Annotated in this window: 50 protein-coding genes; 15 read left to right on the top strand and 35 right to left on the bottom strand. The window is 37.0% G+C overall.

The annotated features are described in order from the left end of the window. Positions 1 to 159: 159 nt before the first annotated feature. From rlmF to N0B16_RS02640, 3 genes are read right to left on the bottom strand one after another with little or no spacing between them, the layout of a single operon-like run. Positions 160 to 1083, bottom strand: coding sequence for a 23S rRNA (adenine(1618)-N(6))-methyltransferase RlmF (gene rlmF, locus N0B16_RS02650; RefSeq protein WP_262989171.1), 924 nt, complete (start codon positions 1081 to 1083; stop codon positions 160 to 162). A 2-nt stretch (positions 1084 to 1085) separates the two neighbouring features. Beyond that, positions 1086 to 1454, bottom strand: a complete 369-nt coding sequence (locus tag N0B16_RS02645; protein ID WP_262989170.1) for a c-type cytochrome — start codon at positions 1452 to 1454, stop codon at positions 1086 to 1088. Then, entirely contained in the window at positions 1454 to 1669 is a 216-nt protein-coding gene (locus N0B16_RS02640; RefSeq protein WP_262989169.1) for a hypothetical protein, read from the bottom strand. The genes N0B16_RS02645 and N0B16_RS02640 overlap by 1 nt, the downstream gene beginning before the upstream one ends. 385 nt (positions 1670 to 2054) lie before the next feature. Between N0B16_RS02640 and N0B16_RS02635 the strand changes: the two genes are divergently transcribed. From N0B16_RS02635 to lipB, 8 genes are all read left to right on the top strand, one after another. Next, on the top strand, positions 2055 to 3476 hold the full coding sequence (locus tag N0B16_RS02635) for an anthranilate synthase component I family protein (RefSeq protein ID WP_262989168.1): 1422 nt from the start codon (positions 2055 to 2057) through the stop codon (positions 3474 to 3476). Between the two features lie 81 nt (positions 3477 to 3557). Continuing rightward, on the top strand, positions 3558 to 4172 hold the full coding sequence (locus N0B16_RS02630; protein WP_262989167.1) for an anthranilate synthase component II: 615 nt from the start codon (positions 3558 to 3560) through the stop codon (positions 4170 to 4172). Between the two features lie 14 nt (positions 4173 to 4186). After that, a complete protein-coding gene (trpD, locus tag N0B16_RS02625; RefSeq protein ID WP_262989166.1) occupies positions 4187 to 5173 on the top strand; it encodes an anthranilate phosphoribosyltransferase in 987 nt (328 codons plus the stop codon). A 21-nt stretch (positions 5174 to 5194) separates the two neighbouring features. Further along, positions 5195 to 5971, top strand: coding sequence for an indole-3-glycerol phosphate synthase TrpC (trpC, locus tag N0B16_RS02620; RefSeq protein ID WP_262989165.1), 777 nt, complete (start codon positions 5195 to 5197; stop codon positions 5969 to 5971). Further along, the gene (locus N0B16_RS02615) at positions 5968 to 6594 is read left to right on the top strand and encodes a phosphoribosylanthranilate isomerase (protein WP_262989164.1); all 627 of its coding nucleotides are present in this window, start codon (positions 5968 to 5970) and stop codon (positions 6592 to 6594) included. Before trpC ends, N0B16_RS02615 begins: the two co-directional genes overlap by 4 nt. Continuing rightward, complete coding sequence (gene trpB / locus N0B16_RS02610) at positions 6581 to 7768, top strand: tryptophan synthase subunit beta (RefSeq protein WP_262989163.1); 1188 nt, start codon at positions 6581 to 6583, stop codon at positions 7766 to 7768. Before N0B16_RS02615 ends, trpB begins: the two co-directional genes overlap by 14 nt. A gap of 63 nt (positions 7769 to 7831) precedes the next feature. Beyond that, complete coding sequence (gene trpA, locus N0B16_RS02605) at positions 7832 to 8566, top strand: tryptophan synthase subunit alpha (protein ID WP_262989162.1); 735 nt, start codon at positions 7832 to 7834, stop codon at positions 8564 to 8566. 31 nt (positions 8567 to 8597) lie between these two features. Continuing rightward, positions 8598 to 9326 (top strand): lipoyl(octanoyl) transferase LipB, encoded by a 729-nt coding sequence (gene lipB / locus N0B16_RS02600; protein WP_262989161.1) that lies wholly within the window; start codon positions 8598 to 8600, stop codon positions 9324 to 9326. Between the two features lie 13 nt (positions 9327 to 9339). Here the strand turns inward: lipB and N0B16_RS02595 are convergent, their stop codons facing one another. The 5 genes from N0B16_RS02595 to N0B16_RS02575 all read right to left on the bottom strand — a co-directional run bounded on the left by N0B16_RS02595 (position 9340) and on the right by N0B16_RS02575 (position 15731). After that, positions 9340 to 9969, bottom strand: coding sequence for a peptide deformylase (locus N0B16_RS02595; RefSeq protein WP_262989160.1), 630 nt, complete (start codon positions 9967 to 9969; stop codon positions 9340 to 9342). 137 nt (positions 9970 to 10106) lie between these two features. Beyond that, the gene (locus N0B16_RS02590) at positions 10107 to 10979 is read right to left on the bottom strand and encodes a ChaN family lipoprotein (protein WP_262989159.1); all 873 of its coding nucleotides are present in this window, start codon (positions 10977 to 10979) and stop codon (positions 10107 to 10109) included. A 402-nt stretch (positions 10980 to 11381) separates the two neighbouring features. Further along, positions 11382 to 12410 (bottom strand): hemin-degrading factor, encoded by a 1029-nt coding sequence (locus tag N0B16_RS02585; RefSeq protein WP_262989158.1) that lies wholly within the window; start codon positions 12408 to 12410, stop codon positions 11382 to 11384. A gap of 68 nt (positions 12411 to 12478) precedes the next feature. Beyond that, entirely contained in the window at positions 12479 to 13585 is a 1107-nt protein-coding gene (locus N0B16_RS02580; RefSeq protein WP_262989157.1) for an HmuY family protein, read from the bottom strand. Positions 13586 to 13595: 10 nt separating this feature from the next. Further along, positions 13596 to 15731 (bottom strand): TonB-dependent receptor plug domain-containing protein, encoded by a 2136-nt coding sequence (locus N0B16_RS02575; protein ID WP_262989156.1) that lies wholly within the window; start codon positions 15729 to 15731, stop codon positions 13596 to 13598. 95 nt (positions 15732 to 15826) lie between these two features. Here N0B16_RS02575 and N0B16_RS02570 point away from each other — a divergent pair, with 95 nt between their 5' ends. Then, complete coding sequence (locus tag N0B16_RS02570; RefSeq protein ID WP_262989155.1) at positions 15827 to 16636, top strand: T9SS type A sorting domain-containing protein; 810 nt, start codon at positions 15827 to 15829, stop codon at positions 16634 to 16636. 106 nt (positions 16637 to 16742) lie between these two features. On the opposite strand, the gene N0B16_RS02565 is transcribed toward N0B16_RS02570, so the two are convergent. Together N0B16_RS02565 and N0B16_RS02560 are read right to left on the bottom strand one after the other, a co-directional pair. Beyond that, a complete protein-coding gene (locus N0B16_RS02565; protein ID WP_262989154.1) occupies positions 16743 to 17033 on the bottom strand; it encodes a putative quinol monooxygenase in 291 nt (96 codons plus the stop codon). A gap of 98 nt (positions 17034 to 17131) precedes the next feature. Further along, entirely contained in the window at positions 17132 to 17539 is a 408-nt protein-coding gene (locus N0B16_RS02560; RefSeq protein ID WP_262989153.1) for an RrF2 family transcriptional regulator, read from the bottom strand. A 101-nt stretch (positions 17540 to 17640) separates the two neighbouring features. On the opposite strand from N0B16_RS02560, the gene N0B16_RS02555 reads away from it, so the two are divergent. The 3 genes from N0B16_RS02555 to N0B16_RS02545 all read left to right on the top strand — a co-directional run bounded on the left by N0B16_RS02555 (position 17641) and on the right by N0B16_RS02545 (position 19559). Next, a complete protein-coding gene (locus N0B16_RS02555; protein ID WP_262989152.1) occupies positions 17641 to 18069 on the top strand; it encodes a DUF4268 domain-containing protein in 429 nt (142 codons plus the stop codon). Between the two features lie 107 nt (positions 18070 to 18176). Beyond that, positions 18177 to 18746, top strand: coding sequence for a Crp/Fnr family transcriptional regulator (locus N0B16_RS02550; RefSeq protein WP_262989151.1), 570 nt, complete (start codon positions 18177 to 18179; stop codon positions 18744 to 18746). Between the two features lie 75 nt (positions 18747 to 18821). Continuing rightward, on the top strand, positions 18822 to 19559 hold the full coding sequence (locus N0B16_RS02545) for an SDR family oxidoreductase (RefSeq protein ID WP_262989150.1): 738 nt from the start codon (positions 18822 to 18824) through the stop codon (positions 19557 to 19559). Positions 19560 to 19612: 53 nt separating this feature from the next. Here the strand turns inward: N0B16_RS02545 and gldG are convergent, their stop codons facing one another. The 13 genes from gldG to N0B16_RS02480 all read right to left on the bottom strand — a co-directional run bounded on the left by gldG (position 19613) and on the right by N0B16_RS02480 (position 37509). Continuing rightward, positions 19613 to 21280, bottom strand: a complete 1668-nt coding sequence (gene gldG / locus N0B16_RS02540; RefSeq protein ID WP_262989149.1) for a gliding motility-associated ABC transporter substrate-binding protein GldG — start codon at positions 21278 to 21280, stop codon at positions 19613 to 19615. A gap of 4 nt (positions 21281 to 21284) precedes the next feature. After that, positions 21285 to 22013, bottom strand: a complete 729-nt coding sequence (locus N0B16_RS02535; protein ID WP_262989148.1) for an ABC transporter permease — start codon at positions 22011 to 22013, stop codon at positions 21285 to 21287. A 45-nt stretch (positions 22014 to 22058) separates the two neighbouring features. Further along, positions 22059 to 22607 (bottom strand): CopD family protein, encoded by a 549-nt coding sequence (locus N0B16_RS02530; protein WP_262989147.1) that lies wholly within the window; start codon positions 22605 to 22607, stop codon positions 22059 to 22061. 3 nt (positions 22608 to 22610) lie between these two features. After that, positions 22611 to 23060, bottom strand: coding sequence for a hypothetical protein (locus N0B16_RS02525; RefSeq protein ID WP_262989145.1), 450 nt, complete (start codon positions 23058 to 23060; stop codon positions 22611 to 22613). A 5-nt stretch (positions 23061 to 23065) separates the two neighbouring features. Beyond that, on the bottom strand, positions 23066 to 23596 hold the full coding sequence (locus N0B16_RS02520) for a hypothetical protein (protein WP_262989144.1): 531 nt from the start codon (positions 23594 to 23596) through the stop codon (positions 23066 to 23068). A 21-nt stretch (positions 23597 to 23617) separates the two neighbouring features. Then, on the bottom strand, positions 23618 to 24814 hold the full coding sequence (gene kbl, locus N0B16_RS02515; RefSeq protein ID WP_262989143.1) for a glycine C-acetyltransferase: 1197 nt from the start codon (positions 24812 to 24814) through the stop codon (positions 23618 to 23620). A 93-nt stretch (positions 24815 to 24907) separates the two neighbouring features. Next, positions 24908 to 26827 carry a M1 family metallopeptidase gene (locus N0B16_RS02510; RefSeq protein WP_262989142.1) on the bottom strand — a complete coding sequence of 640 codons (1920 nt, stop codon included), beginning with the start codon at positions 26825 to 26827 and terminating at the stop codon, positions 24908 to 24910. Between the two features lie 78 nt (positions 26828 to 26905). Next, positions 26906 to 28375 (bottom strand): D-alanyl-D-alanine carboxypeptidase/D-alanyl-D-alanine endopeptidase, encoded by a 1470-nt coding sequence (dacB, locus tag N0B16_RS02505; RefSeq protein WP_262989141.1) that lies wholly within the window; start codon positions 28373 to 28375, stop codon positions 26906 to 26908. Between the two features lie 158 nt (positions 28376 to 28533). Continuing rightward, positions 28534 to 30981 carry a replication restart helicase PriA gene (priA, locus tag N0B16_RS02500; RefSeq protein ID WP_262989140.1) on the bottom strand — a complete coding sequence of 816 codons (2448 nt, stop codon included), beginning with the start codon at positions 30979 to 30981 and terminating at the stop codon, positions 28534 to 28536. A gap of 56 nt (positions 30982 to 31037) precedes the next feature. Beyond that, entirely contained in the window at positions 31038 to 33524 is a 2487-nt protein-coding gene (locus N0B16_RS02495) for a beta-mannosidase (protein ID WP_438265264.1), read from the bottom strand. Positions 33525 to 33530: 6 nt separating this feature from the next. Further along, positions 33531 to 34193 carry a copper homeostasis protein CutC gene (locus N0B16_RS02490; protein WP_262989139.1) on the bottom strand — a complete coding sequence of 221 codons (663 nt, stop codon included), beginning with the start codon at positions 34191 to 34193 and terminating at the stop codon, positions 33531 to 33533. A 28-nt stretch (positions 34194 to 34221) separates the two neighbouring features. After that, the gene (locus tag N0B16_RS02485; protein WP_262989138.1) at positions 34222 to 35214 is read right to left on the bottom strand and encodes an isoaspartyl peptidase/L-asparaginase family protein; all 993 of its coding nucleotides are present in this window, start codon (positions 35212 to 35214) and stop codon (positions 34222 to 34224) included. A 42-nt stretch (positions 35215 to 35256) separates the two neighbouring features. Then, a complete protein-coding gene (locus N0B16_RS02480; RefSeq protein ID WP_262989137.1) occupies positions 35257 to 37509 on the bottom strand; it encodes a beta-N-acetylhexosaminidase in 2253 nt (750 codons plus the stop codon). A gap of 99 nt (positions 37510 to 37608) precedes the next feature. On the opposite strand from N0B16_RS02480, the gene N0B16_RS02475 reads away from it, so the two are divergent. Continuing rightward, the gene (locus N0B16_RS02475) at positions 37609 to 38412 is read left to right on the top strand and encodes a DUF4197 domain-containing protein (RefSeq protein WP_262989136.1); all 804 of its coding nucleotides are present in this window, start codon (positions 37609 to 37611) and stop codon (positions 38410 to 38412) included. A gap of 64 nt (positions 38413 to 38476) precedes the next feature. Here the strand turns inward: N0B16_RS02475 and N0B16_RS02470 are convergent, their stop codons facing one another. Then, positions 38477 to 39130 carry a CoA transferase subunit B gene (locus N0B16_RS02470; protein WP_129534196.1) on the bottom strand — a complete coding sequence of 218 codons (654 nt, stop codon included), beginning with the start codon at positions 39128 to 39130 and terminating at the stop codon, positions 38477 to 38479. Between the two features lie 178 nt (positions 39131 to 39308). Further along, complete coding sequence (locus N0B16_RS02465; RefSeq protein WP_262989134.1) at positions 39309 to 40010, bottom strand: CoA transferase subunit A; 702 nt, start codon at positions 40008 to 40010, stop codon at positions 39309 to 39311. A 453-nt stretch (positions 40011 to 40463) separates the two neighbouring features. Between N0B16_RS02465 and rplS the strand changes: the two genes are divergently transcribed. Beyond that, complete coding sequence (gene rplS / locus N0B16_RS02460) at positions 40464 to 40820, top strand: 50S ribosomal protein L19 (RefSeq protein ID WP_007846341.1); 357 nt, start codon at positions 40464 to 40466, stop codon at positions 40818 to 40820. A 78-nt stretch (positions 40821 to 40898) separates the two neighbouring features. On the opposite strand, the gene N0B16_RS02455 is transcribed toward rplS, so the two are convergent. From N0B16_RS02455 to N0B16_RS02420, 8 genes are all read right to left on the bottom strand, one after another. Further along, entirely contained in the window at positions 40899 to 41876 is a 978-nt protein-coding gene (locus tag N0B16_RS02455; protein ID WP_262989131.1) for an EamA family transporter, read from the bottom strand. A gap of 117 nt (positions 41877 to 41993) precedes the next feature. After that, entirely contained in the window at positions 41994 to 44597 is a 2604-nt protein-coding gene (locus N0B16_RS02450) for a T9SS-dependent M36 family metallopeptidase (protein ID WP_262989130.1), read from the bottom strand. Positions 44598 to 44840: 243 nt separating this feature from the next. After that, positions 44841 to 46646: a 30S ribosomal protein S1 gene (gene rpsA / locus N0B16_RS02445; RefSeq protein ID WP_262989129.1), complete on the bottom strand. Its 1806-nt coding sequence runs from the start codon at positions 46644 to 46646 to the stop codon at positions 44841 to 44843. 220 nt (positions 46647 to 46866) lie between these two features. Continuing rightward, entirely contained in the window at positions 46867 to 47592 is a 726-nt protein-coding gene (gene rluF, locus N0B16_RS02440) for a 23S rRNA pseudouridine(2604) synthase RluF (protein WP_262989128.1), read from the bottom strand. 10 nt (positions 47593 to 47602) lie between these two features. After that, positions 47603 to 48301 carry a tRNA pseudouridine(55) synthase TruB gene (truB, locus tag N0B16_RS02435; protein ID WP_262989966.1) on the bottom strand — a complete coding sequence of 233 codons (699 nt, stop codon included), beginning with the start codon at positions 48299 to 48301 and terminating at the stop codon, positions 47603 to 47605. A gap of 181 nt (positions 48302 to 48482) precedes the next feature. Further along, positions 48483 to 49301: an undecaprenyl-diphosphate phosphatase gene (locus tag N0B16_RS02430; RefSeq protein WP_262989127.1), complete on the bottom strand. Its 819-nt coding sequence runs from the start codon at positions 49299 to 49301 to the stop codon at positions 48483 to 48485. A gap of 97 nt (positions 49302 to 49398) precedes the next feature. Then, on the bottom strand, positions 49399 to 49695 hold the full coding sequence (locus tag N0B16_RS02425) for a DUF3098 domain-containing protein (protein ID WP_262989126.1): 297 nt from the start codon (positions 49693 to 49695) through the stop codon (positions 49399 to 49401). 3 nt (positions 49696 to 49698) lie between these two features. Further along, a complete protein-coding gene (locus N0B16_RS02420; protein ID WP_262989125.1) occupies positions 49699 to 50598 on the bottom strand; it encodes a cell division protein FtsX in 900 nt (299 codons plus the stop codon). A gap of 89 nt (positions 50599 to 50687) precedes the next feature. Between N0B16_RS02420 and rsmA the strand changes: the two genes are divergently transcribed. Beyond that, positions 50688 to 51455, top strand: coding sequence for a 16S rRNA (adenine(1518)-N(6)/adenine(1519)-N(6))-dimethyltransferase RsmA (rsmA, locus tag N0B16_RS02415; RefSeq protein WP_262989124.1), 768 nt, complete (start codon positions 50688 to 50690; stop codon positions 51453 to 51455). A 55-nt stretch (positions 51456 to 51510) separates the two neighbouring features. On the opposite strand, the gene N0B16_RS02410 is transcribed toward rsmA, so the two are convergent. Together N0B16_RS02410 and N0B16_RS02405 are read right to left on the bottom strand one after the other, a co-directional pair. Then, positions 51511 to 53880, bottom strand: a complete 2370-nt coding sequence (locus N0B16_RS02410; RefSeq protein WP_262989123.1) for a choice-of-anchor L domain-containing protein — start codon at positions 53878 to 53880, stop codon at positions 51511 to 51513. A 104-nt stretch (positions 53881 to 53984) separates the two neighbouring features. Next, positions 53985 to 57587: a choice-of-anchor L domain-containing protein gene (locus N0B16_RS02405; protein WP_262989122.1), complete on the bottom strand. Its 3603-nt coding sequence runs from the start codon at positions 57585 to 57587 to the stop codon at positions 53985 to 53987. Between the last annotated feature and the right edge of the window lie 84 nt (positions 57588 to 57671).

Raw genomic sequence — 57671 nt, 5'->3', positions numbered from 1 at the left:
ACAACCTCGTCAAAAAATTCTTTCAGATTTTATCACCTTCAAAGATGAGAATTTGACACAGAATCTCTCGCAGCCCGGCCTGAGTGGAGCTCTTTTTGCAAAACAGAGTGGAGCAAAAAAGCGGGAACGGAGGACGGATAAAGCTGCCCAAATAAAAAATCAGAACCAATTTTTACGGTCATTTTCCGAAATAAAAGTCCAAGCTACAATTCTGCTCGTTTTCTGGCCTTGAGCCATCTCAATCGTTTTAAAATCTGCTTTTACTTTCTTTAATAATGATGTTAATTTTGTAAGATGGTCTTTTTTGGAAACTAAACAGGTAAACCAGAGAACCTGCGATGAAAACTGCAGACTTTCATGGATCATTTTTGAAATAAAAGCCAGTTCGCCGCCTTCACACCATAATTCAGATTGCTGTCCGCCAAAATTAAGATTAGTTTTTGAAGCTTTATTTTTATGGAGATTATTTGTTTTCCTAAGATTTCCTTTTAGAGCAGATTCTTCAGAATCATGAAAAGGCGGGTTGCACATAGAAAATGTAAAACGGTCTTCGGGCAAAATAACATTTTTAAAGATACAATCGGGATTTGGCTGTACCATCAGCTTCACCGAAGATTTCAGATCTGGATTATGCTCCAGAATTTCTTCTGCATTTCGTAGCGAATCCTGGTTAATATCCGTTCCTTTCATTTTCCATCCATACGATTGATGGGCAATTAGGGGATATACCAGATTGGATCCTACTCCAATATCTAAGCCGCTAATCATACTTCCTTCGGGGATTTCACCTTGATTTCCAGCAAGAAGGTCTGCAATATAATGTATATAATCTGCTCTTCCGGGAATGGGCGGACAAAGATTATATTCAGGAATATCCCAGTTTTTAATGTGATAAAAATGATGCAGCAAAGCTTTATTAAGCAATTTTACCGCTTTCGGAATACTGAAATTGATCGTTAAATTTCCGTAAGCATTTGTAAAAACGTAATGTTTCAAATCTGGCACACACGCGATCAGCTGTTCGAAATCATATGGATTTCGATGAAGATTTTTTGGATGTAGATTTGACTTTTCAGCAGTCATTCTTATTTTTTCATAGTCAGGATATATCCAACTATTTTTTTTGCTTCTTCTTTTGAGATCTGCGGATGAGCCTGCATCGGGACATTTCCCCAGTTGCCGCTTCCGCCTTCTATGATTTTCGAAGACAGCCTTTCTATATCTTTTTCAGAATATTTTTCTGCTATTTCTTTATAAGAAGGGCCAATTAGTCTTTCATCAATAGTGTGACAAGACATACAATCAGATGATTCAATAAGGCTCTTCCCTGAAACGTTTTTAGCAACAGGTGTCGATACATCATCAGAAACTCCGGGATGAATCTCAGCATTATCCTTTTTTGAGCAGGAAATGACAAATACGCTTATCATTCCTGCTAAAAACAGCCTTTTCATTATTTTTTCACCGTTGCGGTAGAATCTGTAGAAGGTGAAGGATTAGGAATTGCAGCCGCCGGAATACTGTCACTTTTTGTTGCAGAATCAGTTACTGCAGGTGCATCTGGTTCTTCCATCATTACATTGCTGTCCTGTAAAGAGTGATCTGCTTTTTTTGAACAGCTTATTACAGCTAGACTTCCGATCAATGCTAAAGCCAATACTTTTTTCATATCTAAATATTTTTTTAAGACTATTTGAAATCTGCAGAAGCGATTTCCTTTTTAATTTGCAGCAAAAATATAAAAATAAACTTTCACAAACAGAGAATTGTCGGCTTTTTTACGTGATATTTCAAATCAACATGTATGAATGGTTTTCGAGAAAATAAAAAATATTTTATGGCTTTTTCAGTTTGATATTAAATTTTTATATACATTTGTCACATGTTAAATACAAACAACAATTTTTGGTGGTGGCATTCAAACTCTTCGTCGGGTCTGAAGCTATTGTATTGTTGTTAATCACAATCGGAATACTATAGAAAATATATAAAGACTTTGACGACTTCGTTGAAGTCTTTTTTGTGCCTAATGATCAAAAAAAATTATTTACCTCATGTTTAATCATAAAATCAATATAAAAACCCAATCCAGAAAATCGCTCGGAGATCTGCATACTCCGATGAATATCTATCTTCAGATCCGTGACAAATTTCGGGATACTGTTTTGCTGGAAAGTTCGGAGATCAATAATACCGACCATAATTTTTCATTCATCGCCGTAAACGCGATTGCAGGAATCGAGATTAAAAACAGTGAAGAATTTGAAATTAAACTCCCCAATCAGTCACCCGAAAAAAAATCATTGAAAAATCATGAGATTACAGAAATTCTCAATGATTTTCGCAAAATATTCACTTGTGAAAAGGTAAAAGATCCTATTGAAGAAGCAGCACAAAGCCTTTTCGGATATACCAGTTTTGAAGCCGTTCAGTTTTTCGAAGAGATCAGCGTAAAACCTCAAAGCCCGGAAGTTGAAATCCCTTTTCTGCGCTACAGACTGTATCAGTATCTTATTGCGATTAATCATCATAATGATGAAATGCATATGATTGAAAATGTGATCGAAGGGGTAAAATCTGAGTTTTATACTTTAGAAGATTTAATAAAAAATAAAAGCACGACCATCTATCCTTTTGAAAAAAGTGGTGATGAAACTTCAAACCTTAGTAACGATGAATACCTCGAACTCGTAAAAACCGCTCAGAAGCATTGTATGAGAGGAGACGTTTTCCAGCTGGTTCTCAGCAGAAGATTTCAGCAGAAATTTAAAGGTGATGAATTCAATGTGTACCGCGCCCTGAGAAATATCAACCCTTCCCCGTATTTGTTCTTTTTCGATTACGGAAATTATAAATTATTCGGTTCAAGTCCTGAAAGCCAGTTGATCATTAAAAACAATAAAGCGATTATTCATCCTATTGCCGGAACTGTAAAACGGACAGGGAATTTTAATGAAGATTTGCAATCTATCGAGCGTTTACAAAATGACCCTAAAGAAAATGCAGAACACACGATGCTGGTGGATTTAGCACGCAATGATTTGGGGAAATTCGGCAAAAACGTTACGGTTACGCAGCTTAAAGAAATACAGCTTTTTTCCCACGTTATCCATATGACCAGTGAAGTGACGGCAGAATTACCTGAAAATATGAATCCTTTTGAAATGATTTCTGCCACTTTTCCTCAGGGAACATTAAGCGGCGCCCCTAAACATAGAGCGATGCAGCTGATTGATGAATATGAAAAAGATTCGAGAGGATACTATGGAGGCTGCATCGGAATGGTAGGACTTAACGGCGATTGCAATCAGGCCATTATGATCCGTACATTTCTGAGCAAAAACAATACTTTATTTTATCAGGCAGGAGCAGGCTTGGTTGCTAAATCTGTCCCTGAAAATGAACTTGAAGAAGTAAATAATAAACTGAACGCTTTGAAAAAAGCCGTTGAAAAAGCAACAAAAATAGCACACTGAAAAAAGTAAAATATATAAATTTTATTTAAAAAAGTTCCTTTACTTGTTTAATGAATGTATTAATTATTACAAAAAAATAAGATGACAGATCGTATAAAACCATTCGCTGAAAGCGAAAAACCATTCCTTAAAATTCTTGTTTTCGACAATTACGACAGCTTTACCTACAATCTTGTTCAGATGATTGAGCGGATTTTACATCAAAAGGTGGACGTAGTCAGAAATGATAAAATCACATTGGAAGAAATCGAACAATACGACAAAATAATTTTTTCTCCAGGACCCGGAATTCCTCAAGAAGCAGGAATTTTATTGGATGTCATTAAAAAATATGCTCCTACAAAAAGTATTCTGGGCGTCTGTCTCGGTCAGCAGGCGATAGCAGAAGCTTTTGGAGGCAGCCTGATCAATCTTTCCGAAATCTTTCACGGTGTGGCAACTTCATCCAAAACGATTAAAGAGCATACGAAAATTTTTAAAAACTTACCCCAGGAACTGGAAGTTGGAAGATATCACAGCTGGGCAGTAGATCCCGAAAATTTCCCCGAAGAACTTGAAATCACCGCAGTAGATCCTGATGGAATGATCATGGCATTGCAGCATAAAACATACGATGTGCATGGCGTTCAGTTTCACCCGGAAAGCATCTTAACTCCGGATGGAGAAGTGATCATGCGAAATTTTCTACTTAACTGATTAAAAAAACACGAATGAAAGAAATATTAGAATATCTTTTCAATCATCACACGTTATCAAAATCTGAGGCAAAAGTGATCATGACCGAGATTGCCCAAAATAAATTCAATAGTACTGAAGTTACCGCTTTTGTAAGTATTTTTCTGATGCGCAGTATTACTTTAAAGGAGCTTGAAGGTTTCAGAGAGGCACTTTTACAGATGGCTGTTCCTGTACTTCTTGAGGCAAATGATGCAATAGATATCGTAGGAACCGGTGGAGACGGAAAAAACACCATCAATATTTCTACACTCGCAAGCTTCGTTGTTGCCGGAGCCGGACAGAAGGTAACCAAGCACGGAAATTACGGTGCATCAACCCTTACAGGTGCATCAAACGTCATGGAAGAACTGGGTTACCCATTCACAAATCATGCAAATCGATTAAACGAAGACCTCGATAAAGCCAATATTTGTTTTCTGCATGCACCTTATTTTCATCCTGCGCTTCAATCTGTGGGAACATTAAGAAAATCTTTGGGATTAAGAACTTTTTTTAATTTGCTCGGGCCGCTCGTCAATCCTGCAAAACCACAATTTTCAGTAATCGGAGTTTATAATTTAGAAATTGCAAGAATTTATCAATATCTGCTTCAGAATGATGACCGTGAGTTTATTATTGTTCATGGATTAGACGGATATGATGAGATCAGCTTAACCCAAGACAGCAAGATAATCACTAAAAACGGGGAAGAAATTTTTTCTCCAAAAGATCTTGGTTTTGAATCCATAGGACCGGAGAAAATAATGGCCGGAGAAACCGTACGGGAATCTGCGAGGATTTTCAGAAACATTTTGGAAGGTGGCGGAACGTACGAACAGAACGCCGTGGTTTTAGCCAATGCAGCTGTAGCACTGCATCACACAGAAAAGTTTGGAAGCTACGATGACTGTCTGCTTATGGCAAAGGAAAGCCTGGAAAGTAAAAAAGCATTAAAAAGCCTGGAACTGCTGATGAATTAAATTTCTAAATAAAAACGAGTGATGAACATTTTAGATCAAATTGTACAGCGGAAAAAAGAGGAAATCAATGATTCAAAATCAAAAACGTCTGTTGAAGTATTGAAAAACTCAGCTTTTTTTGAAAGAAAAACACTTTCTTTAAAAAAATCCATTAAAATAAAAAGCGGAATCATTGCAGAATTTAAACGAAAATCTCCCTCAAAAGGAATCATTAACGATAAAGCATCACCACTAGAAGTCGCGTCTGCGTACGAAAATTTCGGGGCAAGCGGAATTTCTATTTTGACCGACAAAGATTTTTTCGGGGGAAGTTTCGATGATATTTTGAATATCCGAAAACAGATCAGCATTCCGATTCTGAGAAAAGATTTTATGATCGATGAATATCAGTTTTACGAAGCAAAAAGTATCGGCGCAGATGCCGTTTTATTAATTGCGGCTTGCCTATCGCCTTCTCAGGTTCAGGAGTTTACAGATCTTTCTCACAAATTGGGATTAGAAGTTATACTGGAAATCCACACCGAAGAAGAACTGGAGCATTATCATTCAAAAATTGATATGGTAGGAATTAATAACAGGAATTTAAAAGATTTCAAAGTTGATCTTCAGCATTCTGTCCATTTAAAAAATCAGCTTCCAAAAGATGCTCTTTCAATCGCAGAAAGCGGAATGTACAGCGTGGAAGATTTTAAGTATATGAAAGAGAAAGGTTTTGACGGATTTCTGATGGGAGAGTATTTTATGAAAAATGAGCAGCCTGCAAAAGCTTTTGAAAAATTTATAAACCGTATACGATGAAACTTAAAGTTTGCGGATTAACTCAGCTCCATCAGATTCAGGAATTAATTGCTATGAATGTTGATTTTCTGGGCTTTATTTTCTACGAAAAATCACCGAGGTATGTTTTGAAACACTTGAATTTAGAAGATATTTCACAGATTCATCATCCAGGGAAAACCGGTGTTTTTGTAAATGAAAATGCCGAGACAGTAATTGAAATAGCAGAAAAAGCAGGTTTACATTTTATACAGCTTCATGGTGATGAAGATGAGAATTTTATTGCAACATTAAGAAACAAGCTCAATCCGGACATCGGGATTATAAAAGTAATCAGAATGGGAGAAAAAACAGAAAATATAGAATCTCTGATTCAAAATTTGAAAACCAACATCAGTTATCTTCTCTTCGACACCGATGCCGAGACGTTTGGAGGAACAGGTAAAACCTTTGACTGGACGTTGTTAAACAATATTAAAATCCCATTTCCCTATTTTTTAAGCGGTGGCATTTCTTTGGAAAATAGTAATCATCTCAATACGCTGAGACAAACCCCTTTTTCTTTGGATATCAATTCAAAATTTGAAACAGAACCCGGGATTAAAGATGTCGAAAAAATAAAAAGATTATATGAAAAATTATAAAAACCCTGATGAAAACGGATATTACGGTGAATTCGGCGGCGCCTTTATTCCCGAAATGCTGTATCCCAATGTAGAAGAATTGCAGGAAAATTATCTTACAATCATTGAATCTGAAGATTTTCAGAACGAATATCAGGATCTGCTGAAAAATTATGTAGGAAGGGCTACTCCACTTTATTTTGCGAAAAATTTAAGCGAAAAATACCAGACAAAAATTTATTTGAAACGCGAAGACCTCAACCACACCGGAGCGCATAAAATCAACAATGCTCTGGGCCAGGTTTTATTGGCAAAACGTCTCGGAAAAACTAGGATTATTGCAGAAACCGGAGCGGGGCAACATGGAGTGGCCACCGCAACCGCCTGCGCACTACTGGGATTGGAATGTATTGTGTACATGGGGGAAGTGGACATTGCGCGGCAAGCCCCGAATGTGGGAAGAATGAAAATGTTGGGTGCTGAAGTAATTCCGGCCACTTCAGGTTCCAAAACATTGAAAGACGCTGTAAATGAAGCGCTAAGAGACTGGATCAACCATTCTGCAACCACTCATTATGTGATTGGAAGCGTAGTCGGGCCACATCCTTTTCCGGATCTGGTGGCGAGATTTCAGAGTGTGATTTCTAAAGAAATTAAAGAACAGCTTTATGAGCAGATCGGAATACAAAATCCTGATTATGTGATTGCCTGTTTAGGTGGTGGTAGCAATGCCGCAGGAACTTTTTATCATTTTGTGAATGAAAAAAACGTAAAAATTATTGCTGCCGAAGCAGGAGGTCTAGGCGTAAAATCAGGAAAATCTGCGGCAACTACTTTCTTAGGAACTTTAGGTGTTTTGCACGGAAGTAAAAGTCTGGTAATGCAGACGAAAGACGGGCAGGTTATCGAGCCCCATTCTATTTCTGCAGGGCTGGATTACCCCGGAATCGGGCCGTTTCATGCCCATTTATTTCAGGAAAACCGTGCAGCATTTTTTAGTATTAATGATGATGAAGCTTTACAATCGGCTTTTGAACTTACAAAACTGGAAGGCATTATTCCGGCGTTGGAAAGTGCACATGCTTTGGCAATTTTAGGTAAAAAGAAATTTAAGGAAACCGATGTTGTTGTGATTTGCTTAAGCGGGCGCGGCGATAAGGATATGGAAATGTATCTGAGAAAAATTAAAAGTTAGAATTAGAAATTAATGTCTAAAACTTGAAGTCAAAATCTACCATCTTATTTCAATTTAATTAAAATGAAAAAACTTAACATCTATTTCACAGCAGGAATCCCGGAATTGGAAGATACGCCTAAAATCATGAAACTCATCCAGGATTCCGGTGCAGATATGATGGAAATCGGGATGCCGTATTCCGATCCTGTTGCAGACGGTCCCGTTATTCAAAAAGCGCATGAACTGGCTTTACACAACGGAATGACCATTGAAAAACTGTTTTCGCAGTTAAAATCCGTTAAAGATGAGATTAAAATTCCGGTAATTCTGATGGGATATATCAATCCTGTACTAAGTTTCGGTTTTGAAAAATTTTGCAGAGAATGTTCAGACAATGGGGTTTCCGGACTCATTATACCTGATCTTCCGGCAATTGAATTTGAAAAAAACTACCAGAAAATTTTAGAAAAATACAATCTCAATTTTTCTTTTTTGGTTACTCCTGAAACCTCAGATGAGAGAATTTTATATTTGGATTCTTTAAGTTCAGGCTTTTTGTACGCCGTAAGTTCGTCTTCTACAACTGGAAATGAAAATATGGTCTTGAAAAATGAAAATTATTTAAACAAACTGGCAACCCTACCTCTAAAAAATCCTGTCATGATCGGATTCGGAATTAAGAATAAAGAAGATTTTGAAAATGTAACCGAAAAAGCTGACGGTGGAATTATCGGGACTGCATTCGTCAATATTCTGCTGAAGGATAAAGATTGGGAGATAAATACCATAGATTTTATTCATTCTATTAAAAATTAAAAATCACTAAATTTGTGTGTTAATAAAAGACATGAACATACATCAAAATAAAGTCGTTGAATTTGAAGATCTTGGCGTAAAAGAATATCAACCTTCATGGGATTATCAGGAAAAGCTGATGAAAGATATTATCGACACCAAAATAAAAAACAGAGAATTACCTGAAGAGCAACATCTTCTTACTCCTAATCATTTTCTTTTGGTAGAACATCCTCATGTATACACTTTGGGGAAAAGCGGCCATGAAGAAAATATGCTTGCCGGAATCGATCAGCTAAAAGAAATCGACGCTACTTTTGTCAAAGTGAATCGTGGTGGTGATATTACTTATCACGGGTATGGACAGATTGTAGGCTACCCGATTCTGGATCTTGAAAATTTCTTTACCGATATTCACAAATACATGCGGAACCTGGAAGAAGTGATCATCAGAACGATTGCGGAATACGGTTTAAAAGGTGAGCGTTCTCCCGGAGAAACCGGAGTATGGCTGGATGTGGGAAAACCGTACGCGAGAAAAATCTGCGCGATGGGCGTAAAAGCTTCCCGTTGGGTTACATTGCATGGTTTTGCACTGAACATCAATACCGATATGCGCTATTTTGAATACATTATTCCGTGCGGGATTAAAGACAAACAGGTCACTTCTTTAAAAAGAGAACTTGAAAGGGAATTAACCCCCGAAGAAATGGAAGAGATCAAAGCGAAAATCAGAAAGCATTTTGCGGATGTTTTTGAGGCGGAATTGGTATTTAAATAATATAAATATCCATTTATCTTGTCATAGAATCACTTCTTTTATACGCATCCACTTTCAGATATTCATCATTTTTATCCTTTTCTTTTTTATCTGAAATTAAAATCCCGAAAAGATGGTCGATCTCGTGCTGGAAAATCACGGCAGTGAAACCTTCCACAATTTCAGTATGTTTCTGCCCTTTCAGATCAACATATTCTAACTGAATAACCATGCTCCGGTAAAACTGATTCCTGAATTCAGGAATCGACAGGTCCCCTTCCGGACCGAGATTCTGCAATTCAGATTTCCAGGTAATCACAGGATTAATAAAGTATTCCAACGGTTCGCCTTCTTTATCAAAACGCTGCACCCAGATTACTTTTCTGTTGATTCCGACTTGCGGAGCGGCAATTCCTACTCCGCCGTCGGTTAAAAGAAGTGCTTCTTTCATTCTCTGTACTAAAACTGCGGTATTCAGATCTACAGGATCTATTTCTGCAGAAATGTTCAGCAAAGTCGTATGCTGATGAACATCCGTAGTCTGATAAATTGGTAAAGCAGTACGTATGTCGCCTTGGTTGATTAAAGAAATTTCTTTAGACGTCAGTTTCTGAGCATGGATAAAGCTGATGAAGAACAGAAGTATTAAAGAGGTTTTTTTCATTTTTTAGGAATCTTTAAACAAATATAATGATGTTTAAGTTGGGCTAAAGCCGATGAAATTTATTTTTTTCGTTAAGGCGGGCTAAAGCCCGCCCCTGTCGATATATTTTTGACGTACACTTTCACCCTTCTACTTGGCTAATAAGTTTTGGTCATATCAGCGGGAATGACCAGATTAAAATCTGTCGGAACATCGTCTTTTTCAGGAATTTTCAGTTCCGGATCATCGGATTCAAAAACAGAGATCACCGCCATTTTCAGGTGAGGATTTTTTTGTCTGATATACCAGTAAATTCCGCCAAATGCTTTGCTGTGAAAATTTCCGTTGTAATGAATGAATGTTTTTCCGGCCTCAAAATTTTTAAGGATCGATTCTGCCATTGTTGCATCTTTGATGGCCTGTGCAGCAATGAAATTCATCACTTTTGTCCCTTCTGCGTGATCTCCCATCATGGCTTTCATTTCCTGATAACCCGGTGTCTCCAAAGTGACCTTAATGGGAAGTTCAGCCATATAGGATTTTTCTTTTTCGTTCAGTTGATTCAAAGATTCCAACCCTTCTTTTGCGGTTTTTGAAGCATATTTCCGCGGAACATTGGTAGCAATAAACTTTAATTTTTTATCCTTGGCAAAATCTACCAAAGGTTGATAATCTGTTGCATAATTATTCCATAAACGTGCAGAGTCTTTTAACGTTTTTTCATCAATTTTCCCTTCCAGATATTGATTAAGTGGAGCCTGGTTGTCTCTTTCAAACATTTCTGCCCCTAAAATAATCTGCGTGTTTTTCTTTTCATATAAAGCCTGCGTAATTTTCAGCTGAAGCCAGTGATTGATCGAACTGTTGTGATTTTCACCGAAAAAAACAACATCATAATCAGCCAGTTCTTTAATGAGCTTTTCAGTTTTTATTTTTTTTCCCTGTTTGCTGTAAAACTGATACGGTTTAAAGTCCTGCGCGTTTAAGACTGAAAGACCCAACAGGAATAGGATGATGAATGTATTTTTCATTCTTACTTATTTTCTCGTTTTAAAGGATTCAAATTTTTAAAAATCAATTCAAAGACGGCTTATTTATTTAAAAAAGGCATGACCAAAGTTTCCGGATGATCCAATATTGTTTCCGGAAGCAAGAATATTGTTTTGAGATACAAAAATATTGTTTTCGGACACAAGAATAGTATTTGAGAATGTAAAAATATAGTTTGCGGATGCAAGAATATACTTTATAGATGTAAGAATATAGTTTCCGGGTGCAAGAATATAGTTTCAGGATGTAGAAATATAGTTTACGGATGCAGGAATAGTATTTCTATAAATTTTCATTAAAAATTTGTTAGTGTTTAACTAAAATAAAAAAGACCGCCTTGAATTATTAAACAAAACGGCCTTCATCAATTAATTAACTAACTATTATTTTTCTAAATCTGCTACAAGATCTTTCCATTCCTGCAGTTCCGGGATTCCGGGTTTTCTTTTTCCAAAGATCTGAACGATGAAATCTCCTTCTTTATTGAATACTTCAATGGCAGTAACTTCGCCATCCTCTGTTGGTTTTTTTACGATCCAGACCTCAGCGATTTTTGTAACGTCCAAATGCAGATTAAAATCCGGATCGAGCACATTAAACCATTGCTGATGCCACATTGTTTTATGTATTTCACCCGTATGAATCTGGATAACTCCCCTATTTCCGACAAAAATCATGATAGGTAGATTTTTTTCAGACGCGTCTTCCAGAATGTTTACCACTTTTGAACTGTCGATTTTTTTCGCATATCCTTCAGGAGCCAGTCTTAAAGCCTGCGTTCTGCTCACCCCGAATTTCCGGGTCATCATAAAGAATTCATGAGTGTCTTTCAGTTCCAGCCAGGATTTTCTGAAGCCTTCCGCATCAATTTCTGAATCGGGTTTCTCTGTTTCTTTTGGAGCGGCCGTTTCAAAAACAAAGGCTTCCTCCTGATTTTCGGCTTTAAAGCGGGAAACCAGATTGTCAAATGCTTCCTCATTGCTGTCTTTTGTCAGATATATTTTATGCAGCGCCAACCCGTCTTTCCCGAAAAACTGAATGCTTCTACGATCTCCCTCCACAACGGCAAACGCAAATTTCCAATGATGTAAGAATATTCTCAGATCTATATCTTCACCTACAAAAAGCAGTGCGTGAGAGCTACTGAAATCACCATTCAGATACGTTCCTTTTCTTTCATGCACACATTCTTCATTTCTTGTCAGAGCCATTACTTTGCCCAATTTTTCAACTTCCGATAAGATATCTGCACATTCAGGCTTTAAAATTGTTACTTCGTCCCCAACATTAGTTAACAGTAATTCTGCTTCGCTCACTCCCAGTTCTGCTGCAGCATTCCGTATTCTGAGATGTGGATTTTCTGTCTTCAGAGCTTCCCATTTTTCTTTCAGTTTATTTACTAACGTACTCATCTTATTATTTATTTTTTATGGTTTACACTTATTTCAATTGTTTTATTATTTATCTGATTACATTATTTCTATAAAGGCTTATACTCGAATTGAGGAAATCCCCTTTCGCCGAGTGTATTGGTAAGCCTTGTGAACCGGAGTTTAAAATAATATCCGTCTGCATCTTTGATAATGTAAAAACGGTCTCCGTACACTTCAAGGCCATTTGTTCCTACAGGGTTTCTCCAGTTTCCACCAATGATGCGGTGGTCATCGTACACAAATTTTGACTGATCGATATCTGAAACTTTAAAGGCATTGTATGCATCAAGGCCTGAAGCGGGAGCATCAATTTTCACCTCATAAGCTCCTGCACCTCCCAGATTATTATGATTTACAAAATCTGCATATATATAACTTCCTGCTCCTGTTATGGTATTGGTAAATACGGTAAAGCAAATGTCCCATTTGTTTTTTTCGGGCTGTATAATGACTTCACTCTTATTGTTAAGACTGACAAAACTGTAATTATACGCGGGATTTTTTGTAATTAAGATTTCGATATACTCGGTACCGTCAAGATTGGCAGACTTCAGTTTATATCCATCACCTGCTCTCAACACCTGAATTTTTTTCCATCCTCTCATGTCACCACCGGTTGTTACGGATCCTACGGGAATAGATCCTGTAAAAATATCTTTCCCCATATTGACAAGATAAATTCCGTTTTCTGTGTCATTGGCTTTAATCTCTTCAATGGCAGTGTATCCTGTAGGAAAATTTCCGGCAACATCATCAATAAAGGCAATATTATCCGGATTGAAATTGGCTACCTGAACCTGATTTTTCAAACCTGCAACCGTAGATTCATTTACCTGATCGAAATCTGTCGCATTCTGAATTTTGCCTGCTGCCATCATGATGGATGAATTGAGCATTACTTTAAATGCATTCCCGGAATAGAAAGCGAGATCCCAATCGGTTCTTCTGGTATATTTCTGTTTGGGTAATTTGGTCACAGGATCAATATCACTCAGATCGATCCAGACCTGATTGGGCTGTGCCGCCCCACCCACTAACGGATCTGCAACGGCACCTTCAATAGGCGGAACGGCAACGGGATCTTCATTGTCATTAATACACGAATGTGAAATGAATAAGGTACCTACTAAAAAAGTAAACAGTATTTTTTTCATATTGATCTATTTAAAAATTGTAATTGAGACGGGCAAAATAGCTTCTTCCGTAAAAAAGATTTTGGGTATCCGGAGCGGCGTTGTGAGCACCGGAAGCAAGTATGGTATTCCGGACTGTTGATACATCAAAAATATTTTTTATCCCGGCACTGAGTTCTAAATGGTTTTTAAAAAAAGGCTGAGAAACGGTAAAATTCATCATACTGAACTGGCCGATTTCCCCTAAAACATATTCCGGAGTTTCACCGGGATTCTGGGTTGCTTTCTGAGTAAGCTGCTTCTGAACACCGGTATATTTATAGTACAGTGACAATAAGGTTTTCGTTTCCGGCAAGGTATAATTTGCTGCAGCATTGACTTCCGTATAAAAATTATAATCATCGGATGAAGAGATTTCTTCCGCATGCAGCGCCTGAGAGATGCCCATCACAGAAACTCCGGCATTAAATGACAGATGATCTTTACGTACTGTAATACCACTTCCTAATACGATGGATTTATAATGATCAATATTGAGATAGGTATATTTCAGCGGGCTGTTGCTGATGATTACATTTTCGATTCTGTCTTTTACATCGAGATACAAACCCGAAACGCTCACGTCAAATTTCCAATTACGAGAATTCAAATGAGTAAAATCCCAGAACAGTCCCAAAGAATATCCTTTTTCAGGATTTAAGTTTTCATTTCCGCGAATATCATGATTGTTATCAACGACGAATGTATACAGCTCATTGTAGGTTGGAAATCTATTGGAAGAACCAAAAACTACCCTCAAATCTGAATTTTCTGATGTATTGTATCTTGCTGTTAATGAATAGTTGTATTGAGCATCAAACTTGTCGCTCAGAGCCAACCTTACTCCCGGTCTTAAAGAAATTTTATTATTGATCTTCCATTCTGCTGAAAGAAAATTAGCATAATTGAACAGAGTTCTTTCAATATTAATCCCGTTATTATTAAATTCAAAAGTAGAAGATCCTGCGTAACCGCTTGTATGGTCCAACTCGTATCCCAACTGAAAATTAAAGATCTCACTTTCTAAAAAATTACTGAACATTCCGCGTGAATACAGTACTTCAGAATCATAAAACGTCTTCTTGTTTTCTTCTGAAAGCTTCTTTCTGTTTGGAATATCATAGATGTAATCCTGATATTTTCTTTCCTGAGTCTGATACGAAAAATCACCGTGATAATTGACTCTTGAGCCTATTCTGGTCTGAATATTAAACTGATGGATCCATCTTTTTGTAAAAAAATCCCTGTCGTTGGAAATGTAAGTTCTGTTCCCTTCACCCAGCGGTAAGTTTTCAATAAGGGGATTGTAAAAATTTACATTTTCGTGTAAGAAATTCACTTTATAAAAAAAGGAAGTGTAGCCTTTAGAATATCGAATCGCGGCATTGGAAGTAACCTGATCTTTGGGAAGCCATTCGTAGCCTCTTTTTTTATCATTGTCACCGTTGAAATATTTGTATCCGTTCAGATTACCTTTATACCCCTGAAAGTCATTATGGTTCACATCTGCGGTAACAGACCAATATGCATTCACTTTAAAACCCAGATTAAGTGCCTGAATATGACGGCCATTCCCTTTTTTGAACCAGTCATAATCTTTACCTACTGTTTCCTCCTGTAAAGACAGTACGGCAGTTATTTTTTGATTATAATTTTTTTTTGTAATAATATTGATCACTCCTGCAACTGCATTATTGCCATATTCTACGCCCATTGCACCTTTTACGATCTCAATACGTTCAATATTATTGACATTGATTTTACTTAAATCAAACTGATTTCCCATTCCCTGATCACTGACTACAGGAATATTATCAATCAGTACTTTTGTGTAAGCTCCACTAAGACCCATGATTCGGGCATTAGAATCTCCGCTGCCGCTGTTTGGCTCTATTAAAATATTAAGATTCTGGTTAAGGACTTCTGCAACGTTGGTTGCTGCCATATTTTTAATTTGCTGCGCACCAATCACCTCAACTTTATAAATCGATTGATTAACCGATTGAGGCAGATATTGTCCGGTAATGATAATTTCTTCTATTTTTTTCTGATTTAGAGAATCTTTTTCCTGTGCATTGATCCAGCAAACTGCAGATAATGTCAGTACAGAAAGCACTTTGTTCTTCATAAACTCAAAAATTTTTGACAAATATATAGCTTTATTTAGAATAATTAAAAATAAATTATTAGTTTTGTAGAATAATTCTAAATAAAAATAACGACATGAAATTCAAACTACTCATTGGAACTGTACTGTTCACAGCGATGTCTGCACATGCACAAATGGCAACTATTAATGAAAATTTTAACAACTTTACTGCAGGAAATACGACATTCCCACAAAACCAGTGGTCATCTGTTTTGCCAACTGCTACAGGAAATCCCGGACCTATGATGATCGTCTTTACAGACACCGGGAATACAGCGAACAAGTACATTCAGTCGTATTCGGGAGCCAATATCAGTACCCCGCAATATTTGGTTTCTCCGCAGATTGTAGCTCCTACCGGAAATAAGAGCATTACCTTTAAAGCCAGAAAAAATACTGCATCTGCTCCAGTAATGATTCAGGTGGGTCTTGCTTCGAATCCTACAGATATGACCACATTTGTGGCACTGGGATCTCCAACGATGCTTACTACAGATACGTACCAGAATTTTACCGTTGCAGTACCCAATTCTTCATCAACCTATTTGGTTTTCAGAACAGTAAGTGCCGTTGCAGCTCCACATACTGCGACAGATATTGATGATATTGTGTATGATCTAACTTCTAATTTATCACCTCTGGAAAGTCTAAAAAACAATGAGACCATCAGATTTGCGGTAAATGCTGAAAATACGGCATTGCAATTTGATATAAAAAAAGAACTTAAAAATATTGAGATTTACTCTGCTGCAGGTCAAAAGTCTACATCAGGAGCATTAAAAAACAAGACTTTTGACATCAGTGTGCTTCCAGCAGGAGTGTATTATATGATGATTGAAACGAAAGAGGGAAAATTGATCAAATCAAAATTTGTTAAAAAATAATAACCTGATTTCAACCGATTACTATTTCTATTTTTTCTAATAAAAAAGGCAGTTCATGAAGATGAACTGCCTTTGTAGTCAATAAAATCTGATCATTAGATCTTTATCAATAAATTTTAAACCCTTTATAAACTTCAATATTCTCTGTTAATATTTTTGCGGCATTCAGACGGAAATTCAAAAGATGGTCGGCTCCGTTATGATGATTATGATGCTCTACACTTTCCCAAAGCTCGATCAGAAAAAAAGTTCCTTTCTGGTCTTTATCTTCTACAAGATCGTATTGCAGACATCCTTCTTCTTTTCTGGTTTCTCTCACCAAGGTCTGGAAAAGTTCTACTGCGTCCATCAGATAACTTTCGTTAAATTTAAACAATGCCACTATATGTAAATTCATAGGTAATTTTTAAGATATAAAAATAAAAATAAATCACTGGTTTCAGTACTGCTTTTACATGATTCATACCCTAAACTTCAAACGATTTTATAAAGAGATCAGTCAATCAGATCCAGTAATGTTTTTTGCTCTAAAATATGAAGAGATGCATCCCGTACTTCGATGAGAACGTCATGGAGACTGCAGTGTTCTTCTGTACAGTTTTCACATTTTTCGTAAAAGTTCAGGCTTACACATGGAAGAAGGGCAATCGGGCCGTTCACCAGACGGATAATTCTGGCAAGGTTTATATTTCCCGGATTTTCCTTGAAAAAATAACCGCCGCCCTTACCTTTTTTACTGTCCAGAATATCTGCTTTTTTCAGCTGCAGTAAAATATTCTCCAGAAATTTCAAAGGAATTTTCTTATACAATGCAATTTCTGATATCAGAACCGGGCCGTCATTTCTTTTTTCTACAAGATATGAAAGCGCTTTAAAGGCATATTGAGATTTTTTTGAAAGCATTACTACAAAAATAGGAAATTTGTTTTAAAAATTTACTGTAAAATAATGATCAAGGTATTTGCTTTTATAAGGCTTTCCAACAAAATTTATACATTTGCAGTATGTTCAGTAAACAGGAAGCACAGCAATTAAAAAAAGAATTTTGGACCGCTTTTGGAAAATCATTTCCCCGAAAATGGGTTTTGTATGACACCAAAGTGAAGGATTTTTCATTTAAATTCAATGCAGACAATAAAAAGGCTGAAGTTTCCCTGGATATTGAAATGAAAGATGAAGTGTTCCGGAATGCATACTACGAAAAGATCTGGTCTTTAGAAGATCTCTTGAAAGATTTTGTAGGAGATTTCCACAAAGAAGAATATTTTATTCTCGACAACGGTAAAATCATCAGCAGAATATGGGTCGAAAAGCAGCATGTCTCGATATTTAATAAAAATTCGTGGCAGGAAATTTTCGAATTTTTTGTAGAAAAAATGGACGGTTTTGAACGGTTCTATTATGAATATGAAGATTTTATAAAAGATGTTTAATGATTATCCCTGAAATCCTAATTACCAGTTCACTAGATTGCTGCACATAATTTCATTTTTTACCAAATGACAAATCCCATAAAGACAACTTTCTTTACATTGCGCTCATGAAACAACTATTTGATTTTATTTTACGGTTCGGAAATCTTAATCAGCAGCAGATTGATTTCATTGCTAGTAAAGCCACAGAAATCGTCATTCCGAAAGATGAATATTTTTCAGAAGCAGGAAAAACCGCACGACGGGTCGGCTTTATCATTGATGGTATTATGAGGGTCTGTTATTATAATAATCAGGGCGAGGAAGTCACCAAATATTTTATTGAAGAAAACAATCTTGTGGTAGATCTGGAGAGCTTTGATAATGAAATTCCTTCCAGCGCTTACGTTCAGGCAGTTACCGACTGTACTTTAATTATTTTTTCAAGAAAAGACTGGCTCGAACTTTTGCAGACGATTGTGGGATGGGAAACTATTGTTCATAAAATTATTTCAAGAGCACTAATGCAGAAAGTAGAACGGAGAAGTCCGCTGGTTTCAGAAGATGCGACCACAAGGTACCTGAAATTTCTTGAAATATATCCTACTGTTGTCAACCGGATTCCGCTTTCTTATATTGCTTCTTATCTGGGCGTTACCCAATCTTCACTGAGCAGAATCAGAAAAAACATACGGTAAATCGCTTTTTGCCAAATGACAAATGATCTTATTTTTAATTGACGGAATTTTGCTTCATTAATTAAAACAAAAAATATGAAATCAGTACTCATTACAGGAGCCAACAGAAGCATTGGCCTTGAAACCGCCAAACAACTTTCAGAAAAAGGATTTTTTGTCTATCTCGGAAGCCGTGATCTTGAAAAAGGAAAAGCTACGGTGAAAGAACTTACAGAAAAAGGGTTTCAAAACATCAAAGCAATCGCTATTGACGTTACCGATTCGGCATCAATTTATGCAGCCAGAAAAATCGTTGACCAGGAACAGGGCAAGCTGGATATCCTGATCAATAACGCAGGAGTTCTTGGGGTAAATCCGCAGACTGCCGCAGAAGTTTCTATTGAAGATATTCAGACGGTCTTTGATACCAACTTTTTTGGGGTGATCAGCGTAACACAGGCCTTTCTGGACCTTCTTAAAAAATCTGACAGCCCCAGAATCAGCAACATTACTTCCGGATTGGGCTCTTTGACGCTTCACAGTGATCCTACCTGGAAATATTATCATGTAAAAACTGCCGCTTACGGAACTTCAAAATCAGCGTTAAATGCATATACTATTGTCTTGGCGTATGAACTGAGAGATCTCCCTTTTAAAGTAAATGCGATTGATCCCGGTTATACGGCAACCGATTTTAACGCGCACAGCGGCCCCGGTTCTGTAGAAAGCGCCGCAAGCTTTATCGTAAAACATACTGCAACCGACGACAATGCACCGACAGGACAGTTTTTCAGCAATGATATTGAAGACGAAACGGGAATTAGCCCGTGGTAGATTTATCGCGATTTAAAACAAAAAAGAGAAACCTAGGTTTCTCTTTTTTGTTTCTATGCAAATTTCTTTTTCCTCATCCAGAAGAATAAACCTCCCAAAAGCCCGATGATGACTAAAGGCAGCAGCAAGTTGATCCACTGCCATTTTGTTTTTTCATCGGCAATGCGGTGACGGTCAAGAAGGCGTTCTTCTATGTTGCGGTTTCTTAGATCAATTAAATTACTGTCATCTAATAGATAATCCAATGCGTTTCTTAAAAACTGTTCGTTCCCGAACTGCTCATCTGTAAGCATATCAACACCTAAAGGCAAAGCCTGGCCTTTCATGACTTTATTTCTTCCAATATCCCCATCTGCGATGACGATCATTTTATTGTCCGGACTTTGAGATTTAAATCCGGGATACGATTTTCTTTCGATTCTTGAAGCATATGCTGAAGAGAATTTTCCTTCCAGAGCGACCGCAAAAATCTTTGGTGTGCTTGGTTTTTCCATTTGTCCGAGACTGTCGACACTGGCAATTTCCTTCAGCTCAACATAATTGGGCACCTGCTTCAGCAAAGTTCTTTCGCTGGATTCAAAGAGTACTTTTGTTTTGAATTTTCTTCCGCCCAGTGTATCAATAGAGGTTGGAAATTCAAATTTTACCGGGTTGATATTTTTGGTAATCGGATTATCATTTTCAGCAATTCCCAACGGAAAATAAGGCCACGGCAAGCTTGAATACTGCGGATTTCCGCCTACTTCACCGGTAACCAGCTTTAATAAAGCAAATTTCTTTACGTCTTTTACCAATGCCGGATTGATTCTTAACCCGTAATTGAAAAAGAAATCGGTCATATTCATATCCACCGGAAACGGCATCACTTTTTTGGATCTGGTCAAAGTATCCATTTCAGCATTCACAGCGTCAATCATCCAAAGCGTTTTTCCGCCATTCATGATGTATTGGTCTAATATTACTTTTTCATTATCCGTAAAAGCTTTTCTTGGTTTTGCAATCACCAGAGCACTCATTCTTTTCAAAAGCGGAAGGTCTTCTAAAGTAAGCTCTACATTATTTTTAGGAATAATAGGACCTGCATCGTAGCTTTCCAGCGCCAGATTCATAAAACCTTGAAATTCTTCCGGTCTCAACTCGTCCTGATTAACCAGAATTCCAATTTTCTTTCTTTTATCGGTGGCAACGGTTTTAATATTTGATGCTAAATTATATTCAAGATTTTCAATGGATTTTCTTAACTGATCGTCTGCATTAATATTGGTTTGCTGCACTACCAATGGAATGGATACTCCTCTTTTATCATATTTTACCACTGCATACGGAAACAGTGTGATTTGTGAAACCTTTCCGTCTTTGATGTCCGGAAGGATGGAAGGCTGCATTCCCATTGCCATCAAAGTGTCCTGAGACATTTTTGTTTTAATGGGATCAATGAATTTAAAATCTATTTTCGGATTTATTTTTCTGAATTCTTCAAGCATAAATTTGGTCTCACTCTGAAGCTGCTTAAAGCTTGCCGGGAAATCCCCTTCAAGGTAAACATCAACAGTAACCGGTTTTTTTACCGATTCTAACACTTTGATCGTACTTTCTGAAAGCGTATATCTTTTTTCTTTGGTTAAATCCAATCTGATTCCTGAAATGACTAAAATCAGGGTCAACGGTACAATGACAAACAGTAAAATCCCGAACGGAGATTTGAATGATATCTTCTTCATGTTTTTACTTCTTTTTATTAATAAAATGATTGGATAATGCTAAACTAAGACCGGTTACAAATACAAAATAAGCAAGGTCTTTAAAATCGATCAGGCCTCTTGTAAACCCTAAAAAGTGCTGATAAAAACCAATATTCTGCAAAATAAAATCTGCGCCGCCCAGCAATTTATAACTGGCTAACTGCTCTATCCCGAAATACAGGATGAAACACATAAAAACACCCAGCAAATACGCCATGATCTGATTCTGAGAAAGGGAAGAAGCCAAAACTCCTACTCCCGAAAATGCTGCAATGAGAATAATTAATCCCAAATAGCTTCCAAACGTCATTCCCAGATCAATATTCCCTTCCGGAACACCTAAAACATAAACGGTATAAAGATAAATCAGGGAAGGAATGAGACATAAAATCCCTACAACCCAAACGGAAAGAAATTTCCCGAAAACCAGCTCCGGTATCTTCAAAGGCTGCGAGAAAAGCCAGTATAAAGTTCCGGTCTGCTGTTCTTCCGCAAAAGTTCGCATCGAAAGTGCAGGAATGATAAACATTAACAGCCACGGAACCAGGACGAAATAACTCTGTAAAGAAGCCATCCCGATATCGAAAATATTAAAATCGTTTTCGAAAAAAAACAAAAACAATGTGGTGATCAGACTGAATGCCGCAATAATAACCCATGCGCTCCAGTTTCCGAAATAACTCCAAAGTTCTTTTTTAAAAATTGCAATCATAGTTTTTAATTTTGCTGTAAGCTATAACCTACAGCTTTAAGCATATTATTTTTTCTTTCTTTTATTGACCAGTTTTACAGTCATCATGATTAAAAACACCAGAACAATAAATCCTGTTATCAGCTGCCACCAGTATTCGATCACAGAAGACTTCAAAATTACGGTAAATACTACTAAAAACAAGATGAATGTAGCGATTTCATTGGCCTGTCTCAGCTTTATATTGGCTGTTTCCAGGGTGTTTCCGTTGAGCATGACCAATTGCTGCACTTTTTTCCAACACCAGTAATGATATAACGCCAAACCCACTAAAAAAGTAAGTTTTAAATGAAACCAAGGTGTTTGCAACAGCCCGGAATTCAGAAAAATCATGATCAATCCGCAAATGGTCATTATAACTCCTGCCGGAACGGTGATGATATTCCATAGTCTTCTGGCCATAAATGTATATTGTTCCCTGAGAATTGTCTTTTTCTCAGCTGAAAATTCATCGGTATCTTTATAATACACAAAAATCCGCACGAGGTAGAAAATTCCCGCAAAATAGCTTACCATGAAGATAATATGCAGTGCTTTTATGATAGTATACAGCATTAATCAATAAGATGTATTAGAAATAATTTTATAATCAGGATCAATCTTTTTCAGATAATGAAAAAACAACTCTTTTACTTTTTGTGAACTTTTATAATTTTTGTACCCTAAAAATACTGCGATCATAATATAAGCAGACAAAATAAAATAATTCCCATTGTTGCTTACTACCAGAAAACATATGATAAGAATAATAAGCAATAGCCGATAAAAATCTAATCTTACAGATAATTTAATTGTGTTTTTCTGATTTTCATCATTAATGAGTTTTCCTTTAAATACTAAATGATCTTGTTCCATTAATTTTAATCTAAATCCTTTTTTATCCACAATTCCTGTAAAATACTTACCGGCATAATCAGGAAAACCAGTAAATATGCTGTTTTCAAGATTTTTTAAAATACTTTCTCTGGATTTTGAAAATACGATGGTATATTTTGATTTGAAAATCATTATTTTTAATCTGCAGTACTTTCCATAACAGACTCATCGGGCTTTAGCTGAATTTTTCTCGCCCCCAACTTGAGGTAATATTTTTCCAGCTTATTTAAATGGTCGTCACTGTTTTCCTTACCTTTAATATTGTATCCGTAATCACTCCAGATTCTGATATAAAACAGATCTTTTACCAAAACCCTGTAATTGGACTGCTCAAAATTTTCAGCAATATATCCGTCAAGGTCTTTTTTAGAATTAAACTGATAAATATACACTCCGCCGTCATTAAGGTCATCTTTCGGATCAGAAAAAATATAAGCATACAGCTTTTTCACTTTCGGGGCGATTTTTTCACTGACAATTTTAGAAATAACTTGGGGATTTTCAGTCACAAAAGGAATATTGGTAATTCCTGCCTCTCTCATTTCCTGGTTGATCTTTACCGGCTTCATGCCCTGCAACTCCACATTTTTTAGATCAAGATCCATGATGTTTTGTGCAGATATATTTTGAATACAGATAAAACTGAGTATAAAGAATAGTTTCTTCATGAAGCCGTTAAATTATATAATTTAAGAAATTACATTTAATTCTTTTCCTACTTTTTCGAATGCGGCAATGGCTTTATCCAAATGTGCTCTCGTATGAGCGGCAGAAAGCTGAACTCTGATTCTCGACTTTCCTTTCGGAACAACAGGATAGAAAAATCCGATTACATAAATCCCTTCATCCATTAATTTCTCTGCCATTTTCTGAGCAAGCGGCGCGTCATAAAGCATCACCGGAACAATTGCGGCATCACCATCAGGAATATCAAACCCTTTAGCTTTCATTTCTTTTCTGAAATATTCTGCATTTTCCATTACCTGGTCTCTCAGCGAAGTATCATCAGAAATCATATCCAAAACTTTCAAGGCTGCACCCACAATTCCCGGAGCCAGTGAATTGGAAAACAAATACGGACGAGAACGCTGTCTCAGCATATCGATGATCTCTTTTTTACCGGAAGTGAAACCGCCTAAAGCACCGCCTAAAGCCTTTCCTAGTGTGGAAGTAATAATATCTACTCTTCCCATAACTTCATTAGCTTCATGCGTTCCGCGACCTGTTTTTCCAATGAAACCGGTTGCGTGAGAATCATCGACCATAACCAAAGCATTATATTTATCGGCCAGATCACAAACTCCTTTTAAGTCTGCAACGATTCCGTCCATTGAGAAAACACCGTCTGTAACGATGATTTTAAAACGGTGGTTTTTTTCAGAAGCGGCAATTAACTGTGCTTCCAGATCTTCCATATTGTTGTTTTTATACCGGTATCTCGCTGCTTTACACAAACGGACTCCGTCAATAATCGAGGCATGATTCAGTTCATCTGAAATAATGGCATCTTCTTCTGTAAATAAAGGCTCGAAAACACCACCGTTGGCGTCAAAACATGCAGCGTATAAAATAGTGTCTTCCAAACCTAAAAACTGGGCAATTTTCTCTTCCAGCTGTTTGTGAATATCCTGAGTTCCACAGATAAAACGAACCGACGACATGCCATACCCATGAGAAGCGATCATATCCTGAGACGCTTTCATTACTTCCGGATGATTGGATAATCCCAGATAATTATTTGCGCAAAAGTTTAATAATTTCTTTCCGTTGGCTTCAATTTCTGCACTTTGCTGAGAAGTGATGATTCTTTCTTTTTTAAAAAGCCCGTCGTTTTCGATATTTTTCAGTTCGTTCTGTAAATTTTCAAGATATTTTTCAGAGATCATTTTTAATTAATTTTAGGATGTGCTAATTTAATAAAAAAAGCCGTTTCAATCGTATGAAACGGCATTGTAATTTATATATACCTGAAAGTGATATTATTTTTTTGAGAATTTTATATTCTTATCATTTATTTTAAAAATGTATATTCCCGGAACCAGCTCTGAGATATTGATCGGCAACTGTGGTTGAAATACTCCGTTCTCCACTAATCTACCATCCGCTGAATAGATTGCGAATTCCGTAGATTTTGAAATTCCACGCACATTCAGCTCATTTTTTGCGGGAATCGGATATACTGAAAATTCTTCTTTGGTAACATCTGATGTGCTCAATGAATTATCCTGCGCAACGGTAGAATTTTTTTCAATAATCTGATATTCGTAATTAAACTCTACACTGGAAACCGTGAAAGGTACAGATTCTACAAAATATTGGTCATTAAAAGTATTATTTAAAGCAAAATATGCCACTTGTCCTCCCGTCCCGTTTACTTTCACCGGTAATGGCATTTCAAAAAAGCTTACAGAAGGATGGCTTTGTATTTGTGAAGCTTTGAATGTAATCTGGCTTCCGGTCTGTTTCCACTTGATGGTGTATGTGGGATATCCCTGTCCATAAATCCAGTCATTAAAGAACTCTGTAAAATCTTTTCCGGTAGATTGTAATAAAGAAGCATTAAAGTCGGCAGTTTTCACATAATTATATGCTAAATTCGGTCTTGCGTGATAATCTTTTAAAGCCTGATAAAATACGGTGTCTCCCAAAATCCATTTGATCATTCTTACGGCATACCCTCCTTTTGCGTAGGTCAATCGACCGTCAAAAATAGTCCCTACACTTCCCAGATTGGCATCAGAAACGTATACGCTTCCTCCTGCAACACTGGTGATATAATTTTTCTGATCTAATAAGTAACTTAGAAACTGAGGATTGGTAAGAATTAATTTTTCGTTGGCTACGTGCTCTCCAAAAGTTGCAAACCCTTCATTGAGCCAGATGTCGTTCCAGATACCGCAGGTTACTTTATCTCCGAACCATTGATGCGCCAATTCATGAGCAATCAACTGCTTGCTCCAGCCCGCCATGGATGACATAGTCTGATGTTCCATTCCGCCACCCGCCTGAAATTCCATGTGACCGTATTTTTCATTCCGGAAAGGATACGCCCCAAAATAGGTTTCGTAGGTATTCATGACTTGTTTCGTCCAGTCGATATTGGCCATACTTAGAGTATTAGCCGATGTTGCAGGATATACATAATTGACGAATGGAAAAGGCGGAGTTCCCATTGTATCGTTAATTTTTACATAATTGGTAATTGACAATGCGATAAGATAGGCTGCCGTAGGGTACATGGTTCTCCAGAAAGTTAATTTTTGCCCGTTTCCTAAAATAGTTTCAGACATCAGCTTTCCGTTGGCCGCCACATTATATTGTGATGGAGTCGTGATTTTAAAATCAAATCTCTCAATTTTATCATTCAGGCTTTGTTTGGTAGGGAACCAATCCTGTGCGCCGTAAGGCTCGCTTAATGTTGAAAGAATAGGATTCCCATTTTGGGTAGACGTAAAAAACGCATTATAGGTCATTGGAGGCGTTCCTCCGTAATTGATCGTCAATGAATCTAATACATTTGCTGAGACTGATGCCGGAAAATCTATTTTAATTTCCTGAGTGGGAAGCTGCTGAAAAGCAATATTTTGACCGTGATACTGTACCTGGGAAACCGTCAAAGCATTAGTAAAATCAAAGTAAATGCTGCTCATGCTCTGAGAAGGTTTGAAATGGGAAGTAACTGATCCTGAAACCAGATATACTGAAGGATTCAACGACAGATTCATCCTTTGATACTGTAAATCGTAGTTTAATGTATTTGGATTATTGTTATAAGCTGTCATTTTATGTGCATAAGATTTCATTTCTTTTGCAATCAAGCCTTTCATTTCGATATTTTCCTGAGCAAACACTCCGTGAAATGCCAATAGACTTAAACACAGTAAGTAAAGTTTTTTCATAATCTGAGAATTAAACATTAAAGATAAAAAAAACCTTTCAATCAGCGATTAAAAGGTTTTATATGTTTTAAAAATATCTTAGAGATCCAAAGCAGGCTGGAGAATTTTTTCCATTTTGCTTTTTACCTGATCTACCGAACCCGAATAATTATTAACTAACAATGAGAAGACCAGTGTTTTACCGGAATTTGTTTTGATATATCCCGCTAAAGCTTTCACTTTATTCAGCGTTCCTGTTTTCGCAAAAATCTGTCCGTTTCCTTGTCCGATAAACATTCTTTTCAACGTCCCGGATTGTCCTCCTACCGGTAAAGAAGCAAGATACGTTTTATAATATTTTTCATTCATTAAAGAGGTAAGAAACTTTACCTGAGAGATAGGCGTTACATGATTATTTCTTGATAATCCGCTTCCATCCATATAATTTAAGCCCTCCGTATCGAAAGAAACTTCTTTTAAGTGATTGTTTACCACAATTCTCCCAGACTCAGAAGTCTGATCACCCATTTTCTGGAAACCTACTGTTTTTAGCAACGCTTCAGCCAAACCATTATCACTGTGCTGATTGGTATAAAAAACGATATCTGCTAAAGTAGGTGATTTGTACGCTGAGATCATTTTTCTGTTTTCAGGAGCTCCATCGGTTATTCTGGGAGTTACTTTTCCTGTTACAGCAATTCCGTTTTTTACCAGATTGGCTTTAAACGAATTGGCTAAAAAAGCCGGGGCATCCGGTAGTTTTGTTGTTAAAATCCCGTCACCTTCATATTTTTCAGCAAATACCATTTGATTGGCGTACGGTGAAACATAGAAATATTTTTTATCTGAAATTGAATTACTCCCTTTTTTTACAATCAGCTTTTCATTGGCCGGATTAATCTCGCGGGTAGTCCCAACCGGAAGGTAATAATTGTTGTTTTCCAACCAAACCACATTTTCCGGAAGCCTCGAGATATTTCCTTTAAAAAGCGCGGTCTGAATAATAATATCACCATTTACTTTTTTGATCCCTTCACGAGACATTCCGCTTACAAAATCTGAGACGATATCCTTATAAGACCATGCTCCTGCTTTATTGGTTCCTAAAGAAGGGTCGCCACTTCCTATAATATAAAGATTGCCGTTAAGAACGCCGTTTTCATCGATACTTCCTGAATACTCAAGCTGTGTCATCCAACGGTAATTTTCCCCCAACAGATTCAAAGCGGTTTCTGTTGTTAACAATTTTGTCGTGGAAGCAGGAACAAGCGGCGTGTTTTCATTATACGAAGAGATTATTTTTTTCGTCTTCGGATCGTATACTACAAATCCCCAGTTTGCATTTTTCAGCACGGGATCTGTCATCATTGTATTTACACTGATATCTACAAGCTCTTTGGGTGACAGAATCGCTTTTTCAATGGCTGCCACTGGTGAAGGCAGGTTCAAACTGGTTTTCTGACTGTCGAAATTTTGAGAATAAAGAACTGTAGTAGCGGTAGATTGGGCAAAGAAAAAACCAGAAGCCAATACCGTAATACCTGAAATATATTTTCTGAAATTTACCATCTAATTTTTGTTTCGTTATAAATTGGATGTCTTAAAAAACGAATAGTTAAATTCCTTCTAAAAATCCAAACACATAATCAACGGTCAAAAGTAGATATTATTGTCATATGGTTGATTATCAAAATGTAATAAATCTCTATAAAATCTGTTAAAGTTTGTTAAAAGTCTACAAAAACACCCTTTTTGATGCTTTGGTAAGCAGTGATCTCATCAAATTCTTTTAAACTTAATAAAACCCTGTTTTTAAATTTTTCATAGTTTTTTCCTCTCGGGAGCTTCAGAAGAATCTGAAACTGATACAGATTATTCAATCTTGCAATAGGTGCTTTTTCAGGACCTAAGATGCATTCTTCGGGAAGATATTTTCTTAAAATTGAACCTAAAAACTGTGAAGCACGGTTGACGCGGTCTTCTTTGGTATGCTTTAGTTCAATCATGATTAATTTTGTGAAAGGCGGATAATGAAACTTCTGGCGTTCTGTTAGGAAATATTTATAAATTTTAGCCACATTATTCAGCTTAATCAGCTGAAAAACAGAATGATCAGGATTAAAAGTCTGAATTAAAACTTTACCATTCCCGGAAACCCGTCCTGCCCTTCCTGAAACCTGTGTAATTAACTGATACGCTCTTTCTTCTGCCCTGAAATCCTGGACATACAGCATAGAATCGGCTTTAGGAATGGCCACCAATTCGATATGATCAAAATCCAATCCTTTGGAAATCATCTGTGTTCCTACGATAATATCGGTTTCTCGGTCTTCAATTTTCTCATAGAGTTTTTCGTAGGCAAATTTTTTGCGCATCGAATCTACATCCATTCTGTCTACTTCGTTCTCGGGAAAAATTTTGGAAATTTCTTCGTGAATCTGCTCTACGCCTACTCCTCTTTCGTTCAGGTTTTCAGAATAGCATTTCGGGCAGGTTTTTGGTTTGGAGGCACGCTGTCCGCAGTAATGGCATTTCATTTCATTGGCAGATTTGTGATACGTCATTACGACATCGCAATTGGAGCAGTAATTCACATAGCCACAGCTTTCACATTCAATGACATTGGCGTAACCACGGCGGTTGTGAAGAATTATGGTCTGATTTTTTTCGTGTAATGTTTTCTTAATTTCATCAATCAGCTGTAGCGAAAAATTACCGGAAACCTTTTTAGAATCCTGCGCTTCTTTAAAATTGATCAGCTCATATTCCGGAAGCTTTACTTTCCCGAATCTTTCGTTAAGGAAAATATATTTTAATTTTTCTTTTTTTGCCAGGTAATAGCTTTCTACTGAAGGGGTTGCAGAACCCAAAATCACTCTCGCATCGTATAAACCCGCCAATACCAGAGCCGCATCTTTTGCATTAAAAAAAGGAGTAACTTCTCGGGGTTTATAAGCAGAATCGTGCTCTTCATCAACGATAATCAATCCCAGATTCTGAAATGGCAGAAACAAAGCGCCTCTTGTTGCAATAAGGATTTTTACATCATTGTTTTTTATTCTTCTCCAGACCTCCACCTTCTCAAAATCGGTGAGTTTCTGATGATAGAAGCCAAGCTGTTTTCCGTATTTTTTTTCTAATCTCTGTGTAATCTGTTTGGTTAAGGATATCTCCGGAAGCAGAAATAGTACATTTTTTCCTTCGTTGACACACTCATCAATTTTTTCTAAATAAATATGTGTTTTTCCGGATGACGTAACGCCATGCAGCAATACATTTTTTTTCTCTTCAAAGGCTTCATCCACATCAGCTTTGGCAGATTTCTGGGCATCAGAAAGCACATCCAAGTCCTCAATTTCCCCTTCATAGCTTTCCAGCCTGTCTTTTTGCTGATAATATTCTTCCAGAAGCTTTTTATCACTTAAAGCTTTAAAGTGGGTACCAGCGAAATTTCCATTCTCAAAAAGTTCTGATTTTTTTATAAAGCCGGAAGGATTTTCTGTCTGTCTGGACAAAATTAGCAGAAAAAGATCTTTTTGTTTGGGTGAACGGTTCAGTTTGGATAAGATTTCCGTAAGATTTTCATTTTCAAGAAGTTGTTCAGGAATCTTGACATAAGCTACTTCTTTAGCTTTGTACTTCTCTGAGATCTTTTCGTCGATTTCAATATACTGAAGATCGATTAATGAATTAATGGTTTTAACAATCTCTTTTTTAGCGATAAAAGCCTCAATATCAGTGAGATTAATCAGCTGTCTTACTTCAAGCGCCTGAATAAGATGCATCTCGTTGATGTCGAGATTTTCAAATTCTATGGTAATGTTGGGTTTTAATTTTAAATATGTTTCACTTTCCAGCTTTAAAGATGAAGGAAAGGCAAAGCGGTAAATCTCGCCCAAATTGCAAAGATAATATCCGGAGAGCCAGTTCCAGAAATTGATCTGCTCCTTCGGAACAATCGGCTGTTCGTCTAACGTACTGATGATATCTTTCGCTACAAAGGTTTCCGGATCCTGATCATGGATTTCAAAAACAATTCCGGTATAAATTTTCTTTCCGCCAAACGGCACCAAAACTCTCATTCCGATTTGAATAAAAGGAATAAGCTCGTCAGGAATTTTGTAGGTAAAAGTTCCTCTTAAATTTAACGGTAAAACGATCTGGGCGTATTGCAAGAAAATAATTTAGAATGTAAAATTAATTGTTTATTCAGAGAATTGCAATACATTATTTACTTCATTGTATCCCACAAACTCATCACCTCAATTTTGTCTAATGATTTTGAAAGTACAATTTTTTTCGACGTTTTAGGAAGCAGGTCAAAGAAATTATCGCTAAAATGCATATTTCCGATTAAGTACACATCTTTTGCCAGAACATCCGTAGAGATTTCTATTTCTGTCGGGGAAATTTTTCTGATGGTGATGGTAGGTTTTGAAAGCTTTAGATCTTTTGGCTTTACGAAGAAATAGTGATTTTCAGCAATGATTTTGTCATTTTTACCTTTTAAGACCAGCTGCAGAAAAACTTCATTTTTATTGAAATCCTGAATAAGGTTTTCGATCTTAACCGGATCAAATTTTATAATTCCATCTAAAAATTTTCCATCCGGAACCGTTGAAATTTCATTTACTATTTCACCATTATATTGTACGACCTGGATATCAACAAAGACATCTTCAAACTTTTCTATTCCGTCATTGATGGCATAAAAATTTAAATTTCCTTCTTTTTCTTCCGTTAAAATCACCTGGTTTTCAAAACTTCTTTTAACCTGATAATGCAAAGCTTTCCAGTTTCCAAGATAATCAATCGAAGACCACGAAATCACCGGCCAACAGTCATTGAGCTGCCAATACAAACTTCCCATATTGTACGGTTTTGCACGGCGGTGCGCCTCAATGGCAATCTGCATTCCGCGAGCCTGAAGCAATTGGGAAATGTAATTATATTTTACAAAATCAGCCGGTACAATGTAATCGCGCTTCATATACTGATCGATGATCTGAAAACCACGCGCATTTTTTTCGTGTGCTTTGATAATGGGATTTTCTATATTTAAATCCGGTTTTTCGGAGAACATCGATTGTACGGCTTCCAAGCTTGGCATTCCCTGAAAGCCATACTCAGACATAAATCGTCCCACTTTCTCGTTATATATTTCAAAGGGAAACTCACCCCACCAAACTCCCCAATAATGAGAATCACCTTCGGTTAAGCTTTCTTTGTGGCCCCAACCGATGGATGGTGAACTTGGCCAATAGATATTTTTTTCGGGTGTTACATTTTCTTTTAAAGCATTCGGAATGACTTCATGAAAAAGTTTTTTATAATCTTTCCAGACCTGCAGGGAATCATCTTTAGAATAGTTGAATTGCTTCTGATAACCCCAATTGACGATCGCCTCATCAATTTCGTTATTTCCACACCACAAAGCGATTGACGGATGATTTTGAAGACGGTTGACCTGATCTTTTACTTCTTCTTTTACCGTATTTAAAAACCCTTCATCAGAGGGATAAAAGCTTCCGGCAAACATAAAATCCTGCCACACGAGAATTCCGTTTTCATCGCAGGCTTTGTACAATTCGTCATCTTCATAAATTCCTCCGCCCCAAACGCGGATCATATTCATGTTGGCTTCTTTGCAGTCTTTAATCAGTTTCTGATATTTTTCTTGGGTCATTCTTGGAGTAAAGCTGTCACCCGGAATCCAATTGGTTCCTTTGATGTATAAAGGTTTTCCGTTAACCTTAAAATAAAATGATTTGCCTTGTTCGTCTTTTTCCTGAATTAATTCAATGGTTCTTAAGCCTATTTTTTCAGTTTTATGATCTATTATCTGAGAATCTTTTTGCAAAGAAATTGTTATGTCGTATAGATTCGGATCGCCCCATCCGTTGGGTTGCCAAAGTTTTGGGTTTTGAATTGTAAAAGGAACCTGAATGGTGTTTTTCCCTTTTTTTAATTGAATATTATTGAGTTTACCATTAATTGAAAGTACATATTTTCCATTTTGATCCGCTATAATTTCAGTGTAAATATTCAAATCTTCATTTCGTTTTGTTAATTTTTTTTGCTCAATTTTCACGTTTTCCAACTTCGCATTATTCCAGAATTCAAGTTTTACATCTTTCCAGATTCCTGCAGTCACCAATCTCGGTCCCCAATCCCATCCGAATTGATATTGCGCTTTTCGGACAAAACTTCGCGGGGATTCTGGCATGGTAAAGGGAACTTTTTGGGCTAATTCTTTTCCGACGTTTACGGCAGATTTAAATTTAACCTGTAAAATATTGTCTCCAACTTTCAAATTCAGTTTCACAGGAATTTCCCACTTTCTGAACATATTGTCGGTTTTCTTCAACAGTTTTCCATTGAGATAAATTTCAGAAAACGTATCCAATCCGTTAAAAACCAAATCAATATTCTTATTTTGCAATTCTTTTGATGAAATTTTAAATAAAGTCTGATATTCCCAGTCTTCATTTTCGATCCATTGCACTTTCTTTTCATTTTCATCTTTATAAGGATCGGGAATGATTTTATGATCCATTAAATCGAGATGCACGGTTCCCGGAACTTTGGCAGTCAGCCATTTATTTTCTTTTTCGTTTTTGAATTGCCACTTTTCAGAAGATAAATTTCGTTCCGAAGATTGAGCGAAAACAGATACAAACAATAAAATCAAAATACATGAATACAGGTTTTTCAAAATTAATATTTATACATTAGACTTTAGTTTTTTAATTTCTTCAGCGTTTGCAAAAAATTCGTACGGTAATACTGCAGAAGAATGAAAATAATTTCCTTCTGTTATACTTTTCAGTTCTGAAATATTATTTGAGCGAACGCCACCGCCTATTAAAATTTTAATCTGATCGGAATATTTTTCAACCAATATTTTTAAATTTTCTTTACCTTCCATCGCAGAGTTTTCTCCTCCGGAAGTTAGTATTTCTTTAAAACCCAATTCAATGAGTTTCTCTGTAGATTCGAAAATATTTTCAGTTCTGTCAATTGCCCTGTGAAAAACACATGGTTTCCCATTTGCCAGATTAACCAAAATTTTATTTTTTTCTACATCAATTTCCTGATTTTCATTTAAAATCCCGAATACAAAACCATCTGCATGAGCTTTTGAAAATGCTGCTATATCATGTTGCATCTGTTGAAATTCTTGATCGTTATACAAAAAATTTCCACCAACAGGACGTATCATGACATGAATCGGTTTTCTATATTTTTCTTTTAAATATCTTAGCTCCTCAAGATTTGGGGTGATTCCTCCGGCGCTGATATCTGCACAGAATTCAATTCTATCGGCAACAGAATTTAGCGCAATTTCTGCGGAAGTAATGTCAAAAGCGGCAATTTCTAGGAACATTTTTTTAGATCTAATTTATATTGTAAGCTTATTTTAATGCAAATTCGGGTTTTTCCAATCGGTTTCCTTTCTGGTCATACACGGCAAAATTAAACCCGTCCTGAATGCAGTACGAACCATATTCGCCTTTTTTATTCAAAGCAATAAAACCTACCTGAATATCTTTCAGATTTTTATTTCTTCTTTTAGTGATCTGCACAATTCTTTCAACGGCCTCTTTACATGCCTGTTGAGGATTTCTACCCTGCCTCATTAATTCAACAACAAGATGAGTTCCCACCGTTCTGATGACTTCTTCGCCATGACCGGTTGCTGTAGCTGCACCTACTTCGTTATCAACAAACAATCCCGCCCCGATAATGGGTGAATCTCCTACTCTTCCGTGCATTTTGAAAGCCATTCCGCTGGTGGTACAGGCTCCGGAAAGATTTCCTTTCGCATCAAGTGCGATCATTCCGATTGTGTCGTGATTTTCAATGTTGACAATTGGCTGATATTTACTGCTTTTCAACCATTCTTTCCATTCTTTTTCGGATTCTGCCGTAAGAATATTTTCTTTTTTAAAACCCTGAGAGACTGCAAATTGCAGCGCTCCATCACCTACCAACATCACGTGAGGTGTTTTTTCCATCACGGCTCTTGCCACGGAAATCGGATTTTTAATATTTTCAAGACATGCAACCGAACCGATGTTGTAGTTTTCATCCATAATGCAGGCATCCAAAGTCACTCTGCCGTCTCTGTCGGGACGGCCGCCATAACCAACACTTCTTTCTAAGGGATCATTTTCTACTATACGAACGCCCTTTTCCACTGCATCTAAAGCTCGTCCACCTTTTCCGAGAATCGTCCATGCTTCTTTGTTGGCTTTTAAACCGAAATTCCATGTAGAAAGAACAATAGGTTGATTCACTAGTCTATTGTTTTCAGGTACATCTTTGGCGATCAGATCCAACGGATTTAATAATAATGCTGAAGATGCTAAAGCTGTATTTTTAAGAAATTTTCTGCGTGAAGACATAATTATGGTATTAGGTTGCGAGTTTTAAATTTTAAATAAACATTAATTTACTCCGATTTCATCTACGAAAAGCCAGGCCTTTGAATCTGCTCCGGGATTTCCTGCGGGGATAATTCCTGCGTTTTCTATTTTAATTTTGATGTATTTTGAATTTTGATTTCCTACATTCAATCTGATTTTTCCTTTTGCGTTTTGGATTTCATCTGTTCCGGTTTCTTTAATCATTTTGAAATTTTTGTTATCATCAGAAACAAAAATCTGTGCAGATTTTGCCAGGTGAATCCAGCTTCCTTTATTTTCCAAAGTGTTAAAATATACTTCTGAAAATTGAGTTTTAGTTACTAAATCAATTATTGCCACCGCATCTTTCCCCTGAAACCCCAACCAGGTTTTTCCTAGTTGTCTTGTGTTTCCGACAATACCGTCAATCAGAGTAAAGGCACCACCAAAGGAGTAATTTTCACTCGGTTGCTGTTCTAAAGTTATTTTTTTTCCTGTTGTTTTTGATGTTGTAAACGATTGAGAAGATATCGCACTTTTCAATGTTTCATTTTCAAAATAAGCAGATTTTATCGTCATTGATTTCGAAACGGCAATTGGATTTTGATACGTTTGCGAGTGTGCATTCGGATCTGTTCCATCTAAAGTAAACCGAATCCCGTTTGGGTTTTGTGAAGTTGAAAGCTCATAAGAAATTCCGTTATGATCAGGAATTACTTTCCCTGAAACATTGTAGATACTTTTTGCGTAATTCACCTTTATTTTATCTAAAAATTTGAACTGACTGATTACCCTACTTTCAAATTCTTTGTAATTTTTAGGATCAGAAGTTCCCCACCCGACTTCGGAAAGTGCCATCAGTCTTGGAAAAATCATGTATTGAACCTGTTTAAAATCAAGAATATATTCTGTCCACAGATTTGCCTGAACTCCCAAAATATATTGTGATTGTTCTACATTTAACTCAGACGGAATCGGATTATAAGAATACACTTTATCCAAAGGCGTAAAACCACCAAAAGCGTTCGGTTCTGTTGCAGGATCTCCCTGATAATGATCAAAATAGCAATACGAACCGGGAGTCATTACGGCAAAATGTTTTGTTTTTGCAGCTTCAATTCCGCCATTTACGCCTGTCCAGCTCATTACAGCTGCGTTTGGAGCCAATCCGCCTTCCAAAATCTCATCCCAACCAATAATTTTCCGGCCTTTAGAATTGACATATTTTTCAATTTTGTGTATAAAATAACTTTGCAGGCCATGCTCATCCTTCAAATTATTTTTTTTGATTAAAGCCTGACAATGAGCACATTCCTTCCATCTTGTTTTGGGACATTCATCGCCTCCAATATGGATGTATTTTGACGGAAACAGGGTCATTACTTCATCTAAAACATTTTCTAAAAAAGTAAAAGTTTCCTCTTTCGGACAAAAAACATCATCAAAAACACCCCATTTCGTAGCAGGCTCAAATGGTCCGTTTGTACACGCCAATTCCGGGTACGCAGAAAGTGCAGCCAGCGCATGACCGGGCATTTCGATCTCAGGAACTACCGTAATATGCCTGTCCTGAGCATATTTTACTACTTCTTTAATTTGATCCTGCGTATAAAAAAACGGTCCGTACGGTTTTCCGTCGAAAGTATTGTCAACATAAGTTCCGACCATTGACTCTTTACGTTTTGAGCCAATTTGGGTCAGTTTAGGATATTTTTTAATTTCAATTCTCCAGCCCTGATCGTCTGTGAGATGCCAGTGAAAGGTATTGAGCTTGTACATGGCGAGATAATCGATATATTGTTTTACCTCATCAACCGTAAAGAAATGGCGGCAAACATCAAGATGCATTCCACGCCATGCGAATTTTGGCTGGTCTTCGATAACCATTGCAGGAATTTTTCGTGAATCTTTGAATTGATCTATAATCTGAATTAAAGTCTGAAGTGCCAGAAAATATCCTTGTTTTGTATAGGTCTTTATAATAATTTGTTTAGAAGTAATTTCAAGAGAATAAAACTCATCATTGTGTTTTTGATTAGATTTAACTAATTGAGAATATATCAATTGTGCATCAATTTTCTGAATAACCTGAAATTTAAATTCCGGCTGTAACCGGTTTTTAAAATATTCAGTTTCTTTTTCTGGGAGATTATTGCTCAATGTTATTGTTTCAGAAATACTGAATGCTCCAGACAGAAACTCAACTTTTTGCGGATAAGGAATTACATTCAGCTTTTGTTGAGCATAAAATAGATTTGATAGAATAAAAAAAAGTAGCAATACACAACGCAACATGGATGATTAGGTTTTGGCGAATATAATTATTTTCTGAAAAAGGAGCTCATCATTTAACTTATTAAATAATAAAACATCTAAATTTGTATAAAATAAACGATGAAAAAAACTTTTCTTTTAGCCGCGGCCGGAGTATTATTTTCGGTATCTGCACAAGCTCAAATTTTAGATGTGATCAAATCTACCGTTAAAAATAAAATCGGAATTGATCTTAATACTCCCGTAAAAACCAATAACTCATCTACGGGTTTACCAAAATCAAACAACAGTCTGCCCGTAAATCTAGGTACTCTTACTTCAACACAGATTTCTTCGGGATTAAAAGAAGCTTTGAGTCTTGGCGTTACAGAAGGCGTAAAAAAACTAGGGGTTACGGACGGTTTCCTGAAAAATGAAGCGGTAAAAATCTTAATGCCCCAAAAATTAAGAAAAATAGATACGACTCTTCGTGCTGTAGGATTGGGAAGTCTGGCTGATCAGGGGGTAAAATTACTGAACAGAGCTGCGGAAGATGCCGTAACCGAAGCTGCACCGATTTTCACTAAAGCGATTACCTCGATGACGATTACAGACGCTAAAAATATTTTACTGGGAAGTGATAATGCTGCGACAAGCTATCTGCAGGGGAAAACACAAAGCCAGCTGTTTACTGCTTTTCAGCCGAAAGTAAAAGCATCTTTGGGAAAAGTGGGCGCAGATACGGCCTGGAAAAGTTTAATATCAAAATATAATACCTTAACCGGACAAGCTGTAAGCACCGATCTTAATGAATACGTAACAACAGAAGCCATTAACGGTGTATTTAAAATGGTGGCGCAAAAAGAAAGCGGTATCCGGAATACTCCTGCCATGAGAACGACGGCTATTTTGCAGAAGGTTTTTGGAGCTCAGGATGGGAAGTAATTTTCTTTTGTCCTGAAATATATTTATTAAAGGCTGTTTCAATTGATACAGCCTTTAAATTTTATTAGAATTGCATTTCAGGAATTTCGCCTTCGATAATCAGGTCTGCTTCGGTAGATTTTATAATATGTTCTACTGAAACTCCAGGGGCTCTTTCAACAAGTTTGAAACCAGCCGGCGTCACGTCTAAAACCGCTAATTCTGTAACTACCTTCTTTACACAATTAATCCCGGTCAGCGGAAGTGTGCATTTCTTCAAAATTTTGCTTTCTCCAGCTTTGTTAACGTGCATCATCGCAACAATAATATTTTCTGCGGACGCTACTAAATCCATCGCGCCTCCCATTCCTTTAACCATTTTTCCGGGGATTTTCCAGTTGGCGATATCTCCGTTTTCTGAAACTTCCATCGCTCCCAGAATGGTGAGATCTACTTTCTGACTCCGGATCATTCCGAAACTGAACGCTGAATCGAAAAATGAACCTCCTTCTAAAATGGTGATGGTCTGTTTTCCCGCGTTGATAACATCTGCATCTTCTTCTCCCTCAAACGGAAAAGGGCCCATTCCCAACACTCCGTTTTCGCTCTGAAACTCTACGGAAAGGTTATCGGGAACATAATTGGCCACTAAAGTCGGGATTCCGATTCCCAAATTTACATAGTATCCGTCTTTTACTTCTTTTGAAATTCTTTTTGCTATATCTTCTTTACTTAACATATAATTAATTTGAAAATTTGTTAATATGCCAATTTGAAAATTGACTACTAATTGTTTTTTGCTTGTCGAAATAATTGTAACAAGACTAAAATCATTTATTTTAATCTTAAAAAATATTCAATTCAAATTTGACCTAAAAAATAATTTTCAAATTTTCAAATTGAAACATTTTACAATTCTATTTATTTTTTCTCACAGTGCGCTGTTCGATTCTTTTTTCAAATTTTTCTCCCTGAAAGATTCTCTGGATCATAATTCCCGGAATGTGAATCTGATTGGGATCTAATGCTCCCGGCTCTACCAATTCTTCTACTTCAGCAATAGTAATTTTCCCCGCTCCCGCCATCGGATGATTGAAATTCCTTGCAGATCCCTTAAATATTAAGTTTCCGGCATGATCACCTTTCCACGCTTTTACAATGGAATAGTCAGCTTCATATGCATGCTCTAAAATATGCGGTTTCCCCTTAAAATTTTTTACTTCTTTTCCCTCTGCGACTTCAGTTCCGAAACCTGCAGGAGTGTAAAAAGCAGGAATCCCCGCTTGTGCGGCTCTGCATTTTTCTGCCAACGTTCCCTGTGGCGTCAACTCAACCTCCAATTCTCCCGACAACATTTGTCTTTCAAATTCTGCATTTTCTCCCACATAAGAGGATATCATTTTTTTGATCTGCTTTTTCTGCAATAATAATCCCAATCCGAAATCATCAACTCCGGCATTATTTGAAATACAGGTAAGCTCTTTTACATCGCTCTCTACCAAAGCATTAATTGAATTTTCAGGAATTCCGCAAAGACCGAACCCGCCCAACATGAGGGTCATCCCATCCTGAATTCCTTCAATGGCTTCAACAGCATTTTTTACTCTTTTATCAATCATTTTATTCTTAAAATTTTTGTGGTCTGAAATTACAATTTTTTTGGGAATTTTAAGGATTTATACTATTATGATTTGGAGGAGCTGTTTTGCGTGAGGGATGGAAGCGGCATCCTTTTGAGGTTTCGGCGGCTTTGCCGCCGAAACCTCAAAAGATACAGCGGACAGCCCGGCCTGAATGAGGAAATGGAGCGCGAGCGAAGCGAGCGCGTAATGACCAAATGAAGGACACGCCATAATGAGTTTAAGAGGTTGCGAATTATAGATTTTAAAAGTTGAAGTTTTTTAAAAGCAATTAATATGATGTTTGATATTCGATAAAGGTTAAAATTCCTGAAATTTGTTTCTTAAAGTGTTGGCTAACAGAAAAAATTATTTTATTTTTGCAATCTGTTATTCAACCTCTGACGAAGTCCGTGTAAGTTGCTTAGCGTAACACATTTTATTTTATTAATAATGGATTTATTAAAGTACGTACAAGACAAGTACATTACAAAAAAAGAATTTCCTGAATTCAAAGCCGGTGATACCATCACTGTGTATTACGAAATTAAGGAAGGTCAAAAAACAAGAACCCAGTTCTTTAAAGGAACTGTAATTCAATTGAGAGGAACAGGTTCTACAAAGACTTTTACCATCAGAAAAATGAGTGGTGATGTAGGTGTAGAAAGAGTTTTCCCTATCAATATGCCTGCTCTTCAAAAAATTGAAGTTGACAGAAGAGGTAAAGTTAGAAGATCTAGAATCTATTACTTCAGAGATCTTAGAGGTAAGAAAGCAAGAATCAAAGACGCTGCTTACAAAAAGAAATAATTCAGACAACAACACATACGAAAATAGACTGTTTAAGATAAACAGTCTATTTTTTTTACTTACAAATGAAGCATTCTATCAGACTTCGGTAATAGATAATTGTTTTTTCGAAGGGAGATTCATTAAAACAATTGCAAAAAGAATGAGAGCAATTCCTAACCATTGAATCCATTCTACTTTTTCTCCTAAAAGGACAAAAGCCATGGTTACAGAAACCGGAAGCTCCAGTGAAGAAATAATACTTCCCAATCCTAATCCCGTATTTGGGAAACCAAGATTAAATAAAATCGGTGGGATAATAGTTCCGAAAAGCGCTAATACAAAACCATACGTCCAGAAAATAGAATAATCATACGGATGGATATGCTGCGTATTTTCCGTAAAATTTAAATAAAATGTTTTTAATCCTTCAAAATGAAGTGGCCCAATCTGTGCAAAAAACAAAAACAGACCTATTATAACCGAACCTCCGCAAAGCATAATAATACTTTTCCTGAGAACGGGTAATGCTGTAGCTAAAGTGTTTGATGTAAACATCGTGATTGTAAAAGAAGCAGCTGCCAATAATCCCCAAAAGATGCCATGCCAGTCTAATTTGATCTCAAGATTAATGATGTTTGTTGCTAAAACCGTCCCCAATAGAACGATGAGAACTGAAATAATTTTCCTGGTATTTGGAAATTTCTTTGTGATAAAACTTTCTACCACAACACTAAACCAAACCGATTGCATCAGCAGAACAATAGCTATAGAAACATTAATATACTGTACTGCTATATAATAGAAAAGACTGGTACAGCCTAAAGATGTTCCTGCAATCAACAGCATTTTAATTTCTTTTCCGGAAGGTGATGGTAAACTTTTTTTTGTGGTAATGGTTTGAACAAAATTAAGAACCAGCAAACCTAGAATACCCAAAATAAATTGTGACGTGGTAACTTCGGAGGTGGTATAACCATCACGATAGGCCATTTTTACAAATGTTGCCAACATTCCGTAAATACTCGCTCCCAAGCCGACAAATAAAACTCCTTTTAAAATATTTTTCTTCTTCATACCTTTTTTACAGCGCGCAAAGGTACAACTTATATATTTCTTAGTTCCATTTAGCATATTAAGAAATAAAAATCACCTCAGAAATTCTAAGGTGATTTTATTATTATGAAATAAAATTTATTTTTTAATCATCAGTTTTGATGTTGAATTGATGCCCAAACCGCTTACTTTTACAAGATAAACACCATTCACCAATCGATCTGTAGATATGGGATTTTTAGAATCCGGCGAAAATTTATTTTCTGTTGATATAAGCTTGCCGGACATATCGTAGATTTCGACATTTACTTTTCCCAAAGTATTTTTTGGGAAATTAATGAAAAATTCATTTTTAGCAGGATTAGGGTAAATTGATATTGTTTGATCTTTTACTGATATCACTTCTTCAGTTGCTAATACGCAATCACTTGGAACTGAAAAATCCTGTACCTGATCATTAATATTTGTTTTAACTCCTGCAGAAGCATTTACACCTAAACCTCTTTTTGCAAAAGTTCTCCAGATCATACATCTGTCTGTTCCACCTGTTGCTGCCAATTCGGCGGATAAGATTGCATTTCTTCCATCAATAAATGTTGGATTACAAACTTGAAGTTTCAAAGCATTAGTTACTAGTTGTAAAACTCTTGAACTTCCGTTAGTTGTATTTGCGGTAACATCTGATGAATAACCATATTTCGCAACATATTCCCAATTCAGATCCCATAATGTCGATGCCCATATAAATCCTATTGAATGTACATCCGGAACGATTTGTCCACTTTGGTTTGTATATTCTAAACCGTTTGTATTACCATAGGTGAAGCCATTTATTGTAAAATCTGGAGAATATTTTCCAGGTCTTATCCCGGAACCGGTGTAAGACTGACCTGCAGCATACGTTGCCATACCTCTTGGTACAGAAGCATTATCTCCCGGTCTGTTTGTTAACATTAGTGCAAAGAAATCTGACCATCCTTCTCCCATCTGCTCTTTGCTTTGTGAAGACACAAGACAGGTCGATCCATTTCCTGTTAATCTGTTAGAAATACCGTGACCATATTCATGAATGACAACTCCATTGTCAAAACTTCCGTCAGGTGTAATGGTCAAAGCAGGATCATTTTTAAGGGTAACATTAACGGTTGTATTTGCAGCAAGCTGACTTTTAATAAATTCACCTTCGCTGTTATTAATTAAAACTGAAGGAATTGTAATGCTCGCATCAGTACCCGACATTCCCCCAACCGCTCCGGAGGTAGGTGCATTATAAATAATAGCAGCAGTTGCTCCCGCATTTTGTGCGTTTTTAACTTTTGTTACAAAATCACAGGTGCCTCTTTCAATTAAACCAATTTTACCTGTAAGTGAACCTGCAGGTATCGCGGAACATCCATCTAAAACTGATGACAATTGAACATTTCCTGTTACCCCTGTGGCATCTAAAGGATTACCAAATTGTGCAAGTCCGGGAACCGGTTGACGTGGGACCGCCTGACTTGGTGAATTATAATAAAAAACTCTATTAACGGAGGACCATAAATACATCTGCATTCTTGGTTTGCTCCCATCTGCGGGAGTTGCGAAATTGGCATTATCTGTACCTCCACCATCTTGGGATTCGGCATTTACATAATCATTTCCGGCACCACCCAATCCAAAATTGGTTTGCTGGAAGTTTCTTGCACTTTCTGTAAAGCCGAATTTATAAAAAATATCATGTACCTTATTATTGATATAAAATAAATTGGTGATGGCCGCATTTTGGTTATTAAACGGATCTGCATATAAATCAAAAGGAAAATTAAAGTTTCTTGCTGTTCCCCCTTCTGCAACTAAGCCTACAGTATTAGAAGCATTAACATCTTCGTAAGCATACACATTATTCCCTCTCGTGTAAGTATATCGTGTTGTACCATCATAATGCCATCCTTCTGGTGAGGAAGCCACCATCCATGGATTGGTAACTATCGAACGTGACCCGAAAGTAGGAGCTTCTAAGGGTAATGGAAAAACATTATAAGAAGCATTATCAGGTGCCAAAAATGATGCTGCCTGATTTGACGTTTTATTTACCGGACCAATAAAATGGTTTTCAGCGATATGTAAATCATCGTGAGAGTACGCATCATGATGGAAATTACAAGATAAGTTTAAATTTATTTTATCAATAATTTGCCCTGTATGTGCATCGACTAATATCTCCCAATAATTGGGTGATTTAGGTTCCTGGAACGTAAACTGATAAGCAAGCTTTAAATCAGACTGATCTTCTACATATATTAACTTCTGCTTTGCAACATTTATATTCGCAGGTTCAGCTTCCGAACTGTTTAAGATAGGATAATATCTGAGGTCATTATTATTTAAGTCTGCAATAATTTTATCAAAAGCCGCATTTTTATTAACTGACGCACTGCTTGATGAAGCATTACTGTAATTTTTCAGGAAATTATCATTATAATATATGATTTTACCATCTCTTACAAGCGCAGTGCCTACAGCATTGTGAATAGGTAAGCCATTATATGTTTGCTGAAATTTTACAACATCTCCTTTTAATGAGGCTGAAACGTCAACATTATCAATTATAAAATTCATCAAATCAGATTTTTTATATTCTCTAAGATGATTTGTTGAAATATAATCTTTAATAAGAGTCTGTTTTTCCTGAGAAAAGATCTTTGAAGAAGGAAAAATTGTGAAAACTGCAAATAAAAGAGGTAAAGTTATCTTTTTCATATTGATTATTAAAGGATCAAATTTACAAATAATATTCAATCAAAAAATAATTTTAATGAAAATTTAATAATTTTAACTAAAATCACGAATTAAGAAATAAATTATCCTAGTTTAAACAGTAGAAATCTTTAAATATCCAAATAATTATTATTTCCCTTAAATAATATTACTCACTTCTTAGGGGAAATAAGTACATAAAAAAAGCCACTCTCTCAAGTGGCTTCTTATGATCATGACTGAAGATTATTTACCTTCTTCCATTTTTCTTTTCAATTCTGCTAAGACATCGATATCTCCAAGAGTTGATTTTTCTTCGTTGTTAGAAGATGAAGAATTGTTGTTATTGTTATTAGATCTGTTATTAGATTCTTTAACATTTTTCTTCTCTTCGTCTCTGAAGATTCCTGTATGAGATACAACTACTCTTTTGAATTCTTTGTTGAATTCGATTACTTTGAACTGAGCTTCTTCTCCTTTTTTGATTTTAGATCCGTCTTCCTTCTCTAATAATCTTGATGGGCAAAAAGCTTCTACTTCAGCATCTTCGAATTGTACAGAAGCACCTTTATCGTGCACTTCTACCGCTTTACCAGCGTGTACAGTTCCTTCAGCATATTTAGTTTCAAATTTATCCCATGGGTTTTCTGTCAATTGCTTGTGACCTAGAGATAATCTTCTAGCCTGGATGTCTAGTTCAAGAACAACAACATTCAATTTATCACCTACTGCACAGAATTCTGATGGGTGTTTGATTTTCTTCGTCCAAGAAAGGTCTGAGATATAGATCAATCCGTCGATACCTTCTTCCAATTCTACGAATACACCGAAGTTGGTAAAGTTTCTTACGGTTCCAACGTGCTCAGAACCTACCGGATATTTAGCTTCGATATTTTCCCAAGGATCTTTAGATAATTGTTTCATACCTAAAGAGATTTTTCTGTCTTCTCTGTCTAAAGTAAGTACTTCAGCTTCTACTTCATCCCCTACTTTTACAAAATCTCCTGCACTTCTCAAATGAGTAGACCAAGACATTTCAGAAACGTGAATTAATCCTTCCACACCTGGAGCAATCTCTACGAATGCACCATAATCAGCAAGAACAACTACTTTTCCTTTTACTTTATCCCCCACTTTCATATCAGCAGAAAGAGCATCCCAAGGATGAGCTTCTAATTGCTTCATACCCAATTGGATTCTCGTTTTCTCGTCATCAAAGTCTAGGATAACCACTTTCACAGTCTGTCCGTCTTCAAGGATTTCAGATGGATGGTTCACTCTAGACCAAGAAAGGTCTGTAATGTGGATCAATCCGTCTACACCACCAAGATCTACGAATACCCCGTAAGAAGTAATATTCTTCACAGTACCTTCAAGAACCTGACCTTTTTCAAGCTGCGCGATGATTTCTTTTTTCTGACCTTCGATATCTGCTTCGATCAATGCTTTGTGAGATACTACCACGTTTTTGAATTCTGGGTTGATTTTCACCACTTTGAATTCCATAGTTTTACCTACGAACTGATCGTAATCTTTAATTGGCTTAACGTCGATTTGAGAACCTGGTAAGAATGCCTCGATTCCGTGTACGTCAACGATCATACCCCCTTTAGTTCTTGATTTTACAAAACCGTTAACGATTTCTCCAGTTTCGTGAAGTTCGTTTACTCTATCCCAAGCTTTAAGCGTTCTCGCTTTTCTGTGAGATAACTGTAACTGGCCAGTTTTGTCTTCTCTTCTGTCAACCATTACTTCTACATCATCACCTACTTTAAGGCCTGGATTGTAACGGAATTCGTTAAGAGAAATAACACCTTCAGATTTGAAATCGATGTCTACGATAGCTTCCTTGTCAGTCAATCTTACAACTTTACCTACGATTACATCGTTGTCGTTTAAGCTGCTAAGAGATCCGTTATAGATTTCTTCAAGATCGCTTTTTTCTTTTCTAGCATCTGCATCAAGACCAGATTCGAAAGAATCCCAGTCAAATTGTTCCGGTGCTACGTTTTGGTTTAATAAAACCTCTGCTGAATTTGTCTCTTTTGACATTTTCTAAATAAATTTGTATTCCTTCTTTTTTAATGGTCTGAATTAATGTGATTAAAAAATACGGAAGTTATTAATTATTAATAATTTACTTTTTCAAACCTTCACCACAAAAGTGGGTGCAAAAGTACAAAAATTTTAGAAAATAACAATGCTTTAAGCAGAATTGTATGCGTTTATTTAAGTTTATCGTTATCAAATAAATATTCTTAATTAATATTAATTAGTCGATGGTTTTAGTAGAATCTTCAAGCAAAATATTGAGTTGAGAAAGTTCTTCGTCGGTTAAATCCCTCCATTTTCCGATCGGGAGATCCAGCTTTATATTCATAATCCGGATTCTTTTCAGCTTTTTAACCTCAAACCCAAGAAATTCGCACATTCTCCGGATCTGCCTGTTGAGACCCTGTGTAAGCACAATACGGAACGTCATAGCATCGATTCTTTCTACCTCACATTTTTTTGTTACAGTATCCAGAATGGGAACTCCGTTTCGCATTTTTTCAAGAAATTTTGTAGTGATCGGCTTGTCTACCCGTACTAAATATTCTTTTTCGTGATTATTTCTGGCCCTCAAAATTTTGTTGACAATATCTCCGTCGTTGGTAAGAAGTATCAATCCTTCACTTGGTTTATCTAATCTTCCGACCGGGAAAATCCTTTTCGGATGGTTGATAAATTCAATGATATTATCTCTTTCGCGTTTGGTATCTGTAGTACAAACAATCCCGACCGGTTTATTAAAGGCAATATAAATGGGTTTATCCTGCGATTCACGAATGGGTTTGCCATCCACTTCCACCACATCTTCATCAGAGATTTTTGTACCCATCTCAGGAATTTTTCCATTGACGGTGATTCTCCCTTCTTCCAAAAGCTTATCTGCTGCTCTTCTTGAACAGTATCCTACTTCAGACAAATATTTATTAATACGTGTTTTTTCCTGCATCGATCTGTTTTTAATTGTTTACAAATTTATACTCATTATCCAAAAAAGCAGAAGTGGCATCTTCAATTTTATACTCTCCGATTTTTGTTCTTCTCAATTGCGTTAAATACGCACCAACTCCTAATTCCTGGCCGATATCATGAGCTAAGCTGCGAATATAAGTTCCTTTTGAACAGCCCACCGTAAAGCTTATAAACGGAAAATCAATTTTAATATCTTTAATATAAAAAATGGTTGTTTTCCTTGATTTCATCTCGACTTCCGTTCCGGCTCTGGCTAAATTATAGGCTCTTTTTCCATCAATTTTAATGGCTGAGAAAACGGGAGGTTTTTGTTCAATTTCTCCTAAAAAACAATGTAAAGCTTCATTAATTTTTTCTTCTGAAATATGAGAAATATCCTTTGGTATAATTTCCGGTTTTTCGGTATCGTATGATTCTGTCTGTACTCCGATTTTTATTTCCGTCCAGTATTCTTTCGGGGCATCCTGTATTTCAGGAATTATTTTTGTGAATTTTCCGCAGCAGACAATTAATAAACCGGTTGCTCTCGGATCTAAAGTTCCGGCGTGCCCGATTTTAAATTTCTTCGGAAGACCAAACTCACTTTTGAGCTTATACTTTAATTTGTTTACCGCCTGAAAGGAAGTCCAGTCCAAAGGTTTGTCTAAAAGAAAGATGTGTCCTTCAAGAAGTTGTTCTGCTGTCATAACATTTATGAGTAATAATTTATCTGCTGCAATTTCCGCAGCCCGACTTGATGATATGTTCATTTTTTTATTTGAATCATCAAACCACTTCGTTAGATTTGAACGGAGCTCTTTTTGCCGGAGCGAAGCGGAGGCAAAAAGCGGGAGCGGAAGGCGGAAATAGCTGCCCTAAAAATAATAATTATTTAAACCAATAAAAATAAATCAGCAAAGCAATTCCTACGATAATTCTGTACCATCCCCAAGGTTTGAACCCGTATTTATTCAATACTCCGATGAATGCTTTGATGGCGATAAGCGCAACAATAAACGCGACCATATTTCCAACAATAAAAATCAGAATATGATCATTTGAAGAAAGGATCATTTCGTATCCTTTCATAGGATGCGTTGTTTCTTTACCCCATGTTTTCACAAAAACCGAGTAAACTGTCACCGCTAACATGGTGGGAACCGCTAAAAAAAAGGAAAATTCTGCCGCCGCTCTTCTGGTTAATCCCTGCGTCATTCCACCAATAATGGAAGCCGCACTTCTACTTGTTCCGGGCATCATGGCTAAACATTGCCAAAAACCGATAGTAACTGCTTTTTTGATCGAAAGTCCTTTTTCATCGTCAATTTTAGGATTTTTGAACCACTCATCTGCAAATAACAGGATTACTCCGCCCAAAACCAGAACTGACGAGATCGCAATCTGATTTCCCAGCACCGCTTCTATCTTATCATCAAAAATATATCCTAAAACCAGCGCAGGAATCACCGCAAAACCAAGCTTGAAATAAAACTGAAGATTTTTCAGATCAAAGAATTTTTTCCAGTAAGCAACGACTACCGATAAGATAGCGCCAAACTGAATTGAAACCTGAAACATTTTCATGAACTCATCGTCTCTCATCCCCATAAGATTAGCTGCAAAACCCATGTGGGCTGTTGAAGAAATCGGCAAATATTCTGTAAGTCCTTCTACAATCGCAATGATAATTGCTTTGATTATATCCATAGTATAGCTATAAAAGTTTAGAGATTAAGAAATTCAGAGATTTAGACAAACGGTTCTAAATTTCAAAATCTTTTAACCTCTAAATGAAATTGGTGAGTTATTTTCTTTTTAAAATCGCGTAAACTTCAATGGCAAAACCAATTACGATAAGCAACGGAGCGATTCTTATTCTTCTGATCGAGAAAATATCGTCGTTCCAGGCGTTAGGATCCAGTTTTCCGTCAACAGTGTTTGCATCGGGTCCCATCATCAATAGAAAACCTACAACAATACATGCTAAACCAATCAACATCCATTTAAAATTCTGCTGGCCAAAATAGAACGTATCTTCTTTTGGAGCCTCTGTTTCCTTACCAAAATCTGATGCGGAAAATTTATGTAATTTTTTACCCATTTTTTAAGAATAATATAAATCGTCAACACTTGATCTCAGGAACCTCCATGTTGCAATAATTGTACTGAGCACCGTAATCAAAATCCCTACTCCAAAGATCAGCAAAACTAACCAGAAATACTGCTGATTATCCTGAACAAAAGAAGATCCTATTTCACTTGTAAAATAATACCAAACCCCGAAAAGCGCGATCAATCCCAGAAAAGAACCGATACAGCCCAAAACAACAGCTTCAATAATAAAGGGTTTTAAAATAAAACGTCTTTTGGCACCTACCAACTGCATGGTTTTAATGATAAACCGTTTGGAAAATATTTTTAACCGGATTGAATTATTAATCAATACTACCGCCAGAATTAAAAATAAGAGCGAAAAACCCAATATCCATTTCAAAATCCTGTTGAGATTATTGTAAACATCCACCATAAGACTGCTGTCATTTTTGACATCCACAATCCCCGGAACCGAACCTATGATTTTTATGGCTTCATCAATTTTTGCGGGATCCACATACTCCGGCTTTAAAGCAACTTCTACGGATGAAGGAAAGATATTTTCCTCAAAAAGCGCATCACTGTCAATACCCATACTGGTTTTGGCCTCCTTTGCCGCCATATCCCTGGAAATATAAGTTGCTCTTTTTACAGGAGCCAAAATCTGTATTTTTTTAAAGGTTTCTTCTTCCAGCTTAGCAATTTTCAAAGAATCTTTAGCATCATAATTTTCATCAAAGTACGCATTTACAACAAGTTGCTCTTTGATATAATCAGAATATTTCTGGGCATTGATTAAAATAAGCCCCATTAATCCTAATAAAAATAACACTAATGCAATGCTTATTACGACTGTAATATTGCTGGACCGAAGCCTTTTCTTATTGAATTCATCTACAGATTTAGCCATTAATATTAAATTTTTGGCTAAAATAGAAAAATTCTACCGAAATTTGGAACGAATAAGAGAAAATCATTGTTAACAAAATCATAAAAACTTTGAGTGTAAAAGCAAAAAAACATCTCGGTCAGCACTTTTTGACAGATGAAAACATCGCAGAAAAAATTGTAGAAGGCTTAAGCTTCGAAAACTACAAAAACATTATGGAAGTGGGACCGGGAATGGGTGTGCTTACCAAATATCTTCTGGAAAAAGATCAAAAAATTTATCTTGCAGAGATCGACCAGGAGTCGATAGAATATCTTAAAAAAAATTATCACACCACGGAAGAAACGTTTGTAGGTGATTTTCTGAAACAGGATTTTGAATTTATCAAGCAGGATCAGATCGCTATTATCGGGAATTTTCCGTATAATATTTCGTCACAGATTTTATTTAAAATTATTGATTATTACCAAATCGTTCCTGAAATGGTGGGTATGTTCCAGAAAGAAGTTGCAGAGCGCACTGCTGCCGTACCGAGAACCAAAGATTATGGGATACTTTCTGTGCTGGTGCAGGCTTATTACGATGTGACTTATCTTTTTACCGTACATGAGAATGTTTTTAACCCGCCACCAAAAGTAAAATCGGGAGTCATTAAACTGACGAGAAATCCAAAGGAAGGACTTGCCGGAAATGAGGTTCTTTTTAAGCAAATCGTGAAGGCAGGATTTGGTCAGAGAAGAAAGAAACTTTCAAATTCATGGAAAGTGCTCAATATTCCGGAAGCATTAAAAACACATGAATTCTTAGATAAAAGAGCCGAAGAGTTAAGCGTCGAGGATTTTATTTCCTTTACTCAGCTGTGGAAAGAAAATCAATAAAAACAAAAAAGCCTTTCAATAATTTGAAAGGCTTTTTTTATGGAACGATATCATCTTATTCTCTGTTTTTCAACATGATCCATCCGGATGTGCTGAATTGAGTTTTAGATTTATCATATTCGAAATTAAATTTATACCAATAGGTTGCTGTTGACAATCTTTTTCCGCCAACTGTTCCGTTCCAGATTGGAGTTTCTTTTGAAAATCTGAACATTTCAACACCGTATCGGTCATAAATCGATCCTGTAAAGTTTTTAAACTTACCTACTGAAGTAAGATCAATCACATCATTTACACCATCCTGATTCGGGGTGATAATATTGTTGATATAGAAAGTAAAGAAATCAATAGACCCTTCACAGCTTGTTCCCTGTATTCTTACCCTGATGGTATAATCTGTATTATTCAGCAAATTGGTAAATATGTTAGAAGTCTGCCAGTTGATGCCGCCATCGATAGAATATTCCAAAGTTCCCGGAATGTTATTGATAGAAGGATTCTCTGCTGTAACCGTTAAGGTATTATTGCTGTAATCTAAGTTTGAAATATACGGTAAAGCTGCTGCCATTACTTTAACAGTAAATGTTTTGGTACAGATTCCGTTGTTGATGGTCACTGAATAGATACCTAACTGATTAACGGTAATGGTTCTTGTAGTAGCACCTGTACTCCACAAATATGTATATCCGTTTCCTGCTCCCGCATCCAGAACTGCGGTATCACCAATACACATTTCGATATCTTGAAGTGGTGATGTAATTTCAGGAACGACTTCTACCACTACGGTTGCAGGCTGCAAAGATTTACAACCTTTCACTCCGATTGCATATACTGTAAATGTCGTTGTCTGATATAAAGGTATGGATTGTGTATTTCCGCTTCCCGGAAAATTATTCCATAAATAGGTTGTTCCTCCTGATGCAGTAAAGTTAACGACTTCACCCGGGCAAACTCTCACTCGCGTAGACGTAAGGTGAGCGGTAGGAGTTGTTTCTTTAGCCAGCGTTAATTTAATGAGCTTGCTGCAGAATCCTCCGTCAGAAACCACAACATATAAAATCTGACCGTCTGTTCCGTTATAATTGGCAACATTGGTAATGTAATTGGTATTTTGTGCCAATGCATCTGCCTGATTCACATAAAAACGGAATGTTGCTGTCGATGTAGGGCTGATTAATGGTTTCGCATTATTCAGATCAAATGTGGTAATATCCGGAGTGCTGCATAGAAGGAATGTTGCATCTTGTGCCAATGGCGTTGTACCACCATGAATCACAATACTTGCTTTTCCGGGGCAAGGATTTCCCGGAACTGATACCTCAATAGTATACGTTCCCGGTTCAATGGCCGTTATAGAATTTGTAGTGGCTCCCGGAACCGGCGCACCGTTATAAAACCATTGATATGTCATAATAGGGTCACTTACAGAGGCAGTAAGTACTGTAGGAACTTTATCACATACATTAATATCTGAAGGTAAGGTTGCCCCATTGTTATCTAAAAGATCAACACCGATATTAAATGATCCTCCTTCTAAAAATACTGCTGAATCGTAGCTTCTATCAAGTGCATCTGCCAAAACCATTTTAAAATGATAGGCTTGACCCGGAACTACAGCAGCAGTTGCCGTTAGAGGAATGGTTCTTCCATTAAAATTGGTCTGGGTATTGGTCGTATTGTATCCTGCGAAAAAAGCGGCATTTGCAGCTCCGCAGCTTAAAGGAAAACCATTATCCTGGTTTGCAGGGTGAATATTGGTAACACTCACAGGTCCTGCCCCACTTGGTAATACTGCCATATTCGTGTAAGGGCCTGTACTTCCTACCGGTCTTAAAAGCAAAGCAAACGCATCAGAAAAACTACAAGGGAAACTTCCCGTATATTCTTCTGAAGCAAACAGATAATTAAATTTTACCTGACTTGAAGTAGGAACAAAATCAAACTCAAGGATAACAGCATCATTTAATGTACCGGTAGGATTGGTTGCCGCAACTAAATCCGGATCGCTGTTTGTGGTAAGTGCATCTCCCAATGTACCTGCATTAGCTGTATTTCCCGCTTTACTTACAAATCCTGTAGACAGTACAATTCCGTCTTTGAAAGGGAAAGCGGTCGTTCCTCTGTGAAAATAACCCCAAGATCTGTTCGCATTGGTTACCGGTAAATTAGGGCTTACCTGAACATTGGAAACTGTAGGAGTGATACAAGTATTGGTACCTGATGAAATTAATACATCTTTTACAAGTTGCAGTGGTGTAAAAGCAGACTCTGCATATCCTGCAGCATTCACATCGATAAAAGCACCGGCTTTCATAGATAATGAGGAGAGCTTTTCCTTTTGAGGCTTCCTGGTTTCAACCCTTTGTGCAAAAAGACTATTTGATGACGCAATGAATAATGAAAACAACAGTAGATATCTCTTCATAATAATTTTGTTTCAACAAATTTAATGGTTTTTTAAATATATTGTATCAATTTTTACATATTTTGTGTTAAAAATTAAAGTCTTCCCGTGGGAAGACTTTAATTTTAATTTCTGTTTTTAAGTAATATCCATCCACTTCGAAGCTCAAGCTTTTTACTTGCCGGATTTTCCCATTGCACTCTATACCAATACGTTGCAGTAGGCAAATTGATACCTTTCACTGATCCGTCCCATATTGTACTGGATTTTGTAGCCTTAAATACTTCTGCACCATACCGGTCAAATATTGAAGCCGCAAAGTTATTGTAAGTTAAAATTCCTGAAAAATCTATTCCTTCATTCATACCATCCCGATTTGGGGTAATGGCATTTTTAACAACAAAAGTAAAATAAGCTAATACTTTACTACAGTTGGCTCCGGAAACCCGTACTCTCAAATTATAATTAGCATTATTCAAAACATTATAAAATACATTTGAATTTTGCCATGTCACCCCATCGTCAATAGAATATTCCAGGATTCCTCCGGTAGGATTTGTCGTTGAAAGGGTAAGAATATGATTATCATACACAACATTTGTAAATTGTGGTAAGTTCGGATTTAACAATTGTGCACTGAACACTTTTGAACAAGTCCCATTACTGATCGTTACAGAATACGTTCCGGGAATATTTGTGGAAATTGTCTGCGTAGTTGCTCCGGTGCTCCATACGTATGTGTAATTCGGGCCTGCTCCGGCATCTAAAATTCCTGTGTCTCCTGCGCAAACGTATACATCCTGTAAAGTGGAAACAATTGCCGGAACCACCTCAATCGTTACTGTTGCCGGTGTATTGGAAGTACAGCCGTTTCCACCCAATGCAAATACCGAATATGTTGTTGTTACGGTGGGAGAAACAATTTGTGTATTTCCATTACCGGTAAGTCCTACCCAATTATAGGTAAATCCTCCGCTTGCGGTTAATGTCACAGGTTCACCCGCACATATTTTACTTTTGGATGCGGCGACTACTGCCGTTGGCGGACCTACAATAATGGTTACCGTAGCGGTATTTGCAGAAACACAGCCATTCGCTCCGATTGCTGAAACGGTATAAGTTGTATTCGATGTAGGTGAAACAACCTGAGTATTTCCGGTTCCCGGAAGACCGGTCCAGTTGTACGTTGCACCTCCCGAAGCAGTTAAAGTTACTGATTCTCCCGGACAAATCTGAGCTACTGATGAAGTAACCGACACTACCGGTTTCACTTTATCTTCAATAACGGTTACATTGGCCGAATAAGTACAAGTTAAATTTCCAGGCTGAGTAACATTCGTTACGGTTAAGGTGTAAACACCACCTGCATTAACGACAGGGGTTAAAGTATTTGCACCAGAAACAATATTACCTCCCGTAGTAGTCCATAATATCGTGGAACCTGCAGGAATTACCGATGAAGATGCATTCAAGGTTACCTGAGCCGTTGTACAGGTGATGGTTTGAGGTGCTGCAATGGTTAATGTCGTAGGCGCCGTTACCAATAACTGTAAGGTGACTACATATTTACAACCGCCATTGCTTACTAAAACATAGATTGTTTGGTTTCCTGGGCTTGAAAAAGTTGTCGGAGTTGTTATATTATTTGTGTTACCTGCATTGGCATCTGCCTGATTTACATAATACGTAAATGTAACTCCGCTTGCGCTGGTTATTTGAGGTTGCGCAGAAGTTAAATCGTAGGTAATATTTCCTTGCTGATAACATTTTAAAAGGGTTGCATTCTGTACGGTGATAGGTTGTGAAACCTGTATGGTAACAGTTGCCGGCGAAGTAGAAACACAGCCGTTTGCTCCTACTGCGGTTACCGTGTAGGTTGTATTTGCTGTCGGCGTAACGGTTTGCGTATTTCCGTTTCCGGTAAGTCCGGTCCAGTTATAGGTTGTTCCTCCAGATGCGGTTAATGTTACGGTTTCACCCGCACAGATCAGTATTTTGCTCGCTGTAAGTCCTGTAGTTGGAGGAGCGCTGTCACCTGTCACCACGACATTCGCAGTATTTGTACAGGTTACATTACCCGGCTGAAAAGTATTGGAAATCGTTAATGTATAGGTTCCTGCAGCATTGATTACAGGATTTAAAGTGGTGCCTCCTGAGACAATATTCCCTCCTGTCGTCGTCCAGTTAAAAGTAGAGCCTGCAGGATAAGTTGAGCCGGAACCATTCAAAGTGATCTGGGAATTGGTACATGTTAAAACTGTAGGCGTGGCAATTGTTGCTGTAATTTCAGGGGCTTTTATTAATTGAAGTTGCGCTACCTTAGAACAGAATCCATTTTTTACCAATACATAAATTGTTTGGTTTCCGGGGCTTTGAAAGGTTGTGGGTGAAGCAATCGTATTGGTATTACCGGCATTTGCATCCGCCTGGTTAATGTAATATGAAAAAGTAGCACCTGGTGTTGTACTTATTGAAGTCTGCGCCGAGGTTAAATTAAAAGTAGCATTCCCTGCGACATAACAACTCGTCAAAGTCGCATTTTGTACGGTAGGAGAAGTTCCGCCAACGATTGTTACACTGGCTGTTCCGGGGCAAGAATTACCCGGAATTAGGACCTGAACGGTATACAATCCCGGTTGTGTCGCAGTGTAAGTGCTTGAGGTGGCTCCCGGTATGATTCCTGTGTTTAAAAACCACTGATAAGTAGCTCCCGGAATCTGAACAGACGCGGTAAAAGTTTGTGGCGCGTTGTCACATACATTAATAGAAGATGGCAGCTGCACTCCATTTGATCCTAGAATCTGAACCCCGATGTCAAAAGAACCTGCTTCTAAAAATACGCCTGAGTCATATGCCGAATCCTGATAATCTGCCAATACCATTTTAAAATGATAAGTCTGGCCCGGAATTACGGTAGCCTTTGCCGTTAACGGAATCGTGCGTCCGCTGAAATTAGTTTCTATTGCAGCATTATTGTATCCTGCAAAATAAGTAGGATTTGCAGCACCACAACTAAGCGGTGCTCCGTTAAACTGGTTTGCAGAGTGAATATTCGTTACACTCACCGGTCCTGCGCCGCCTGGTAAAACAGCCAAATTGGTGTATGCAGGATCTCCTACTTTTTTTAGTAATAATGCAAAACCATCCCCTATAGTACAAGGATAGTTGTTTTCGTATTCTTCTGAAGCAAATAAATATCTGAACGATACCTCTGTTGAACTGGGTACGAAGTCAAATTCTATATACGTAGCATCTTTTAAGTTTGAGTTTGCAATCCCGAGAGCCGTCGCCAAATCTGCGTCACCTTGTACGGTAACACCATCACTTAATTCTGCAGCCTGAAAAGTATTTCCCGCCTTTCTTGCATGACCGGTGGTAAGAAGAATTCCTTTTGAGAAAGGAAAACTGGTAGTTCCGCGATTGAAAAAGCCCCACGTCCTGGTTTGGTTGGTTACCGCCAAATCCGGCGATACCACAACGTTGGTGACATTTGCGGTAGAACAGGTAGAGCCTCCGGCAATGAGTACATCTTTAATAAGTTGTGTGATACTATAGGATGATTCGGGATATGCAGCGGTATTTACATCAATAAATGCTCCAGCCTTCATTGTTTCAGCTGTAGGTTTTTGCAAACTTTTGCTTTTCACTCTGGTCTGAGCAAAAGAAAAGCTACCTGTGAGAGCTAAAAATAAAGCCAAAAATAAACTTCTTGTACTTCTATTTAACATTTTATACTATTTTAAACAAAAATACTATTTTTTTTAATTGAAATTCAATCTAATATGACTGTTATTGTTATTAATACAATTTAA

The sequence above is a fragment of the Chryseobacterium gilvum genome, assembly GCF_025628965.1.
Taxonomy (GTDB): Bacteria; Bacteroidota; Bacteroidia; order Flavobacteriales; family Weeksellaceae; genus Chryseobacterium; species Chryseobacterium gilvum.
The sequence above is the reverse complement of the archived record's forward strand: the minus strand, read 5'-3'. Positions and strand labels throughout refer to the sequence as shown.

What these genes read in the sequence shown, in the direction of transcription:
- rlmF (WP_262989171.1), bottom strand. Translation starts at nt 1,083, where the DNA reads ATGACTGCTGAAAAGTCAAATCTACATCCAAAAAATCTTCATCGAAAT.
- N0B16_RS02645 (WP_262989170.1), bottom strand. Translation starts at nt 1,454, where the DNA reads ATGAAAAGGCTGTTTTTAGCAGGAATGATAAGCGTATTTGTCATTTCC.
- N0B16_RS02640 (WP_262989169.1), bottom strand. Translation starts at nt 1,669, where the DNA reads ATGAAAAAAGTATTGGCTTTAGCATTGATCGGAAGTCTAGCTGTAATA.
- N0B16_RS02635 (WP_262989168.1), top strand. Translation starts at nt 2,055, where the DNA reads ATGTTTAATCATAAAATCAATATAAAAACCCAATCCAGAAAATCGCTC.
- N0B16_RS02630 (WP_262989167.1), top strand. Translation starts at nt 3,558, where the DNA reads ATGACAGATCGTATAAAACCATTCGCTGAAAGCGAAAAACCATTCCTT.
- trpD (WP_262989166.1), top strand. Translation starts at nt 4,187, where the DNA reads ATGAAAGAAATATTAGAATATCTTTTCAATCATCACACGTTATCAAAA.
- trpC (WP_262989165.1), top strand. Translation starts at nt 5,195, where the DNA reads ATGAACATTTTAGATCAAATTGTACAGCGGAAAAAAGAGGAAATCAAT.
- N0B16_RS02615 (WP_262989164.1), top strand. Translation starts at nt 5,968, where the DNA reads ATGAAACTTAAAGTTTGCGGATTAACTCAGCTCCATCAGATTCAGGAA.
- trpB (WP_262989163.1), top strand. Translation starts at nt 6,581, where the DNA reads ATGAAAAATTATAAAAACCCTGATGAAAACGGATATTACGGTGAATTC.
- trpA (WP_262989162.1), top strand. Translation starts at nt 7,832, where the DNA reads ATGAAAAAACTTAACATCTATTTCACAGCAGGAATCCCGGAATTGGAA.
- lipB (WP_262989161.1), top strand. Translation starts at nt 8,598, where the DNA reads ATGAACATACATCAAAATAAAGTCGTTGAATTTGAAGATCTTGGCGTA.
- N0B16_RS02595 (WP_262989160.1), bottom strand. Translation starts at nt 9,969, where the DNA reads ATGAAAAAAACCTCTTTAATACTTCTGTTCTTCATCAGCTTTATCCAT.
- N0B16_RS02590 (WP_262989159.1), bottom strand. Translation starts at nt 10,979, where the DNA reads ATGAAAAATACATTCATCATCCTATTCCTGTTGGGTCTTTCAGTCTTA.
- N0B16_RS02585 (WP_262989158.1), bottom strand. Translation starts at nt 12,410, where the DNA reads ATGAGTACGTTAGTAAATAAACTGAAAGAAAAATGGGAAGCTCTGAAG.
- N0B16_RS02580 (WP_262989157.1), bottom strand. Translation starts at nt 13,585, where the DNA reads ATGAAAAAAATACTGTTTACTTTTTTAGTAGGTACCTTATTCATTTCA.
- N0B16_RS02575 (WP_262989156.1), bottom strand. Translation starts at nt 15,731, where the DNA reads ATGAAGAACAAAGTGCTTTCTGTACTGACATTATCTGCAGTTTGCTGG.
- N0B16_RS02570 (WP_262989155.1), top strand. Translation starts at nt 15,827, where the DNA reads ATGAAATTCAAACTACTCATTGGAACTGTACTGTTCACAGCGATGTCT.
- N0B16_RS02565 (WP_262989154.1), bottom strand. Translation starts at nt 17,033, where the DNA reads ATGAATTTACATATAGTGGCATTGTTTAAATTTAACGAAAGTTATCTG.
- N0B16_RS02560 (WP_262989153.1), bottom strand. Translation starts at nt 17,539, where the DNA reads ATGCTTTCAAAAAAATCTCAATATGCCTTTAAAGCGCTTTCATATCTT.
- N0B16_RS02555 (WP_262989152.1), top strand. Translation starts at nt 17,641, where the DNA reads ATGTTCAGTAAACAGGAAGCACAGCAATTAAAAAAAGAATTTTGGACC.
- N0B16_RS02550 (WP_262989151.1), top strand. Translation starts at nt 18,177, where the DNA reads ATGAAACAACTATTTGATTTTATTTTACGGTTCGGAAATCTTAATCAG.
- N0B16_RS02545 (WP_262989150.1), top strand. Translation starts at nt 18,822, where the DNA reads ATGAAATCAGTACTCATTACAGGAGCCAACAGAAGCATTGGCCTTGAA.
- gldG (WP_262989149.1), bottom strand. Translation starts at nt 21,280, where the DNA reads ATGAAGAAGATATCATTCAAATCTCCGTTCGGGATTTTACTGTTTGTC.
- N0B16_RS02535 (WP_262989148.1), bottom strand. Translation starts at nt 22,013, where the DNA reads ATGATTGCAATTTTTAAAAAAGAACTTTGGAGTTATTTCGGAAACTGG.
- N0B16_RS02530 (WP_262989147.1), bottom strand. Translation starts at nt 22,607, where the DNA reads ATGCTGTATACTATCATAAAAGCACTGCATATTATCTTCATGGTAAGC.
- N0B16_RS02525 (WP_262989145.1), bottom strand. Translation starts at nt 23,060, where the DNA reads ATGATTTTCAAATCAAAATATACCATCGTATTTTCAAAATCCAGAGAA.
- N0B16_RS02520 (WP_262989144.1), bottom strand. Translation starts at nt 23,596, where the DNA reads ATGAAGAAACTATTCTTTATACTCAGTTTTATCTGTATTCAAAATATA.
- kbl (WP_262989143.1), bottom strand. Translation starts at nt 24,814, where the DNA reads ATGATCTCTGAAAAATATCTTGAAAATTTACAGAACGAACTGAAAAAT.
- N0B16_RS02510 (WP_262989142.1), bottom strand. Translation starts at nt 26,827, where the DNA reads ATGAAAAAACTTTACTTACTGTGTTTAAGTCTATTGGCATTTCACGGA.
- dacB (WP_262989141.1), bottom strand. Translation starts at nt 28,375, where the DNA reads ATGGTAAATTTCAGAAAATATATTTCAGGTATTACGGTATTGGCTTCT.
- N0B16_RS02490 (WP_262989139.1), bottom strand. Translation starts at nt 34,193, where the DNA reads ATGTTCCTAGAAATTGCCGCTTTTGACATTACTTCCGCAGAAATTGCG.
- N0B16_RS02485 (WP_262989138.1), bottom strand. Translation starts at nt 35,214, where the DNA reads ATGTCTTCACGCAGAAAATTTCTTAAAAATACAGCTTTAGCATCTTCA.
- N0B16_RS02480 (WP_262989137.1), bottom strand. Translation starts at nt 37,509, where the DNA reads ATGTTGCGTTGTGTATTGCTACTTTTTTTTATTCTATCAAATCTATTT.
- N0B16_RS02475 (WP_262989136.1), top strand. Translation starts at nt 37,609, where the DNA reads ATGAAAAAAACTTTTCTTTTAGCCGCGGCCGGAGTATTATTTTCGGTA.
- N0B16_RS02470 (WP_129534196.1), bottom strand. Translation starts at nt 39,130, where the DNA reads ATGTTAAGTAAAGAAGATATAGCAAAAAGAATTTCAAAAGAAGTAAAA.
- N0B16_RS02465 (WP_262989134.1), bottom strand. Translation starts at nt 40,010, where the DNA reads ATGATTGATAAAAGAGTAAAAAATGCTGTTGAAGCCATTGAAGGAATT.
- rplS (WP_007846341.1), top strand. Translation starts at nt 40,464, where the DNA reads ATGGATTTATTAAAGTACGTACAAGACAAGTACATTACAAAAAAAGAA.
- N0B16_RS02455 (WP_262989131.1), bottom strand. Translation starts at nt 41,876, where the DNA reads ATGAAGAAGAAAAATATTTTAAAAGGAGTTTTATTTGTCGGCTTGGGA.
- N0B16_RS02450 (WP_262989130.1), bottom strand. Translation starts at nt 44,597, where the DNA reads ATGAAAAAGATAACTTTACCTCTTTTATTTGCAGTTTTCACAATTTTT.
- rpsA (WP_262989129.1), bottom strand. Translation starts at nt 46,646, where the DNA reads ATGTCAAAAGAGACAAATTCAGCAGAGGTTTTATTAAACCAAAACGTA.
- rluF (WP_262989128.1), bottom strand. Translation starts at nt 47,592, where the DNA reads ATGCAGGAAAAAACACGTATTAATAAATATTTGTCTGAAGTAGGATAC.
- truB (WP_262989966.1), bottom strand. Translation starts at nt 48,301, where the DNA reads ATGACAGCAGAACAACTTCTTGAAGGACACATCTTTCTTTTAGACAAA.
- N0B16_RS02430 (WP_262989127.1), bottom strand. Translation starts at nt 49,301, where the DNA reads ATGGATATAATCAAAGCAATTATCATTGCGATTGTAGAAGGACTTACA.
- N0B16_RS02425 (WP_262989126.1), bottom strand. Translation starts at nt 49,695, where the DNA reads ATGGGTAAAAAATTACATAAATTTTCCGCATCAGATTTTGGTAAGGAA.
- N0B16_RS02420 (WP_262989125.1), bottom strand. Translation starts at nt 50,598, where the DNA reads ATGGCTAAATCTGTAGATGAATTCAATAAGAAAAGGCTTCGGTCCAGC.
- N0B16_RS02410 (WP_262989123.1), bottom strand. Translation starts at nt 53,880, where the DNA reads ATGAAGAGATATCTACTGTTGTTTTCATTATTCATTGCGTCATCAAAT.
- N0B16_RS02405 (WP_262989122.1), bottom strand. Translation starts at nt 57,587, where the DNA reads ATGTTAAATAGAAGTACAAGAAGTTTATTTTTGGCTTTATTTTTAGCT.